54 protein-coding genes and 1 other annotated feature (2 of these 55 running past the window's edge) are annotated in these 56,409 nt (G+C 58.6%); of the genes, 26 read left to right on the top strand and 28 right to left on the bottom strand.

The window, feature by feature from the left end:
* From hisD to hisL, 3 genes are all read right to left on the bottom strand, one after another.
* On the bottom strand, positions 1-695 hold the 5' portion of the coding sequence (gene hisD / locus ACESQ2_RS19040) for a histidinol dehydrogenase (RefSeq protein ID WP_373171094.1). Its footprint begins 610 nt before the window's first position; the window shows 695 of its 1,305 coding nt (coding positions 1-695); it begins with the start codon at positions 693-695; its stop codon lies off the left edge, out of view.
* A 39-nt stretch (positions 696-734) separates the two neighbouring features.
* The gene (gene hisG, locus ACESQ2_RS19035; protein WP_032693852.1) at positions 735-1,634 is read right to left on the bottom strand and encodes an ATP phosphoribosyltransferase; all 900 of its coding nucleotides are present in this window, start codon (positions 1,632-1,634) and stop codon (positions 735-737) included.
* A 47-nt stretch (positions 1,635-1,681) separates the two neighbouring features.
* Positions 1,682-1,804 (bottom strand) — a sequence feature (His leader region).
* Positions 1,780-1,830: a his operon leader peptide gene (gene hisL, locus ACESQ2_RS19030; RefSeq protein ID WP_009654477.1), complete on the bottom strand. Its 51-nt coding sequence runs from the start codon at positions 1,828-1,830 to the stop codon at positions 1,780-1,782. Its footprint overlaps the feature before it by 25 nt.
* 175 nt (positions 1,831-2,005) lie before the next feature.
* Here hisL and ACESQ2_RS19025 point away from each other — a divergent pair, with 175 nt between their 5' ends.
* From ACESQ2_RS19025 to ACESQ2_RS19010, 4 genes are all read left to right on the top strand, one after another.
* On the top strand, positions 2,006-2,830 hold the full coding sequence (locus ACESQ2_RS19025; protein ID WP_004852412.1) for an SDR family oxidoreductase: 825 nt from the start codon (positions 2,006-2,008) through the stop codon (positions 2,828-2,830).
* A 38-nt stretch (positions 2,831-2,868) separates the two neighbouring features.
* A complete protein-coding gene (locus ACESQ2_RS19020; RefSeq protein ID WP_049070190.1) occupies positions 2,869-3,759 on the top strand; it encodes a LysR family transcriptional regulator in 891 nt (296 codons plus the stop codon).
* A gap of 235 nt (positions 3,760-3,994) precedes the next feature.
* The gene (gene yoeI, locus ACESQ2_RS19015; protein ID WP_096335043.1) at positions 3,995-4,057 is read left to right on the top strand and encodes a membrane protein YoeI; all 63 of its coding nucleotides are present in this window, start codon (positions 3,995-3,997) and stop codon (positions 4,055-4,057) included.
* Complete coding sequence (locus ACESQ2_RS19010; protein ID WP_004122426.1) at positions 4,047-5,405, top strand: APC family permease; 1,359 nt, start codon at positions 4,047-4,049, stop codon at positions 5,403-5,405. The genes yoeI and ACESQ2_RS19010 overlap by 11 nt, the downstream gene beginning before the upstream one ends.
* Before the next feature lie 73 nt (positions 5,406-5,478).
* Here the strand turns inward: ACESQ2_RS19010 and ACESQ2_RS19005 are convergent, their stop codons facing one another.
* The 4 genes from ACESQ2_RS19005 to nifL form a co-directional block, all read right to left on the bottom strand.
* A complete protein-coding gene (locus tag ACESQ2_RS19005) occupies positions 5,479-5,982 on the bottom strand; it encodes a nitrogen fixation protein NifQ (protein WP_004122425.1) in 504 nt (167 codons plus the stop codon).
* Positions 5,982-7,388: a nitrogenase cofactor biosynthesis protein NifB gene (gene nifB, locus ACESQ2_RS19000; RefSeq protein ID WP_004122424.1), complete on the bottom strand. Its 1,407-nt coding sequence runs from the start codon at positions 7,386-7,388 to the stop codon at positions 5,982-5,984. The genes ACESQ2_RS19005 and nifB overlap by 1 nt, the downstream gene beginning before the upstream one ends.
* Positions 7,389-7,552: 164 nt before the next feature.
* On the bottom strand, positions 7,553-9,127 hold the full coding sequence (gene nifA / locus ACESQ2_RS18995; RefSeq protein ID WP_004122422.1) for a nif-specific transcriptional activator NifA: 1,575 nt from the start codon (positions 9,125-9,127) through the stop codon (positions 7,553-7,555).
* Entirely contained in the window at positions 9,124-10,611 is a 1,488-nt protein-coding gene (gene nifL, locus ACESQ2_RS18990) for a nitrogen fixation negative regulator NifL (protein ID WP_112167175.1), read from the bottom strand. Before nifL ends, nifA begins: the two co-directional genes overlap by 4 nt.
* A gap of 321 nt (positions 10,612-10,932) precedes the next feature.
* Between nifL and ACESQ2_RS18985 the strand changes: the two genes are divergently transcribed.
* The gene (locus ACESQ2_RS18985) at positions 10,933-11,463 is read left to right on the top strand and encodes a flavodoxin (RefSeq protein ID WP_004138775.1); all 531 of its coding nucleotides are present in this window, start codon (positions 10,933-10,935) and stop codon (positions 11,461-11,463) included.
* A gap of 23 nt (positions 11,464-11,486) precedes the next feature.
* Here ACESQ2_RS18985 and nifM read toward each other — a convergent pair whose 3' ends face one another.
* From nifM to nifH, 14 genes are all read right to left on the bottom strand, one after another.
* Positions 11,487-12,287: a nitrogen fixation protein NifM gene (nifM, locus tag ACESQ2_RS18980; protein WP_004122413.1), complete on the bottom strand. Its 801-nt coding sequence runs from the start codon at positions 12,285-12,287 to the stop codon at positions 11,487-11,489.
* Positions 12,284-12,730 carry a nitrogen fixation protein NifZ gene (locus tag ACESQ2_RS18975; RefSeq protein ID WP_373171090.1) on the bottom strand — a complete coding sequence of 149 codons (447 nt, stop codon included), beginning with the start codon at positions 12,728-12,730 and terminating at the stop codon, positions 12,284-12,286. Before ACESQ2_RS18975 ends, nifM begins: the two co-directional genes overlap by 4 nt.
* Entirely contained in the window at positions 12,727-12,987 is a 261-nt protein-coding gene (locus ACESQ2_RS18970; protein ID WP_373171089.1) for a nitrogenase-stabilizing/protective protein NifW, read from the bottom strand. Before ACESQ2_RS18970 ends, ACESQ2_RS18975 begins: the two co-directional genes overlap by 4 nt.
* Positions 12,987-14,129, bottom strand: coding sequence for a homocitrate synthase (gene nifV, locus ACESQ2_RS18965; protein WP_123829123.1), 1,143 nt, complete (start codon positions 14,127-14,129; stop codon positions 12,987-12,989). Before nifV ends, ACESQ2_RS18970 begins: the two co-directional genes overlap by 1 nt.
* Positions 14,130-14,143: 14 nt before the next feature.
* Entirely contained in the window at positions 14,144-15,346 is a 1,203-nt protein-coding gene (nifS, locus tag ACESQ2_RS18960; RefSeq protein WP_004122403.1) for a cysteine desulfurase NifS, read from the bottom strand.
* A 30-nt stretch (positions 15,347-15,376) separates the two neighbouring features.
* The gene (gene nifU, locus ACESQ2_RS18955) at positions 15,377-16,201 is read right to left on the bottom strand and encodes a Fe-S cluster assembly protein NifU (RefSeq protein WP_004122401.1); all 825 of its coding nucleotides are present in this window, start codon (positions 16,199-16,201) and stop codon (positions 15,377-15,379) included.
* A 195-nt stretch (positions 16,202-16,396) separates the two neighbouring features.
* Positions 16,397-16,867 (bottom strand): NifB/NifX family molybdenum-iron cluster-binding protein, encoded by a 471-nt coding sequence (locus ACESQ2_RS18950; protein WP_373171087.1) that lies wholly within the window; start codon positions 16,865-16,867, stop codon positions 16,397-16,399.
* Complete coding sequence (gene nifN / locus ACESQ2_RS18945) at positions 16,854-18,239, bottom strand: nitrogenase iron-molybdenum cofactor biosynthesis protein NifN (protein ID WP_373171085.1); 1,386 nt, start codon at positions 18,237-18,239, stop codon at positions 16,854-16,856. Before nifN ends, ACESQ2_RS18950 begins: the two co-directional genes overlap by 14 nt.
* A gap of 10 nt (positions 18,240-18,249) precedes the next feature.
* Entirely contained in the window at positions 18,250-19,623 is a 1,374-nt protein-coding gene (nifE, locus tag ACESQ2_RS18940) for a nitrogenase iron-molybdenum cofactor biosynthesis protein NifE (RefSeq protein ID WP_049114606.1), read from the bottom strand.
* A 319-nt stretch (positions 19,624-19,942) separates the two neighbouring features.
* Positions 19,943-20,605: a NifB/NifX family molybdenum-iron cluster-binding protein gene (locus ACESQ2_RS18935; protein ID WP_024360007.1), complete on the bottom strand. Its 663-nt coding sequence runs from the start codon at positions 20,603-20,605 to the stop codon at positions 19,943-19,945.
* 10 nt (positions 20,606-20,615) lie between these two features.
* A complete protein-coding gene (gene nifT, locus ACESQ2_RS18930) occupies positions 20,616-20,834 on the bottom strand; it encodes a putative nitrogen fixation protein NifT (protein WP_224235602.1) in 219 nt (72 codons plus the stop codon).
* Between the two features lie 39 nt (positions 20,835-20,873).
* Positions 20,874-22,436: a nitrogenase molybdenum-iron protein subunit beta gene (gene nifK / locus ACESQ2_RS18925; RefSeq protein ID WP_224260525.1), complete on the bottom strand. Its 1,563-nt coding sequence runs from the start codon at positions 22,434-22,436 to the stop codon at positions 20,874-20,876.
* Between the two features lie 55 nt (positions 22,437-22,491).
* Positions 22,492-23,940 (bottom strand): nitrogenase molybdenum-iron protein alpha chain, encoded by a 1,449-nt coding sequence (nifD, locus tag ACESQ2_RS18920; protein ID WP_014230022.1) that lies wholly within the window; start codon positions 23,938-23,940, stop codon positions 22,492-22,494.
* A 16-nt stretch (positions 23,941-23,956) separates the two neighbouring features.
* Positions 23,957-24,838 (bottom strand): nitrogenase iron protein, encoded by an 882-nt coding sequence (gene nifH / locus ACESQ2_RS18915; RefSeq protein WP_004852391.1) that lies wholly within the window; start codon positions 24,836-24,838, stop codon positions 23,957-23,959.
* Between the two features lie 404 nt (positions 24,839-25,242).
* Between nifH and nifJ the strand changes: the two genes are divergently transcribed.
* On the top strand, positions 25,243-28,758 hold the full coding sequence (gene nifJ / locus ACESQ2_RS18910; RefSeq protein WP_373171083.1) for a pyruvate:ferredoxin (flavodoxin) oxidoreductase: 3,516 nt from the start codon (positions 25,243-25,245) through the stop codon (positions 28,756-28,758).
* Between the two features lie 18 nt (positions 28,759-28,776).
* On the opposite strand, the gene ACESQ2_RS18905 is transcribed toward nifJ, so the two are convergent.
* The gene (locus ACESQ2_RS18905) at positions 28,777-29,088 is read right to left on the bottom strand and encodes a helix-turn-helix transcriptional regulator (protein ID WP_014230020.1); all 312 of its coding nucleotides are present in this window, start codon (positions 29,086-29,088) and stop codon (positions 28,777-28,779) included.
* Between the two features lie 238 nt (positions 29,089-29,326).
* On the opposite strand from ACESQ2_RS18905, the gene fusA reads away from it, so the two are divergent.
* Positions 29,327-31,429, top strand: coding sequence for an elongation factor G (fusA, locus tag ACESQ2_RS18900; protein WP_373171081.1), 2,103 nt, complete (start codon positions 29,327-29,329; stop codon positions 31,427-31,429).
* A gap of 105 nt (positions 31,430-31,534) precedes the next feature.
* Here fusA and sbcB read toward each other — a convergent pair whose 3' ends face one another.
* Entirely contained in the window at positions 31,535-32,959 is a 1,425-nt protein-coding gene (sbcB, locus tag ACESQ2_RS18895) for an exodeoxyribonuclease I (protein WP_014230018.1), read from the bottom strand.
* Positions 32,960-33,139: 180 nt separating this feature from the next.
* On the opposite strand from sbcB, the gene dacD reads away from it, so the two are divergent.
* From dacD to cobS, 7 genes are all read left to right on the top strand, one after another.
* Positions 33,140-34,306, top strand: a complete 1,167-nt coding sequence (gene dacD / locus ACESQ2_RS18890; protein ID WP_064404619.1) for a serine-type D-Ala-D-Ala carboxypeptidase DacD — start codon at positions 33,140-33,142, stop codon at positions 34,304-34,306.
* 153 nt (positions 34,307-34,459) lie between these two features.
* Positions 34,460-35,896: a capsule assembly Wzi family protein gene (locus ACESQ2_RS18885; RefSeq protein WP_286115877.1), complete on the top strand. Its 1,437-nt coding sequence runs from the start codon at positions 34,460-34,462 to the stop codon at positions 35,894-35,896.
* Between the two features lie 126 nt (positions 35,897-36,022).
* A complete protein-coding gene (gene sbmC, locus ACESQ2_RS18880; RefSeq protein WP_048260881.1) occupies positions 36,023-36,496 on the top strand; it encodes a DNA gyrase inhibitor SbmC in 474 nt (157 codons plus the stop codon).
* 98 nt (positions 36,497-36,594) lie between these two features.
* A complete protein-coding gene (locus tag ACESQ2_RS18875; protein ID WP_048260883.1) occupies positions 36,595-37,653 on the top strand; it encodes an FUSC family protein in 1,059 nt (352 codons plus the stop codon).
* A gap of 168 nt (positions 37,654-37,821) precedes the next feature.
* Positions 37,822-38,157, top strand: a complete 336-nt coding sequence (locus ACESQ2_RS18870) for a DUF496 family protein (protein WP_004103624.1) — start codon at positions 37,822-37,824, stop codon at positions 38,155-38,157.
* A gap of 193 nt (positions 38,158-38,350) precedes the next feature.
* On the top strand, positions 38,351-38,563 hold the full coding sequence (locus ACESQ2_RS18865) for a bifunctional adenosylcobinamide kinase/adenosylcobinamide-phosphate guanylyltransferase (protein ID WP_004852374.1): 213 nt from the start codon (positions 38,351-38,353) through the stop codon (positions 38,561-38,563).
* A gap of 70 nt (positions 38,564-38,633) precedes the next feature.
* Entirely contained in the window at positions 38,634-39,374 is a 741-nt protein-coding gene (gene cobS / locus ACESQ2_RS18860) for an adenosylcobinamide-GDP ribazoletransferase (RefSeq protein ID WP_014838908.1), read from the top strand.
* 364 nt (positions 39,375-39,738) lie between these two features.
* On the opposite strand, the gene ACESQ2_RS18855 is transcribed toward cobS, so the two are convergent.
* A complete protein-coding gene (locus tag ACESQ2_RS18855; protein WP_345911387.1) occupies positions 39,739-40,848 on the bottom strand; it encodes an adenosylhomocysteinase in 1,110 nt (369 codons plus the stop codon).
* A gap of 185 nt (positions 40,849-41,033) precedes the next feature.
* Between ACESQ2_RS18855 and ACESQ2_RS18850 the strand changes: the two genes are divergently transcribed.
* From ACESQ2_RS18850 to ACESQ2_RS18825, 6 genes are all read left to right on the top strand, one after another.
* Positions 41,034-41,765: an HPP family protein gene (locus ACESQ2_RS18850; RefSeq protein ID WP_224384913.1), complete on the top strand. Its 732-nt coding sequence runs from the start codon at positions 41,034-41,036 to the stop codon at positions 41,763-41,765.
* Positions 41,766-42,145: 380 nt separating this feature from the next.
* A complete protein-coding gene (locus ACESQ2_RS18845; RefSeq protein WP_014230010.1) occupies positions 42,146-43,570 on the top strand; it encodes a sugar porter family MFS transporter in 1,425 nt (474 codons plus the stop codon).
* Between the two features lie 21 nt (positions 43,571-43,591).
* Positions 43,592-44,602, top strand: a complete 1,011-nt coding sequence (locus ACESQ2_RS18840) for a Gfo/Idh/MocA family protein (RefSeq protein WP_014230009.1) — start codon at positions 43,592-43,594, stop codon at positions 44,600-44,602.
* Positions 44,603-44,625: 23 nt separating this feature from the next.
* Positions 44,626-45,075, top strand: a complete 450-nt coding sequence (locus tag ACESQ2_RS18835) for a PTS sugar transporter subunit IIA (RefSeq protein WP_014230008.1) — start codon at positions 44,626-44,628, stop codon at positions 45,073-45,075.
* On the top strand, positions 45,072-46,013 hold the full coding sequence (locus tag ACESQ2_RS18830) for a sugar phosphate isomerase/epimerase (protein ID WP_032693837.1): 942 nt from the start codon (positions 45,072-45,074) through the stop codon (positions 46,011-46,013). Before ACESQ2_RS18835 ends, ACESQ2_RS18830 begins: the two co-directional genes overlap by 4 nt.
* 123 nt (positions 46,014-46,136) lie before the next feature.
* On the top strand, positions 46,137-47,141 hold the full coding sequence (locus tag ACESQ2_RS18825; RefSeq protein ID WP_373171079.1) for a LacI family DNA-binding transcriptional regulator: 1,005 nt from the start codon (positions 46,137-46,139) through the stop codon (positions 47,139-47,141).
* Here ACESQ2_RS18825 and ACESQ2_RS18820 read toward each other — a convergent pair.
* Complete coding sequence (locus ACESQ2_RS18820; protein ID WP_201993982.1) at positions 47,138-47,527, bottom strand: tautomerase family protein; 390 nt, start codon at positions 47,525-47,527, stop codon at positions 47,138-47,140. The two genes, ACESQ2_RS18825 and ACESQ2_RS18820, sit on opposite strands and share 4 nt — an antisense overlap.
* A gap of 112 nt (positions 47,528-47,639) precedes the next feature.
* Here ACESQ2_RS18820 and ACESQ2_RS18815 point away from each other — a divergent pair, with 112 nt between their 5' ends.
* Entirely contained in the window at positions 47,640-48,557 is a 918-nt protein-coding gene (locus tag ACESQ2_RS18815) for a LysR family transcriptional regulator (protein WP_004852363.1), read from the top strand.
* Here ACESQ2_RS18815 and ACESQ2_RS18810 read toward each other — a convergent pair.
* Both ACESQ2_RS18810 and shiA read right to left on the bottom strand, forming a co-directional pair.
* Entirely contained in the window at positions 48,550-49,281 is a 732-nt protein-coding gene (locus tag ACESQ2_RS18810) for a lipoate--protein ligase family protein (RefSeq protein WP_373171078.1), read from the bottom strand. The genes ACESQ2_RS18815 and ACESQ2_RS18810 overlap by 8 nt on opposite strands.
* A gap of 18 nt (positions 49,282-49,299) precedes the next feature.
* Positions 49,300-50,625, bottom strand: coding sequence for a shikimate transporter (gene shiA / locus ACESQ2_RS18805; protein ID WP_025106058.1), 1,326 nt, complete (start codon positions 50,623-50,625; stop codon positions 49,300-49,302).
* A gap of 303 nt (positions 50,626-50,928) precedes the next feature.
* On the opposite strand from shiA, the gene ACESQ2_RS18800 reads away from it, so the two are divergent.
* The 4 genes from ACESQ2_RS18800 to ACESQ2_RS18785 all read left to right on the top strand — a co-directional run bounded on the left by ACESQ2_RS18800 (position 50,929) and on the right by ACESQ2_RS18785 (position 54,247).
* Positions 50,929-51,426: a molybdopterin-dependent oxidoreductase gene (locus tag ACESQ2_RS18800; protein WP_032693833.1), complete on the top strand. Its 498-nt coding sequence runs from the start codon at positions 50,929-50,931 to the stop codon at positions 51,424-51,426.
* A 10-nt stretch (positions 51,427-51,436) separates the two neighbouring features.
* Positions 51,437-53,362, top strand: a complete 1,926-nt coding sequence (locus tag ACESQ2_RS18795; protein WP_057173926.1) for a bifunctional diguanylate cyclase/phosphodiesterase — start codon at positions 51,437-51,439, stop codon at positions 53,360-53,362.
* 205 nt (positions 53,363-53,567) lie between these two features.
* Positions 53,568-53,900 carry a DUF1971 domain-containing protein gene (locus ACESQ2_RS18790; protein WP_004852354.1) on the top strand — a complete coding sequence of 111 codons (333 nt, stop codon included), beginning with the start codon at positions 53,568-53,570 and terminating at the stop codon, positions 53,898-53,900.
* Positions 53,901-53,908: 8 nt separating this feature from the next.
* Positions 53,909-54,247 carry a DUF1869 domain-containing protein gene (locus ACESQ2_RS18785; RefSeq protein ID WP_014229999.1) on the top strand — a complete coding sequence of 113 codons (339 nt, stop codon included), beginning with the start codon at positions 53,909-53,911 and terminating at the stop codon, positions 54,245-54,247.
* Between the two features lie 92 nt (positions 54,248-54,339).
* Here ACESQ2_RS18785 and ACESQ2_RS18780 read toward each other — a convergent pair whose 3' ends face one another.
* Positions 54,340-55,038, bottom strand: coding sequence for a GntR family transcriptional regulator (locus ACESQ2_RS18780; RefSeq protein WP_047723388.1), 699 nt, complete (start codon positions 55,036-55,038; stop codon positions 54,340-54,342).
* Positions 55,039-55,297: 259 nt separating this feature from the next.
* On the opposite strand from ACESQ2_RS18780, the gene ACESQ2_RS18775 reads away from it, so the two are divergent.
* Positions 55,298-56,409 carry the 5' portion of a PTS transporter subunit EIIC gene (locus tag ACESQ2_RS18775; RefSeq protein WP_224378724.1) on the top strand. 421 nt of this gene lie beyond the right edge of the window, so the window shows 1,112 of its 1,533 coding nt (coding positions 1-1,112); its start codon is at positions 55,298-55,300; its stop codon lies off the right edge, out of view.

Genomic DNA, 56,409 nt, shown 5'->3' with positions numbered 1-56,409 from the left:
ATATCGATAGCCGCACCGTCAAGACGCTGGCTCACCTGGCGCTTGGCTTCGGTCACGAAGGCGTTGCCCGGGCCAAAGATTTTATCGACCTTCGCCACCGATTCGGTGCCGAACGCCAGGGCGGCAATCGCCTGCGCGCCGCCGACGTTAAAGATATTGCGCACGCCGCACAGCTGGGCGGCATAGAGGATTTCATCGGCAATCGGCGGCGGCGAACACAGCACCACCTGCTGGCAGCCCGCGATGCGCGCCGGCGTGGCGAGCATCAGCACCGTGGAGAACAGCGGCGCCGAGCCGCCGGGAATATATAAGCCGACGGAGGCGATAGGGCGGGTCACCTGCTGGCAGCGTACGCCCGGCAGGGTTTCCACATCGACGGCCTGCAGCCGCTGCGCGTTGTGGAAGGTTTCGATATTTTTGACCGCCACGGCCATCGCCTGCTTGAGCTCGTCGCTCAGGCGCGCGCCGGCGGCGGCAATCTCTTCATTGCTGACCTTCAGCGCCTTGACGTCGGTTTTATCGAACTTCGCGCCGTATTCGCGCAGGGCCGCATCGCCGTTGTCTTTAACGTTATTCAGGATCTCCGACACCGTCTTGCTGATGCTCTCGGAGGCGGAAATAGCCGGGCGCGTTAAGAGCTGTTGCTGTTGTTCTGCGCTACAGCCGTTCCAGTCGATAATTGTGTTGAAGCTCATGGTTGTTTCCCCTGTTTATCCCGTGACCGACCCGCCGGTTTACTCCATCATCTTCTCAATCGGCAGGACCAGAATGGAGCTGGCGCCCAGCGCTTTCAGTTTTTCCATGGTTTCCCAGAACAGGGTTTCGCTGCTCACCATGTGCATCGCCACGCGCTGCTTGTCACCCGCCAGCGGCAGAATGGTCGGGCGCTCGGCGCCGGGCAGCAGGGCGACCACTTCTTCCAGGCGCTCGGTCGGCGCGTGCATCATGATGTATTTTGATTCGCGGGCCTGAATCACCCCCTGAATACGGGTCAGCAGGCGGTCGATCAGCTGCTGTTTGCTATCGGCCATCTCGCCGTCGCGCTGGATCAGGCAGGCTTTGGAGCGGAACATCACTTCCACTTCGCGCAGGCCGTTCGCTTCGAGCGTCGCGCCGGTTGATACCAGGTCGCAAATCGCGTCGGCCAGACCGGCGCGCGGGGCCACTTCAACCGAGCCGTTCAGCAGGCAGGATTTGAACGAGATCCCTTTCTGGTCAAGGTAGCGCTTCAGCAGGTGCGGGTAGGAGGTGGCGATGCGTTTGCCGTTAAGCGCCGCCGGGCCGTCCCAGGGTTCATCCGCCGGGGTCGCCAGCGACAGGCGGCAGCCGCCGAAGTCGAGACGGCGCAGGGTGAAGTAGCGCGGGTCTTCGCCCTGAGCGCGGCGGCTCAGCAGCTCTTCCTCCAGCACGTTTTCGCCGATAATCCCCAAATCGACCACGCCGTCCATGATAAGGCCCGGAATATCGTCATCACGCACGCGCAGAATATCGATGGGCATATTTTCCGCCAGCGCGATCAGGCGCTGGGTGTGCAGATTCACTTTGATGCCGCAGCGGCTGAGTAATTCGCGTGAATCTTCGCTTAAACGCCCTGATTTCTGAATAGCTATGCGTAAACGGCTGTTGTCTAACATTCTTATTTTCCTCTGTAACCCTGTCTGAATCTGTCCGAATTCGGTCCAAAAAAAAGCCCCCGGAAGTGAATCTTCCGGGGGCTCTCTTTGCGTTCATGCACCACTGGAAGATCCAAACGTCTTCCAGCACACATCGCCTGAAAGACTAGTCAGGATGATGGTGATGATGGTGGTTTTTAAATTGAACGCTGTTCATAAAATTCTCTGTGAATGACTATGCATTTGATGCCTTTTAACCTAAACCACTTCACTCGCATAAAGCAAGGGCTTTTTTCTATCATTAATTGATTTCATATTGACCTAAGAAATTGTCAGCTGTCGCCGGCTGGCGTAGCCTTAAGTCAGCACAGCGAAAATTCAGGAGCAAGGGGATGAAAAAGGTCGCAATTGTAGGTTTAGGATGGCTGGGTATGCCGCTTGCGCTGTCGTTGATGTCGCGGGGATGGCAGGTGACCGGCAGTAAGACCACGCAGGATGGCGTCGAGGCGGCGCGGATGTGCGGCATCGACGGCTATCCGCTGCGTCTGGAGCCGCAGCTGGTCTGCGACACCGAAGATCTGGATGCCTTAATGAACGTTGACGCGCTGGTCATTACCTTACCGGCGCGGCGAACCGGACCGGGAGAGGACTTTTATCTTCAGGCGGTACAGGAGATCGTCGATACCGCGCTGGCGCATCACGTGCCGCGCATCATATTCACCAGCTCAACGTCGGTTTACGGCAACGCCAGCGGCACGCTGAAAGAGAACTCGCCCCGCAACCCGCAAACCGCCAGCGGGCGGGTGCTGAAAGAGCTGGAGGACTGGCTGCATAACCTTCCCGGCACCTCGGTGGACATTCTGCGCCTCGCCGGGCTGGTGGGGCCGTCCCGTCACCCGGGGCGCTTTTTTGCCGGAAAATCCGCGCCGGACGGCCAGCACGGCGTCAATCTGGTGCATCTTCAGGATGTGATTGCCGCGATCGAACTGTTACTGCAGGCTCCGAAAGGCGGGCGCATCTATAATATATGTGCGCCTAAGCATCCCGCGCGCGGCGTCTTTTATCCGCAGATGGCCCGCGAGCTTGGGCTTCCCGTCCCCGTATTCTCTGATAACCCGGAGAACGGTAGCGGTAAGATCGTAGATGGCAGCCGTATTTGCAACGAACTGGGGTTTGAGTACCAGTACCCCGACCCGCTGGTCATGCCGATGGAGTAATGCGCCAGCGGTGAATCGCGTACCGTAAGGGGGTAGCGATGAAACCACTGCTGGATGTGCTCGTCATTCTTGATGCCCTCGACAAAGAGGGCAGTTTTGCCGCCGCCTCGGCGAAGCTCTATAAAACGCCGTCGGCGCTGAGCTACACCATTCATAAGCTGGAAAGCGATCTCAATATTCAACTGCTTGACCGCAGCGGCCACCGGGCGCGCTTTACCCGTACCGGGCAGATGCTGCTGGAAAAGGGGCGCGACGTGCTGCACACCGCCCGCGAACTGGAAAAGCAGGCCGTCAGGCTGCATCAGGGCTGGGAAAATGCGCTGATACTCAACGTCGACGCCACCTTTCCGTTCCCGCTGCTGGCTCCCGCGATCTCGGCGTTTTATCACCAGCATCACGCCACCCGCCTTGAATTCCGCCGCGATACCCCGGGCGCAAACTGGCAGATGCTGATGGAAGGGCGGGCGGATCTTCTGCTCGGCGTGCTGGGCGACCCGCCGGCGCTCAGCGGCTGCGGCTCTGTTCTGCTGGGAGAGGTGGCGCAGGCGTTTGTTGTTGCGCCCCGGCATCCGCTTGCGCAGATTGCCGGCCCGCTGGGCTGGCGGACGTTGCGCCGTCATCGGGCGATTGTGGCCGACGGCGCGTGGCCGCAGATTGACGCTCAGGATAGCCTGGCGGTATTCGATCTTTCCGCCCGGCTGACGCTGCTGTGCGCCGGATTGGGATGGGGCTATTTGCCGCTATTTCAGGTACAGCCTTTCATCGCCCGCGGCGAGCTACAAATATTAAAAGCGACGGTGCCTGAACCGGTCAATCGCGCGTGGATAGGCTGGAATGAAGATATTTGCGGCCAGGCGGGCGAGTGGTGGCGAAAGGAGATATTAGCAAATAGTGCTATCCATCAGGTCTATAATACTAAAATCGTATGAATATTAATCTGTTAGAGAATCGCCGTAATTATTAAGCCTTGTAACATCTTGTCATCGTGCCAGTAGTTGTTGCAAAATACGCGTCCTGAAAATCAGAAACTGGCCGACGCTTTTTTAAAGTGTCGGTTATTTTTTTGGTTGAAAGACACATCATTCAATACCAAGAGGCCGGGCTTCGTACCGGATAGATATTTACTAAAAACCGACAGTGGTTGTCGCTGAGGAATACAAAGAAATGGGGCAATTTTTTGCTTACGCGCTGGCGTTCACCGTAAAAGGGGATAACTATGTCGCATAACGCTACTCCAAAAACCTCTCGCGTGGAATTACGTAAAACGCTTACGTTAATTCCGGTTGTCATGATGGGCCTGGCCTATATGCAGCCGATGACGCTGTTCGATACGTTTGGTATCGTCTCTGGATTGACTGATGGTCACGTTGCGACGGCTTACGCCTTCGCGCTGATCGCCATTCTTTTCACGGCGCTGAGCTACGGTAAACTGGTTCGCCGTTTCCCGTCGGCGGGTTCCGCTTATACCTACGCGCAGAAATCCATTAGCCCGGCCGTTGGCTTTATGGTGGGCTGGTCATCGCTGCTGGACTACCTGTTCATGCCGATGATCAACATTCTGCTGGCCAAAATTTACTTTGAAGCGCTGGTGCCTTCTATTCCATCGTGGATCTTCGTTGTCGCGCTGGTGGCCTTTATGACCATCTCCAACCTGCGCAGCATCAAGACCGTGGCGAACTTCAATACCCTGATCGTTATCCTGCAGATGGGCATCGTGGCGGTGATTGTTGGCCTGATTATCTACGGCGTTATGCACGGCGAAGGCGCGGGCACGCTGACCAGCACCCGTCCGTTCTGGTCTGAAGGCGCGCACGTGGTGCCGATGATTACCGGCGCGACCATCCTGTGCTTCTCGTTCCTCGGCTTCGACGGCATCTCTTCGCTGTCTGAAGAGACCAAAGACGCAGAGCGCGTGATCCCGAAGGCTATCTTCCTGACCGCGCTGATTGGCGGCCTGATCTTTATCGGCGCTTCCTACTTCCTGCAGCTGTACTTCCCGGATATCTCGCGCTTTAAGGATCCGGACGCATCGCAGCCTGAAATCATGCTGTACGTGGCGGGCAAAACCTTCCAGTGGGGCGTGCTGATTTTCTCCAGCGTCACCGTACTGGCGTCCGGCATGGCCGCGCACGCGGGCGTTTCCCGTCTGATGTACGTGATGGGCCGCGACGGCGTGTTCCCGACGCGTTTCTTCGGCTACGTGCATCCGAAATGGCGTACTCCGGCGTGGAACGTGCTGCTGGTTGGCGCGATTGCGCTGCTGGCGATTAAATTCGACCTCGTCACGGCGACAGCGTTGATTAACTTCGGCGCGCTGGTGGCGTTCACCTTCGTTAATCTGTCGGTGATCTCCCAGTTCTGGATCCGTGAAAAGCGCAACAAAACGCTGAAAGACCACTTCAACTATCTGATTCTGCCGGTGTGCGGCGCGCTGACCGTCGGCGCACTGTGGATTAACCTCGAAGAGAGCTCCATGGTTCTCGGCCTGATCTGGGGCGGTATTGGTCTGGTCTACCTGGCCTGCGTGACCAAAAGCTTCCGCAACCCGGTACCGCAGTACGAAGACGTCGCGTAATCACGTTTGATGATGTGAAAAGCCGGAGGGAAACCTCCGGCTTTTTTGTTTGCAGTCTCCCTTCGGGAAACGGCTACTCAAAACAGGCGCTGCGTTCCCAGCACTCGTCGCAGCTTGGCGAACGGCAGATAACTTCTCCCTGCTGCAGCAAACAGCGCTGACGATAAAAGAACTTTTTCCAGCGCATATTGTGTTCGTTCATCACCACCAGCTGCGGAAAGCAGTCGCTCATCAGCAGGCGTAATTCGGCGCGCGACGCCAGACCAAGATCCTGCCAGAGATGGTTAAACGCCAGCGAAACCTCGGCGATAATCTGCGCCATCGGCCCGGCATCCTGCTGCATCCAGCCCGCCAGCCACGCGCCCAACTGCTGGCGCTCCTCTTCGCGGGTGGCGTTGAGCTCCGCCATCAGGCGGCGGCGGGTGAGCGTCTCGCCGTCGAGCGGCGTTTCAGCCTCGCCCAACCGCCGGCGCAGCGCCTGCCAGTCGCGCGGGCTAAGACCCATGCGCAGAGGAAAGCTGCCTTGACCCGCGTGATACAGCAGCCATAAGCGCCGCAACCAGTCGAGCGGCGGCATCAGGCGACCCCCTTATGCGGTAACGCGGCAGGCCAGCTCCCCCGACGCTGTTGCCACCACGCGGGCAGCACTTCGGAGACCGGCCGCCACGCGCCGTCAATGCACGGTTCAATGCCTTCCTGTTCCAGCTGTTGCCACGGCGTATGGCCGATACGTACGCAGAATACGGCTTTAACGTCCGCCAGCAGTTCGAGGATCGCCGCAAACCGGGCTGCGTTATCCTGCGGCTCGCAGTCATCGCGCCCCTGACAATATTTGGGCGTAAAGCGCTCGTTGACCAGCACCATGCCGGCGGCCGAGAGGCTGTAAATGTAGAACCGGTCGGCGTGGCCAAAGTGACAATCAATGACGTCCCCGCGGCTTGACGCCACGGCGACCAGGCAGGCGTCATCGGCTTCAGATTCGCCGCGGGTCGCAATGCTGGCGTGCAGCTGCGCGCGCTGGTGGAGGATCGGCAGCCAGGCCGGGAGGCTCTCTGGCGCCGGCAGCTGGGTAAACTGCTGGCTGCGGTCTTCGCCGAGCATCCCGATGGCGTCGGCGCGACACTGGTGGCAGTGGGTCATCTGCGGCATCACTTCGCCGCACCGGCTGCGGGTGGCGGCGAGCGTCTCGGCGTCCGGCTCCGGCTGGCCGTTGAGGCCAAATACCGTGCCGTGCTCCGGCCTGGCGATCAGCGGCATAATATTATGGATAAACGCGCCGCTGGCCCGCAGCGCGCGGCTCACGTCGGCCATGCCGCTATCGTTGATGCCGGGGATCAGCACTGAATTTATTTTCACCAGCACGCCTTTGGCGGTCAGCCTGCGTACGCCCTCAAGCTGACGGGCAATCAGGATCTCTCCCGCTTCGCGCCCGCTGTACCGTTCGCCGTCCAGCCATAGCCAGGCGTAGATTTGCGCGGCAATCTCCGCGTCGAGGGTGTTAATGGTGACCGTGACGTGGTCAACGCCGACATCCAGCAGGCGGTCCACCGCGTCAGGCAGCATCAGTCCGTTGGTCGACAGGCATAATTTCAGGTCCGGCAGCTGTTCGCGGATCAGCTCCAGGGTACGAAAGGTGCGGGCGATATTGGCGAGCGGATCGCCGGGCCCGGCGATGCCCACCACCGAAAGCTGCGGGATCGCCTGCGCGACCTGACGCACTTTCACGACCGCCTGTTCAGGCGTCAGCAGCGTTGACGATACCCCGGGGCGGGACTCGTTGCTGCAATCGAATTTGCGGTTACAGTAGTTGCACTGCAAATTGCAGGCGGGCGCGACGGGCAGGTGCATCCGCGCGAAACGGTGATGCCCATTGCGAGAGTAGCAGGGGTGCGCGGCAGCTTTATCGGCCACAAGCGGCGTCAATGCGCTGTCATCTGCCGGGCGGCAGGCTTTGCCGCCAGAAAAAGAGGAGCAGGAAGTCATGGTCGTACCTTCGTGGTTGGGCGATATCTTCCTGCTGCAAATGCTGTACCAGAGGTCAATTTCGCAACCGCATGAAAAATAGACTTTTTAACCGGCAACCCGCGTCCCTGAATTGTCGCAATTCCGCCGCGCTGGCGACAATGTCCTGAATCTCACATAAGGCTTCACAGTCGCGGCATGGTGATATCCATAATCTGAATGCGATACGCCACCTGGCGCGGGGTCATGCCGAGCAGCCGCGCCGCTTTGGCCTGCACCCAGCCCGCTTTTTCCAGGGCGGCAATCAGCCGCTGGCGCTCGTCGAGGCTGTTATCAAGCCAGCCGTCCTCCGCCGGACCGCTGCTGGCGAGCGCTTTCGGCGGGTTATCGCGATGGTTGAACAGAATCACGTCCCGGTCAATCAGGCCGCTTTCCGACAGCACCGCCGAACGTTCGAGACAGTTTTCCAGTTCGCGCACGTTCCCCGGCCAGCTGTACTCCATCAGCAGGCGAATCGCCCCATCGCTGATGCGCAGCGTTCGCCCCTGGCTGTGGGCGATTTTTCGCACCAGAAAGTGCGCCAGCTCGGCGATATCCTCCTGGCGTTCGCGCAGCGGCGGCAGCGCGATAGGCATTACGTTCAGGCGGTAGTATAGATCCTCGCGAAAATGACCCAGCCGCACTTCCTCTTCCAGATGGCGGTTGGTCGCCGCAATAATGCGCACGTTGACGCGCAGGGTTTCGTCGCCGCCGACGCGCTCCATCTCCCCCTCTTGCAGAATACGCAGCAGCTTAGCCTGAAACGAGGCGCTGCTTTCGCCGATCTCATCGAGGAATAAGGTGCCGCCGTCCGCCAGCTCAAAGCGGCCTTTCCGCTGGCGCACCGCGCCGGTAAATGCGCCTTTCTCATGACCAAACAGCTCGCTCTCCAGCAGGTTGTCCGGCAGCGCCGCGCAGTTAAATTTGACGAACGCCGCGGCGGCGCGCGGAGAATTATGGTGGATGGCGTTGGCGATGAGCTCTTTCCCGGTGCCGCTCTCGCCGCGTACCAGCACCGTGGTATCCCAGCGGGAAACCTGACGAATAATATCCATAATTTGCCGCATCGCCGGGCTTTTACCGACCATATTCTCCAGGCCGAAACCGCGCGAAGAGGTACACGCCCGCGGGCGCTCTACTCTGGGGCTTTGCTGCGGCGGCTGCGCGGCGGAGGTAGGCAGGATCATCAGGCGAATCGTCTGGGCGATCAGATTGGCGACGGTTTCGAGAAAGCGCGTGCAGGCGGGCAGCCGCTCTTCCTGACGCGCCATCGGCTGCGCCGCCAGTACGCCGATGGGCCGGGAGTGGGGGCCCATCAGCGGAACGGCGATAAACGGCAGGTCGTAGTCGTACAGGCTCAGACGATCGAGAAACCGCTGGTCATCGGCGACGCGCGGCAGCACCAGCGACTGGCCCTGCGCCAGCACGGTACCGACCAGTCCTTCTCCCGGCCGGTAGCGAATTTGCGTACTGCCGGGCAGCGTCTGGTTTTCCGTTTGCTGCAGCGCTTCGATGCTCAGGATCTCCTGCTGGCTGTCGTACAGGCAAATCATCCCGTGCTGCATAAACGCATCGTTATGTAAAACGCTCAGCACCTCCTGCAGGGTTTTGCTCGCTTCGGTGGCGCGGCTCAGCACCACGCTTATCCGCTGCATGGCGGTAAACTGCTGGGAGAGATCGAAACGTCTGACGGTGGTGTCCGAATCGGATTTATGGATCATTGCTCACCTCCGGTCAGGGTATTAAACAGCGGGAAACGCAGAACCAGGCTGGTGCCTCCCTGGGGTCGCGAAGCCAGTTCAATCGCGCCGCTGTGGTAGGCGACCAGCGTTTGGATCAGCCGCAGCTCCATCCCTTTGCCGGGAGAGTTTAAGGCATCCGGGGAGTGGGCGTAGCGCACCTGCAGCAGCGGGACATTGTCGTTGAGATAAAAAGAGAGCCAACCCTCGTCCTCTTCGGCGTAAAGTTCGATCTCCAGCGGTACAGAGGGCAGCTCGGCGGCGAGGGCCAGCGTCCGGTCGAGCCATAAACTCAAGCAGGCCAGCAGTTGGGTACGCTGGCCGAAGCCGACCAGATGCGGCGATGCCATGTCCACCTGCAGCCGCGCGCGATCGTCAAAGCGGGTGCGGTAAAGGGCGTACAGGTCGTCAAAAAAGGGCTGAAGCGGCCAGACGGCATTGCTTTCCAGCTCAAGCGAAGGACGGCAGCGCTGCAGGCGCGCCATGGCCTCTTCACCTTCGCGCCACGCCGCATCCAGCGCCACGTTGCCGCTGTCTTCGCCGTTCAGCCGGCGGGCCGCCGCCAGCATGTTGATTGGGCAATTAAGCTGAATCAGCGCCGCGTCCAGCGACTCGCGAATCGCGGCCAACAGCTTACCGGCGGTCATCTGCTGTTTCAGACGGTCGAGCCGGCCCTGTTCCTGCTGCTGGCGCTGCTGGGTGCAGTCGGCGATCACCACCAGCGTGCGCGCCGGGGCGCTGTCGACGAAGTAGCGGCTGGCTTCTTCACTCACGCCGGGCAGCGCCCAGCAGGTCACCGACAGCCAGCGGACCGCGCCGCGAACCACCACCGGCAGGATTTGCTCCGCGCCGGGCCCCATTTTGCGCGGTGAAACCTGGAGCTCGACCAGCAGCTCTTTCCCACCGCAGTCCGCGCAGAACGTTTTGTAGGCGAGATTATCCATCACCACCCGATCCTGCTCATCCACCACGACCACGGCGGCGGGGATGTTATTGAGCACCGCTTCCATTAGCGTCATATGATTGCGCAGCCGCTGTTCCAGGGTATAGCTGACGCTAATATCCCGCTGCATCGCCAGATAATGCTCCAGCTCGCCCTGCGGATTCAGCACCGGCGTGATATCGATATCCACCAGATACAGGCCGCCGTCGCGGCGCTGATTAATCAGCTGACCGCGCCACGGCTGGCGCTGGAGCAGGGTTTGCCACATCTCCTGGTAAATCTCGCGCGGCGTCTGGCTGCTGGCCAGCAGGCGCGGGTTTTGATTGAGTAATTGCGCCAGCGAGTATCCAGTCTGGCGGCAAAACGCCGGGTTGGCGTAGATAATATTCGCCCGGGCATCGGTGAGGGAAATCGCTACCGATGCCTGTTCGACCATTGTAAAAAACAGCCCCGGATGTTGTTGAGTCAGCGCACCGGCAATCGCCTCGGGTACGGCGTTATCGAGCATCATATTCAGGGTCATCGCAAACTCCTGTGTCGCAGTTATGACAATTTGTCCGACACCGTGACAGGGACGCCGCGGTGTTTTCCGAACGGTGATAACCATGCAAAGCGTGCGCCCTTATCGGCGTGATGAGCAGAAACATTGATCCGGTAGGGGAAAAGCAGGTGCTTTTTGCATTTTAAGCGCCCCGCCAGCCCCGCCGCGCGCGCCGGGAGGGGGCTGAAGCGATCGTTTTGGGGCAGGGATGGGCCGCGGTAGTGCAAAGCAACCTGGCACAGCCTTCGCAATACCCCTGCGAGAACGCGTATTTTCAACCCCCTTTTCCGACAGGAGCGCAACATGGCGAACATTGGTATTTTCTTTGGCACCGATACCGGTAAAACCCGCAAAATCGCGAAAATGATCCACAAGCAGCTGGGCGAGCTGGCGGATGCCCCCGTCAACATTAACCGCACGACGCTGGACGACTTTATGGCCTATCCGGTGCTGTTGCTGGGCACGCCGACGCTCGGCGACGGCCAGTTGCCGGGGCTGGAGGCCGGATGCGAAAGCGAATCATGGAGCGAATTTATCAGCGGCCTCGACGACGCCAGCCTGAAAGGCAAAACCGTGGCGCTGTTCGGCCTCGGCGATCAGAGAGGCTATCCGGACAACTTCGTCAGCGGGATGCGCCCGCTGTTCGACGCCCTGAGCGCGCGCGGCGCGCAGATGATTGGCAGCTGGCCAAATGAGGGTTATGAATTCAGCGCGTCCTCGGCGCTGGAAGGCGACCGCTTTGTTGGGCTGGTGCTGGATCAGGATAACCAGTTCGACCAGACCGAAGCGCGTCTGGCGAGCTGGCTTGAGGAGATTAAACGCACCGTGCTGTAGGCGTTAATGGGTAGCCGCTGAGGCTACCCGCACAGTCCCGGCTGACGGGAGATCATCTGTTCCAGCCACTGGCGCTGATGGCGCTGCTGGCTCTGCTGCCAAAGATAATCGCGCGCGCTCTCCAGCGCCTGCTGCGGCTCCATGGGCGCGGCGGGGCGAATCGCTTCGCACCATAAAAGATGCCAGCCCAGTTCGCTGGCGATGGGAAGGCTTAGCGCGTTTTCCGCCAGTGAAAACAGCGCGGTCTCGAGCTGCGGATAGAGCAGGCCGCGGCTAATCCAACCTAAACGACCCTCTTCCAGGGCGCTTGGGCAGTGGGAATGGCGGTGGGCCAGCGGAGCGAAAGCGTCCCGCGAGGCGTTGATTTGCCGGTACAGACCGAGGATCCGCTGGTGCACGGCTTCGCGGTCGCCATCGACCGTCAGCAGCAGGTGGCGGGTCAGACGCTGTTCCGGGCGCATAAACTGCGTCTGGTGGCGCAGATACCACGCCTGTACCGTGGAGAGGTCCGGCTGCGGCGCCTGGCGGGCAATATCGGCGAAGGCGAGTTCCAGCCGGGCGTGATGGCGCACGATGGCAGCGCGTTCGGGCTGAGTAAAATCCCCCTCGTCGAGCCAGATAGTAAGGGAGGCGGCGATATTCTCCAGCAACGCCTCCGGAACATCGCCTTCAGGGACCCGCGCGACGATCGCTTGCTCCATATGGCACTGGCGTTGCCAGGCCTGTTCAAAAGCCGGCGTATCGGCCGGATCCAGGGCCGCCGGATCGCGATTCCAGCGGCTGCGCGCCAGCCGCTGCCGGGCAAAACGTTGCCATGGGTTCATTCTTCTCTCTCCTCTGCAAGGGCGATGGCCTGCGCCGGGACTCTGAACCAGCGGCCGCTAAAATCGACGGTGTAGCTATTGCCGAGCTCTCCCCGATCGGTAGCCTCAATGCGTCCCCGCTGGCCGGCGCTCACGACCACATCACCGTTGACCGCGAGCGCCATCTGGCAGGTCACGCTATCCCCGTATTGCAAGTTTCCTGCCAGCCACGGCTGGGTGATGGGGATCAGCTCCTGTTCGCGGCAGCCGATGATCCGATCGGTTTCCGGAAAGTGGATCTGGTAGATAATCTGATCCTGCAAAAAAACGCCCCAGTCGCGGACAAAGCCGGTGCTGCCGCGCCTGACCAGCAGCGCGCCGGGCGCGAAGCCCGCCACGGTGCCGTCGTTACGAATCGCGCGTACGACGCGGACCTCTTCGCTAAAGGTGAATTTTGGTCTCATGTTCCGCTCTCCTGAAACTGTTGCTGATAGCTCTCCGCGAGCAGTCTTCGCGCCAGTAGCCAGGGCGCGCGGTCGTTATCCTCGAGCCGGTTTTGCAGCGGCACCTCCGCGCGGAGTTTGTGATGAAAGGTTGCCAGCACCGGCAGGCAGCAGCGGCCAAGCAACTCGGGCTGATAGGGGACGGCGAAAAACTGAAAAAAAGATTCGGCGGAGCGAAGTTCGTCCACGCCGGGAATTTGATAAAACCACTCCATCATTACCCCCTCGCCCGCAGGGCGGATTCACCGCACAGCTCATCGTAGATAGCCACCAGCTCGTAATCTTTCGGGCTGCGCTTCCAGTTCTCGGCGAAGCGGCGGATGGCGGGCAGCAACTGGTTAATCTGCGCGGCGTTGAGGTGATAGCCCATCTGGTCAAAAACGCCGTTGACCGCCTGACGCCCTGAGTGTTTGCCCAGCACCAGCCGGTAGCTGCGGCCCATCAGGGAAGGGGCGATGGACTGGTAGCTCTCGCTGTCGCGCAGCAGCGCCGCCACGTGGACACCTGACTCATGGGTAAACACCAGCTCGCCGACCAGCGGCTGCTGCGGGTCGATGGCGCGCTGGGCGGCTTCCGCGACCCTCTGACAGAGCGCGGGCAGCGCCGAAAAATGCACGCCGGTCTCCACGCCCAGACAGCGTTCAAGGCCCAGCGCGACGGTTTCCAGCGCCGCGTTGCCCGCCCGCTCGCCGAGACCGAGTACCGTCGTATTCACGCTGGTGGCCCCGGCGCTTACCGCCGCCAGCGTATTGGCGGTCGCCATGCCCAGATCGTTATGGGCATGCATTTCGATCTCGCCGGACCAGACTTCGCGCAGGGCCGAGATTTGCGCCGCGGTGGTAAAAGGGTCGAGCAGGCCGACCGTATCGGCATAGCGCAGGCGGGCGGCGGCGCATTGCTGCGCGACCCCGGCGATAGCGCGCAGGGTCTGGCCGCTGGCCCGCGAGGCGTCCTCGCAGCCGATGCATACCTTCAGGCCGAGGCTATGCGCAAGATGGATAAACATCGCCAGCCGCTCCAGCAGCACCGCCAGCGGCTCGCGCAGTTTGTACTGCCGCAGCTTATCCGAAGCCGGAATCGAGATATCCACCCAGTCGATGCCCAGATCGGCGCTCTGGCGGATTTCCAGCGCGTTCATCCGACACCAGGTCATCAGAGTTGCGTCGGGCAACTGGCGACGCACCAGCTGGATCCGCGCGATCTCCTCGTCGCCCATCGCCGGGGTACCGACCTCCATCGCCGTTATTCCTGCGGCGTAAAGCGCCTCGGCAATGGCGACCTTTTCGCTGGTGCGAAAGGCGACGCCGGGGCTCTGCTCGCCGTCGCGCAGGGTGGTATCGTTAATCAGCACGCGTTCCATCAGCCACCTCCGCCTTAGCCGTAAACCGGCGCGAATACGGCGTCCGCCGGGCGCGGCTTACCGTTCTGCCAGTAGGGCGACAGCGCGCGCAGCCGGTCGATAATCGGCGGCAGCGTGGCGACGACGTAATCGATCTCTTTCTCCCGGGTGTAGCGCGAGAGAGAAAAGCGGATGGTGCCGTGGGCGGCGGTATAGGGAATATTCATCGCCCGCATCACGTGGGAGGGTTCCAGCGAGCCTGAGGTGCAGGCGCTGCCGCTGGAGGCGGCGATCCCGGCCTGGTTTAACAGCAGCAGAATGGCTTCACCTTCAATAAACTCAAAGGCCAGATTCACCGTGCCGGGCACCCGCGGCTGGCCACCGCCCATCACCATGACCGACGGTACGCTGGTCAGCAGGCGATGCTCCAGCCTGTCGCGCAATTGGCCGATATGCGTCATTCCCGGCAGATGGATATTCGCCAGCTCGCAGGCCGCGCCCATGCCGACGATTCCGCAGATATTTTCCGTTCCGGCTCGCCGGCCGTACTCCTGGTGACCGCCGCGCAGCAGTGGGCGAAAGCGCGTTCCCCGCCGCAGATAAAGACAGCCTACGCCTTTTGGTCCGTGGAACTTATGCGCCGAGCAGGAGAGCATATCGATGCGGGTCTGGCCCACGGCGATCGGTATTTTCCCGACCACCTGCACCGCATCGCAGTGAAACAGCGCCCCTTGTTCATGGGCCAGCTCCGCCATTTCGCCGATCGGGAAAAGCACCCCGGTTTCGTTATTCGCCCACATCACGCTGACGAGCGCCACGCGCGGGCTGAGCGCCGCGCGGAACTGCGCCATGTCCAGCGCCCCCTCGCTATCCACCGCGATGCGATGAATCCGGTAGCCCTGGCGCTCCAGGTGCTCGCAGGCCGCCAGCGTCGCCGGATGTTCGACCGCGCTGGTGATGATTTCGCGACGCTCAGGCAGCAGGGCGATCGCCGAGGCGATGGCGGTGGCGGTGGCTTCGGTGGCGCAGGAGGTAAAGATGATCTCGCTGGGATACTCCGCGCCCAGCAGCGCCGCAGCCTGCTGATGCGCGCGTTCCAGAGCCGCCTGGGCCGGAATGCCAAAATCGTGTATCGACGAGGGGTTGCCGTAAAAATCGGTCAAAAAGGGCATCATCGCTTCCAGGACCATCGGGTCCAGACGGGTGGTGGCGTTGTTATCGAGATAAACCTGTTTCATCTTGTCCCCCTTGGGTCAGTTAACCGCGGCTCAGGCCGCCACCACTTCCATATAACAGCCGGTACGTTCCATCAGTTTTTGCTGTAGCCAGGCCAGGGTCATATCGGTCATCATGCAGCCGCTACAGCTGCCGGAGAGGCTGACGGTCACCTGGTGGTTGGCGACGCTGAGTAGCGCCATGTCGCCGCCGTCGGCCTGAATATGCGGGCGCAGTTCGGCGATGGTATCGACGACGCTCTGCCAGTGCGGATCTTTGCCGCTGGCCACGGCTGGCGTCGTCTGCGGCTGCTGGGCGAGGATCTCCGCCAGCGCCAGCTCAATTTTTTCGTGGCAAGAGGTGCAGCCGCCGCCCGCTTTGGTGTAGTTGATCACCTCGGCAAGGGTGGTCAGCCCGTTGTTCTGTACTGCGCGGCGAATATGCCCTTCATCGACGCCGAAGCATTTGCAGATCAGCTTGCCTTCGTCGTGCTCCTCCTCAAGGCTTTCGCCGCGGAAGTTGGCGATGGCCGCGCGCAGGGCCTCCTGGCCCATCACCGAGCAGTGCATTTTCTCCGGCGGCAGTCCGTCGAGATAATCGGCAATCTGCTGATTGGTTATCTGCCCGGCTTCGGCGAGGGTATGGCCGATAATCAGCTCCGTCAGCGCGGAGGAGGAGGCGATGGCGCTGCCGCAGCCGAAGGTCTGGAAGCCCGCCTCCTCAATGATTTCGCTTTGCGGGTCGACGCGCAGCATCAGGCGCAGCGCGTCGCCGCAGCTTAACGAACCGACGTCGCCTACCGCGTTGGCGTTGTCCACCACGCGCGCGTTGCGGGGGTTAAAAAAATGGTCTTTCACTTTCTCGGAGTAATTCCACATGCTGTCAGCTCCAGGGATGAGGACGGAAAACGCCGGGGCGCGGTTCACCGCGAAAGCGCGGTGGCGATAACGAACTAGCAATTGCGATACCAGAGAATAAAATTAATATTTTTCAAATTGTTGTGTATTTTTCCTGACAAGGTTGGTCCGACAGTGTCGCGATGTTTTGTGGGCTTTGTCACAGAAACGACACGGCTAGCGGCGCGGGTCCGGTTCTTCATGCCACTCCTGTTCCTGCAGCAGACGGGTAAAGCGCTCCGGGTCGCGCTGGCGCGTATTTTTGCGCTGCCCTTTGTCGTACCAGTAGAGCTGGATCTCCTGCAGTAAGCCGACGATGGTGGTGTCGGCGGGAACGCGTTCGGCGCGCACGCCAACCTGCAACAGCTGGCGAAAAACCGCGTCGCCAATCGCCACGCAGAACAGCGTGACGCAATCCTCCAGAGCGTGGATCCGCCTGGCGATCTTCTCCGTCTGGTGGCCGTTCTCGACCGAGAAATCAACCACCCGGATTAGAGTGACCCGGTCCGCCTTGACGCCGTACACCACCAGCCGCGGGGTGGCGCCGAAGTGCTGATCGACGTGACGATAGTCAGAGCTGGCGAAGGCGACCTTCATAGACCACTCATCGGAGTGGACCATATCAAACTGACGGTTAATCGGCGGCATAAGCGCCTCCTGTGGAGAGTGACGATTCGGGGTTCTGGCGAAGCGGCGATCGGTAGTGGGCGAGGTGGTGGTGACGCTCGCGCATCAGGTTTGCCAGCTCAAACAGCGTATCGCGCATTCCGCTATATCCCTGGCGCACCCGGCGGAATTCGCCGAGTTTGTCAAAGAGCGGAAAACCCGCGCGCACCAGCGGCAGCGCAAACTGCTCCGCCAGGTCGCGGGCGTGCGAGTTCGCCACCAGCAGGTCGGCGGGATGCGCGCACAGCAGGGTTTGCAGATCCTCCAGATCCCCCGGCACCACCTGTTCTACCGGCAGCTGGCGCAGGCTGGGATGACCGGTAGGGGCCACCAGCGGGCCGGGCTGCATCCCCTGGCTGTTGGCGAAGTCACACCACGCCGACAGCAGATCGCCTTCCGCCGCTATCGCCATGCGCTGGCCCTGGAGCCACATATGGCAGTCGATCATCGCATCCTGTAGCTGTCCGCGCTGGCGTTCCAGCCACTCGGGAACGGCGCGTCCGGAAATTTTCGCCAGTTGATGAATAAAGGCGTCACAGCGTTCGAGGGTCATCAGGTGCGGCAGGGCGATAACCTCGCCGCGGCAGCGCGGGGCCAGCAGCGATGAGGCGCGATGAAGGGAGACGCCAATGGCGAAGCTACACAGGCTTTGCCCCATCTGCTCTATCTGGCGCAGCGGCGTCCCGCCCTGGGTTAACGGTGAGAAATCGCCCTGCGCCAGGTGGCCGTCCATCGACTGCGCCAGGTCCGGCAGGATTACCGGCTGCAGGCTGAACGCTTCGACGCATCGGCGCAGCCACTCGATATCGCCCGGCGAACAGAGGTGGCTGACCAGCAGATTGACCCGGCGATTGCGCTGAGCCGGTCGCGGCGCCGGCGGCACCCACTGCTCAATGACGCTCTCTAGCACCGCGCTGAAGCCGTTCTCCATGGAGCCATAAAAATCCGGCGTGTTAACCGTCAATATCGCCACGCCCTTATGCCGGGGATACTCTTCGCGAAACTGGCGAACCACGCGGGAAATATCGCTGCCCTGGGCCTCTGACAGCCCGGTGCTGAGCAGTACGATAGCCTGCGGATTGTTGCGCTGGCAGAGGGTATCCAGGGCGGTAAAAATATTGCCGTCCGCGCCCATAATCGTCGACGTGGGGTCCATCGCCGTCGACTGCAGGGGAACCGGGTCGTGGAAATGTTGAATAAAAAAGACTTTGGCGAAGGCACTGCACCCCTGCGCGCCGTGGACCAGCGGGATGCTGTGTTCGATCCCAAGGCTCGCGAGGATCGCGCCGAGCGGCTGGCCGGTTTTGATAGGGCTGACCGCCAGCGGTTTATCGGTGCGGAAAATGTCTGCCATGATGAGCTCCTTAGCGCCACGGGGCGCGAGAATGGGTTTGCGGCCAGATGGGGCTATTGATGGTCTGACACAGCTGGCGGGCGAGGGTGACGATCCCCTGATAGCCAGCGAAGGCGTGTTCGCGCTCCTGATTGATATCGAGAAACGGCAGCCTGGCTTTATAGGCGGTATACATATTGCGTCCGCCGGCAATCATCAGGTCGGCCTGATAGCGATAGACCACATCCAGCAGCGTGCGGGCGTTGCCCTCTTCCAGCATTACCGCTTCTTCGCCCATCAGCTCGCGGATCCGCTGTTTATCCTCTTCGGTGGATTTACGCGTGCCGGTTGCCACCACGGTCATGCCCAAATCCTGAAGCGCCGATACCACCGACCAGGATTTCACCCCGCCGGTATAGAGTAGCGCTTTGCGGCCGCGCAGCTGTTCGCGCCACGGCTGTAGCGCCAGTTCCGCCGCCTGTTCCTCCCGCGCAATCAGCGCTTCGGTGCGCTGACGAAGGTCGTCGTCGCCCAGCAGCGCCGCCAGCTGGCGCAGGGCGTCAGAAGTGGCGCGGATCCCGTAGAAGCTGCCTTCGAACCACGGCGTGCCGTAGCGCTGCTCCAGGGCTCGGGCGACGTTGATTAACGCCCGCGAGCAGACCAGCATATTGGCCTGCGCCCGGTGCATGGTCTGGATCTCGGCGAAGCGGCCATCACCGGAGAGGCTGCCGAGCACGCGGATCCCCAGTTCGTCGAGCAGCGGCTGAATATGCCAGAACTCGCCGGCAATATTGAATTCGCCAATCAGGCCAATATCGTGACGCTGCTCCGGGGCAAAGGGTGTGCTCTCCGGCCAGGGGGCGGGCTCGCGCTGGCCGATGACCCGTTTGACCATGACGTCGCCCGCCAGCCGGTTACCGAGATTTTTACTGCCGTAGAAACCGGCGGCGTCAATGGCGATAACCGGTACGCCGGTGGCGGTCTGCGCGGCCTGGCATACCGCTTCGAGGTCATCGCCCTCCATGGCGGGTACGCAGGTGTTGTAGATAAAGACCGCCGCCGGGTGATAGCGAGTGACGATATGGCGCACGGCGTGAAACAGGCGGCGTTCGCCGCGGCCCATAATCACGTCCTGTTCGTTGAGATCGGTGGTGAACCCGAGCCGATTAAGGGTGGGGCCGGAGCTGGCGCTGCCGCGGTTATCCCATGAGCTTCCGGCGCAGCCGATGGGGCCGTGGACCAGATGCGCCACGTCGGCGATGGGCAGCAGGGTTATCTGCGCGCCGTCGAACGCGCAGCCGCCGGCGGTGGCGCCGGGTTTGGGCGCGCTGCAGCCGGATTTTTGTTTATGGTTGTGTTCACAGGCCGGTTCATCCAGCAGCGCCAGAATTTCATTTCCCTTCATAGTGACCTCGTTGACGGTGGGGGATGAGGGGGAAGATGCAATTCGCGCTCCATAAGCGGCGCCTTGATTTTTAAAGAAAAAGGGTTGTTGGCTTTGCGACAAAGCCAACAATCAGACAAGGGATTGACGGCATGTGATGCTTTACGACCTATCGCGCTGGCATGGCTATTTGTTGATGGAAGGCTGGCAGCGAGGGAGGGCGCATCAAGAAGGCAGGAACAACCGTGAACGGAATATTCCCCTGACCGTAACGTGGGGAACGCGTCCATACGCGAAAAAAAGCCCGCGGGGTCAGCGGGCAACAAGCACAAAACAGGGATTAAAAAACGCGTTCTTCCAGAGGGTTATCCCTGTTAAGCCGCTTCGCCAGCCACGGCGGCAAACGGCCGGCCAGCAGCGTATTGATCGCCTCGCACTGCGCCTGAATCGTCGTCCCGGGCTGCGCTTTCATCGGGTGGATGCGATGGCGGATCAGCCGCGCGGCGGCGGGCCCGCCGATCTCCTGGCAAAACAGCAGCTGACAGTCCTCTATAAGCCGGGCGCGCACTTCGTTGGCCTCCTGCTGGTGGGGGGCGGAGGGATAGCGGCGCAGATCGTACAGCCAGCCGCCTTGCTCATCGAACGCGTAGATAAAAAACAGTCGTCCCTGGCCGAAATGGCCGTTAATCACCAGCCCATCCTGGGAGCAAAATGCCGCCAGCAGCTGCGGCGTGCGCTGGGCAGGGCGAACGATGCGTAAATGGGCGGGCAGCGCGCCCTGCAGGCTCGCCATCACCCGGGACCAGCGAGCGGGGGACATCACCGCCGTCGCGGAGGGAAAGCTGGCGGCCAGCTGCGGCTGGGTCAGGGTCGCCAGACGCTCTGGCGTCAGCGTCTCGCCGCTCTCCTGCGCCAGCCAGTCGACGATTTGCGCCGGCTGTAGGTCCGGCAGAGACTGAAACAGCGCCAGCATACGCCAGAATAGGGTATCGTTGTCGGACATCTCCAGCTCCTTATATCAAGGTATTGCGCGTCGCGCGCAGGCTTATCGGAAAGGCGGGACGCCCCGGCTGCGGATGCACGTAGTAGCGGCGTCCCCCTTCCAGCGAAATTGCGCCGCCCCAGCGTTCAGCGTCGTTATGCTCAATCTGGATCACTCGCGCTTCCAGATCCTGTTTCGCGATATAGGCGTACAGGTCCGCGCCGCGCTCACGGAAAATCACGATGGGCATACTCCCTCCTGGCCCCGCATGACGCGGGGCACCTGATGGTTAACGGACGAGATCGAAGCTGTAATCGGTTTTGCCCAGCTGGCTGGTATCGCTATCCAGTTTCTCCAGCACGGCGTTCACCAGCGTCGTCACAATGTTCATCGCCCCTTCATAACCCCAGGTTGTCTGGCGGTGCAGATGGTGGCGGTCGAACAGCGGAAAGCCGAGGCGGATAAGCGGCACTTCAAAGGCTTTGCCCTTCGCCAGAGTATCGCGCTGGATAAACTTGCCGTAGGAGTTGCCGATCATAAAGTCCGGCTGACGGGTGAACATCAGCGAACGGAAGTGCCACAAATCGCAGTTGATAAACACTTCGCTGTCGCGCCCGTACGGCGAGGCATCAAGCATTTTCTTCATCGCTTTTTGCCAGCGTTTGTTGGCGTTATGGCTCAGGATCACCGTCGGCTCGCAGCCCAGCTCCAGCAGGAAGCGGGTGAGGCCTATCACGAAGTCCGGGTCGCCGTACAGGCCAAATTTCTTGCCGTGCAGCCAGGTGTGGGAATCGAGCATCATGTCAACCAGCCGGCCGCGCTCAAGGGTGAGGGCGTCGGCGATCGGCTTGCCGCTAAGCTGGCTGACGGTCATCAGCAGTTCATCGGTAGCGGCCAGCCCCAGCGGAATCGCGACCTCGGTGGCGGGCTGGTTCCACATCTCCTGCACCACTTTTTTGCTCTTCAGCAGCTGCCACGGCTGCAGAAGCAGCGTATCGATGGCGTCAGGGGCCTCTTTCATCTCCTGCTGCGTGGTGCCGCCGGAATACATCCGATAATGGCCGTCGGCGGGCGTGTCGAGAACTTCTGACGGATCGGAGAGCAGGCTGCACGGCACCGCCATCTGTTCCATCATCCGCTTTAATACGCGGAAGTTGCCGAGATAGGTTTCAAAGCCGGTCACCAGATTGAGCTTCTGCAGTTTGCCCGGCTGCCCCTGGTAGTCCGCGGTGAAGGTTTTGGCGAAGCCTTCAAACATGTTGTCCCAGCCGGTGACGTGGCTGCCGATAAAGCTTGGCGTATGGGCATGGGGCACGGCGATGCTGCTATCGACGAAGCCATCTTTTTTGGCGTTGGCGATAAACGCCTGCAGGTCATCGCCGATGACTTCCGCCATGCAGGTGGTGGAAACCGCGATGATCTCCGGCTTGTACAGCGCGCTGGCGTTCTGCAGACCCAGATTCATGTTGTTGTTGCCGCCGAAGACCGCCGCGTCTTCGGTCATCGAGTCGGAGACGCAGGCGATCGGCTCTTTGAAATGGCGGTTAAAATAGGTGCGAAAGTAGGCCACGCACCCCTGGGAGCCGTGGACGTACGGCAGGGTATTGGCAAATCCCAGCGAGCAAAGCACCGCGCCAAGCGGCTGGCAGGCTTTCGCCGGGTCAACGGTCAGCGCCTCGCGCTGGAAGTTCAGCGCTTCATACTCGGCGGTGGTGGTCCAGGTAAAGACCTCCTGCACGCGCTGGGCATCGTGCGCTTCCTCCAGTTGCCGCTTATTGCGGAACAGCTCCTGGTATTCATCCTGTTCGAATAGCGGATAGCAGCTATTAATTTTATCAATCGTTTGGCTCATGGTGTTCTCCTCCCGCGCCACAAATCGGTGAACAGACGGGACAGTGAGTGGGCAATCACGCAGACTTCAGCCACGGCGCGGTGAGTTCGTTCCACGCCGGGTTGTTCAGGGTCATATCCATATCGCGGGCGAAAATGGCGAAACCATCGTAGCCGTGGTACGGGCCGGAATAGTCCCACGAGTGCATCTGGCGGAACGGCACGCCCATTTTCTGGAAGATATATTTTTCCTTGATGCCGGAGCCGATAAGGTCGGGCTTCAGCGCCTTAACGAACGCTTCCAGCTCATAGCTGCTGGCGTCATCGAACAGCAGCGTGCCCTCTTTGAGATCCGGCAGGGTGCGGTCGTAGTCATCGTTATGGGCAAACTCGTACCCGGCGGCGATGATCTCCATGCCGAGATCCTCGTAGGCGCCGATAACGTGGCGTGGCCGCAGGCCGCCCATATAGAGCAGCACCTTACGCCCCTCCAGGCGCGGGCGATATTTGGCGATAATCGCCGCCATCTGCCCCTCATACCGGGCGATCACCGCTTCGGCGTTCGCGCGAATGGTATCGTCAAACTGGTCGGCGATTTTGCGCAGCGATTCGGCGATTTTGGTCGGCCCGAAGAAGTTGTACTCCATCCACGGAATCTGATGTTTCTCCTCCATATGGCGGGCGATATAGTTCATCGAACGGTAGCAGTGAACCAGGTTCAGCTTGACGAATGGGGTGTTCTCCATCTCCACCAGCGTGCCGTCGCCGGACCACTGCGCGACCACCCGTAGCCCCATCTCTTCAAGCAGGATGCGCGAGGCCCAGGCGTCGCCGCCGATGTTGTAGTCGCCGATGATCGCCACATCGTAAGGGGTGGTTTCAAACGGCTGTCCTTCGCGATTGTTGAGGATCCAGTCGCGCACCACGTCGTTGGCGATATGGTGCCCCAGCGACTGCGACACGCCGCGAAAGCCTTCGCAGCGTACCGGGATCACCGGTTTATCCAGCGCTTTGCTGCTGGCGTTGGCCACCGCGCTGATATCATCGCCGATCAGCCCCACCGGGCATTCCGACTGTATGGTGATCCCTTTGGTGAGCGGGAACAGCAGCTCCATCTCTTCAATCAGCTTGCTGAGCTTTTTATCGCCGCCGAAGACGATGTCGCGCTCCTGAAAATCAGAGGTGAAGTTCAGCGTGCCGAAGCTATCGACGCCGCTGACCCCGGTGTAGTAGTTGCGTCGTCCGGCGCGGGAATACTGGCCGCAGCCGACCGGCCCGTGCGAGATGTGGGCCATATCCTTGATTGGCCCGAATACCACCCCTTTCGAGCCGGCGTAGGCGCAGCCGCGCACGGTCATCACGCCGGGTTGTGATTTGCGGTTAGAGATAATGCACTTGCCGACGCTCTCCATTTGCGGATCGCTGACCATCATGTGCTTTCTGCGCTCTTTTCGCGCGGTTTCCGGGAACACCTCCAGGACTTCCTGGATCAGCGCCAGATTACGTTCGCCCGTTGCGTTGGTCATCATTATTGTCCTGTGCTCAGGCCGCGCTTTCTTCGGCGGCGGTTTTACCAATGATGCTGGTGTCTTCCTCTTCCATGATGCCGAACTCCATCAGCAGCGACTCCAGCTCATCCATGGTGCAGGGTGTCGGCACCACTTTCATGGTGTTGTTGACGATCTTCTGCGCCAGGGTGCGGTATTCGTTGGCCTGCTGGCAGGCGGGGTCGTACTCGATAACCGTCATTCGGCGGATCTCCGCGCGCTGCACGATGTTGTCGCGGGGGACAAAGTGGATCATCTGGGTCCCGAGCTTTTCCGCCAGGGCCATGATCAGTTCGTCTTCACGGTCGGTCTGGCGTGAGTTACAGATCAGGCCGCCGAGGCGCACCTTGCCGGATTTAGCGTATTTAACGATCCCTTTGGAGATGTTGTTGGCGGCGTACATCGCCATCATTTCGCCGGAGCAGACGATGTAGATCTCCTGGGCTTTGTTTTCGCGAATAGGCATGGCGAAGCCGCCGCAGACCACGTCGCCGAGCACGTCATAGAAGACAAAATCGAGATCGTCCTCGTAGGCGCCTTCTTCCTCAAGAAAGTTGATCGCCGTGATCACGCCGCGCCCCGCGCAGCCGACGCCTGGCTCCGGGCCGCCGGATTCCGCGCAGCGCACGTCGCCGTAGCCAATTTGCAGCACGTCTTCGAGCTCGAGATCCTCGACCGAGCCGACTTCCGCGGCCATCTCCATAATGGTGTTCTGTGCTTTAGCGTGCAGGATCAGGCGGGTGGAGTCCGCCTTCGGATCGCAGCCGACGATCATCACTTTCTTACCCATCTCCGCCAGCGCGGCGACGAGGTTCTGCGTAGTGGTGGATTTGCCGATACCGCCTTTACCGTAAATAGCGCATTGACGCATGGTCATGGTGACTTCTCCTGTGGTTGAGTGTTTGCCAGCAGAGAAGTGCAGGGAACATACCAGCCGTGCCTGTTTATTTATTTATCTGATTTTTATGAATTTATTAATTCATTGCCGCGCAGGGCGTAAAACAAAACGGCACAATAAGGCGACCAAATGTGGGAAACAGAACAATTCCGCCTGCCGGGGCCATTGTGGCGGTTTGTCGTCTGTTCAACAGCTTGTCGTCCCCTGTGTCTTGTTCCACGCAATCTCTCGGCGCGCTGCGTTGCCTTTATCTTCATAACGCGTTGAATTCGCGCTAACTCTTATGTCATTCGCGAGCTGGCACAGGCTGTGCTTGAGGCAACAACTGGGTTTGCCGCTTATTTGAGGCGGCGAAGATGCCTCTCACCTTCGAGGATTGAACAATGTCCGGAAAAATGAAAACAATGGATGGCAACGCCGCGGCGGCCTGGATCTCTTATGCCTTTACCGAGGTCGCGGCGATTTACCCCATTACCCCTTCCACGCCGATGGCGGAAAACGTCGACGAGTGGGCGGCGCAGGGGAAAAAGAACCTTTTTGGCCAGCCGGTGCGCTTAATGGAGATGCAGTCGGAAGCCGGCGCGGCAGGCGCGGTACACGGCGCGCTGCAGGCCGGGGCGCTCACCACCACCTATACGGCCTCTCAGGGGCTGCTGCTGATGATCCCCAACATGTACAAAATCGCCGGTGAACTGCTGCCGGGCGTCTTTCACGTCAGCGCCCGGGCGCTGGCGACCAATTCGCTGAATATTTTTGGCGATCACCAGGACGTGATGGCGGTTCGCCAGACCGGCTGCGCGATGCTGGCGGAGAACAACGTGCAGCAGGTGATGGATTTGTCGGCGGTGGCGCATCTGGCGGCGATTAAGGGACGCATCCCGTTTGTTAACTTCTTCGATGGTTTCCGCACCTCGCACGAAATTCAAAAAATCGAGGTGCTGGAATATGACCAGCTGGCGACGCTGCTGGACCGGCCCGCGCTCGACAGCTTCCGCCGTAACGCGCTGCATCCGGATCATCCGGTCATCCGCGGAACGGCGCAAAACCCGGATATCTACTTCCAGGAAAGAGAGGCGGGTAACCGTTTTTATCAGGCGCTGCCCGACATTGTCGAAAGCTATATGGCGCAAATCAGCGCGCTCACCGGCCGGGAGTACCATCTGTTTAACTACACCGGCGCGGCGGATGCCGAACGGGTGATTATCGCCATGGGGTCGGTCTGCGACACCGTTCAGGAAGTGGTGGATACGCTGAACGCGGCGGGAGAGAAGGTCGGGCTGCTCAGCGTGCATCTGTTTCGCCCTTTTTCGCTGGCCCACTTTTTCGCTCAGCTGCCGAAAACCGTACAGCGCATTGCCGTGCTTGACCGCACCAAAGAGCCCGGCGCTCAGGCCGAACCGCTGTGCCTGGATGTGAAAAACGCCTTCTACCACCACGACGATGCGCCGCTGATTGTCGGCGGCCGCTACGCGCTTGGCGGTAAGGACGTTCTGCCTAACGATATCGCGGCGGTCTTTGACAACCTCAATAAACCGCTGCCGATGGACGGCTTTACCCTCGGCATTGTCGATGATGTCACCTTTACCTCGTTGCCCCTGCGCCAGCAGACGCTGGCGGTCTCGCATGATGGCATCACCGCCTGTAAATTTTGGGGCATGGGCTCGGACGGCACCGTTGGGGCCAATAAAAGCGCGATTAAAATCATCGGCGACAAAACGCCGCTCTACGCGCAGGCCTACTTTTCCTATGACTCGAAAAAATCCGGCGGCATTACCGTTTCGCATTTGCGCTTCGGCGACCGGCCGATCAATTCGCCCTACCTGATTCATCGGGCCGATTTTATCTCCTGTTCGCAGCAGTCCTACGTGGAGCGCTATGACCTGCTGGATGGGTTAAAGCCGGGCGGGACCTTTTTACTCAACTGCAGCTGGTCCGATGCGGAGCTGGAGCAGCATCTGCCGGTTGGCTTTAAACGCTATCTGGCGCGGGAAAATATCCATTTTTATACCCTGAACGCCGTGGATATCGCCCGTGAGCTCGGGCTGGGCGGGCGCTTTAATATGCTGATGCAGGCGGCGTTCTTTAAGCTGGCGGCAATTATCGACCCGCAGACCGCGGCGGATTACCTCAAGCAGGCGGTTGAAAAAAGCTACGGCAGTAAAGGGGCGGCGGTGATCGAGATGAACCAGCGGGCGATCGAGCTGGGCATGGCCTCGCTGCATCAGGTGACCATTCCGGCGCACTGGGCGACGCTGGATGAGCCCGTGGCGCAGGCTTCAGCCATGATGCCGGATTTCATCCGCGATATTCTGCAGCCGATGAACCGCCAGTGCGGCGACCAGCTGCCGGTAAGCGCGTTTGTCGGCATGGAAGACGGCACCTTCCCCTCGGGCACCGCCGCCTGGGAGAAACGCGGGATCGCGCTGGAAGTGCCGGTCTGGCAGCCGGAGGGCTGCACGCAGTGTAACCAGTGCGCCTTTATCTGCCCCCACGCGGCGATCCGCCCGGCGCTGCTCAACGGCGAAGAGCAGGACGCCGCGCCGGCCGGGCTGCTGAGCAAACCCGCTCAGGGAGCGAAGGCGTACCACTACCATCTGGCTATTTCGCCGCTGGATTGCTCCGGCTGCGGCAACTGCGTGGATATCTGTCCTTCGCGCGGCAAGGCGTTAAAAATGCAGTCTCTTGATAGCCAGCGCCAGATGGCGCCGGTCTGGGACTATGTGCTGGCGCTGGCGCCGAAGAGCAATCCGTTCCGGAAGACGACGGTCAAAGGCAGCCAGTTTGAAACCCCGCTGCTGGAGTTTTCCGGCGCCTGCGCGGGATGCGGCGAAACGCCTTATGCCCGCCTGATAACCCAGCTGTTTGGCGACCGGATGCTGATCGCTAACGCCACCGGCTGCTCTTCTATCTGGGGGGCCAGCGCGCCGTCGATTCCCTATACCACCAACCACCGCGGCCACGGCCCGGCATGGGCGAACTCGCTGTTTGAGGATAACGCGGAGTTTGGCCTCGGCATGATGCTCGGCGGCCAGGCGGTGCGTCAACAAATCGCCGATGATATGACCGCCGCGCTGGCGCTACCGGTCAGCGACGAACTTAGCGACGCGATGCGCCAGTGGCTGGCGAAGCAGGATGAAGGCGATGGTACCCGCGAGCGCGCGGACCGGCTCAGCGAACGGCTGGCGGCGGAAAAAGAGGGCGTGCCGCTGCTGGAGCAGCTATGGCAGAACCGCGACTATTTTGTGCGCCGGTCGCAGTGGATTTTCGGCGGCGACGGCTGGGCCTACGATATCGGCTTCGGCGGTCTCGATCACGTGCTGGCGAGCGGGGAAGACGTGAATATTCTGGTGTTTGATACCGAGGTTTACTCCAATACCGGCGGGCAGTCGTCTAAATCGACCCCGGTGGCGGCCATCGCGAAGTTTGCCGCGCAGGGCAAACGCACGCGGAAAAAAGATCTTGGCATGATGGCGATGAGCTACGGCAATGTGTACGTGGCCCAGGTCGCCATGGGCGCCGATAAAGATCAGACGCTGCGCGCGATCGCCGAGGCTGAAGCCTGGCCGGGACCGTCGCTGGTGATTGCCTACGCCGCCTGCATTAACCACGGGCTGAAAGCCGGTATGCGCTGCAGCCAGCGCGAGGCGAAACGGGCGGTTGAGGCGGGATACTGGCACCTGTGGCGCTATCATCCGCAGCGGGAAGCGGAAGGCAAGACGCCGTTTATGCTCGATTCCGAAGAGCCGGAGGAGAGTTTCCGCGACTTTTTGCTTGGCGAAGTGCGCTACGCCTCGCTGCACAAAACGACGCCGCATCTCGCGGATGCGCTTTTTAGCAGAACCGAGGAGGATGCGCGCGCCCGCTTTGCCCAGTATCGGCGGCTGGCCGGTGAGGAGTAGAGGCCGGCGCGCAGGCCTTTAGCTATCGTGCTGCATGACCTTAAGCAGCGTATCCAGCAGGCCGGGAAAGCGCGCGTCTAAATCTTCCCGGCGCAGCGAAATCAAATTCTCCCGCCCCTGAGGCCGCTGCCAGATCACACCGCTGTCGCGCAGGACGCGCCAGTGGTGGGTCATGGTCGACTTCGCCACATCTTCATGACGCAGGGCGTTACAGCTCTGCTCGCTGCCGTCGGCAAGGATACGGATAATCTCAAGCCGCAGCGGGTTGCCGAGAGCGAAAAGGACATTTTCGAGGCGAATTTGTTCACGTTCGGGGTGATTGGCGATCATAATATTCCTGTGTCGGCGGCGGCGCAGCTCCGTGAGCAGCAGCCCGTATCGGCGGCTGGCCGGTAATATACCGAAACTGCTTTTCTAAAGCCACGCGGGTCGTCGCAGCTTCACCAATAGTAACGATAGCAAAAATAGTTCGAATATACTCGTACAGTTGTACTATGATAGATGCCGTTATATGAACGGCGGCCAATTCCGGCCGCCTGTTAACAGTCACAATGACTAAGGACGCATCATGCCCCGACCCATCCCCCTCGAACGTTATCGCAACATCGGTATCTCCGCGCATATCGATGCCGGCAAAACCACCACCACCGAGCGCATCCTGTTTTATACCGGGATGAGCCACAAGCTGGGGGAAGTACACGATGGCGCGGCAACCACCGACTGGATGGCGCAGGAGCAGGAGCGCGGGATCACCATTACCTCCGCGGCGGTGAGCTGCTTCTGGCCCGGCATGGACCGCAGCTTCGAGCCGCACCGGATTAACATCATCGATACCCCCGGGCACGTGGATTTCACCATCGAAGTGGAACGCTCCATGCGCGTCCTGGACGGCGCGGTGATGGTTTACGACTCCGTCGGCGGCGTGCAGCCGCAGTCGGAAACCGTCTGGCGGCAGGCGAATAAATACCACGTTCCGCGGCTGGCCTTCGTCAATAAGATGGACCGCCCCGGCGCGGACTTTTTCCGCGTGGTGCAGATGATGATCGATCGCCTGAAGGCCAATCCGGTGCCGATTGCGATCCCGGTTGGCGCCGAAGAGCACTTCACCGGGGTGGTGGATCTCATCAAAATGCGCGCCATTTTATGGGACGACGCCACCCAGGGGATGACCTTCAGCTATGCGCCGGTGCCTGACGACATCGTGGAAACCGCCCGGCTGTGGCGGGAGAAAATGGTCTCGGCGGCGGCGGAAGCCAGCGACGAACTGATGGATAAATATCTCGAAACCGGTGAGCTGGACGAGGCGGAGATCGTCGCCGGTCTGCGCCAGCGCACGGTGAAGGGGGAAATCCAGGCGGTGCTGTGCGGCAGCGCGTTTAAAAACAAAGGCGTGCAGCGGATGCTCGATGCGGTGGTTGAGCTGATGCCGTCGCCGCTGGATATCCCGGCGATTCAGGGCGTGGATGAGAAAGGGCGGCCCGTTGAACGTCATCCGGGCGACGACGAACCGTTCTCGGCGCTGGCCTTCAAGCTGATGACCGACCCCTACGTCGGACAGCTGACCTTTATCCGCGTCTATTCCGGGACGCTGAAAAAAGGCGATGCGGTATGGAATCCGGTGAAAGGTAAGAAAGAGCGCATCGGACGCATCGTGCTGATGCAGGCCAACGATCGCCATGAGGTGGACGAACTGCACGCCGGGGATATTGCCGCCTGCGTCGGCCTGAAGGATGTCACTACCGGCGACACGCTGTGCGACCCGGATGCGGTGATTACCCTCGAACGGATGGAGTTTCCGGAGCCGGTGATTTCGCTGGCGATTGAACCGAAAACCAAAGCCGATCAGGAGAAAATGGGTATCGCCCTGCAGCGGCTGGCGGCGGAAGATCCGTCGTTTCGTCTGCATACTGACGAGGAGTCCGGCCAGACGATCGTTTCCGGGATGGGCGAACTGCATCTGGAGATTATCGTCGACCGCATGAAGCGTGAGTTTGGCGTCGAGGCGAATATTGGGCGTCCGCAGGTGACCTATCGCGAGACGATCCGCAAAACGGTCAAAGAGGTGGAAGGCAAATTTGTCCGCCAGTCCGGCGGTAAAGGGCAGTACGGTCACGTGGTGCTGACCCTTGAACCGCTGGAGCCGGGAAGCGGTTTCGTGTTTGAGGACGCGACCAAAGGCGGCGTGGTGCCGCGCGAGTACATCCCTTCAGTGGAAAAAGGGCTGCGCGAAGCGATGGGCACCGGCGTGCTGGCGGGCTATCCGGTGGTGGATATCAAGGCGACCCTGACGTTTGGTTCGTATCACGACGTCGACTCGTCGGAGATGGCTTTCCGGATGGCGGCGATATTTGGCTTCAAGGAAGGGGCGCGCAGGGCCGACCCGGTTATTCTTGAACCGGTGATGCACGTGGAAGTGGAGACCCCGGAAGAGTACGCCGGGAATATTATGGGCGATCTCTCTTCCCGTCGCGGAATGGTGCAGGGGATGGAGGAGCGGTTCGGCAGCCAGATTATTCGCGCCGACGTGCCGCTGGCCGAGATGTTTGGCTATTCCACCACGCTGCGTTCGATGTCCCAGGGCCGGGCGACCTACAGCATGGAGTTCCACCACTACGCAGAAGCCCCGCGCAACGTGGCTGAGGCGATTATCGCCAGCCGCGCCAAAGGCTAAGCAACGTTCCCGGGTGCGACGCGAGGCGTCTTACCCGGGCTACGAGTCCTGCCATCGTTTGTAGCCCGGGTAAGGCGTTAGCCGCAACCCGGGAATTTCTGCCAATCAAACAATATCCTGCGCGTACTGCCACAGCGCCTTCAGCTGCGCCAGCTTCTCTTTATCGTCCGCATACTGCTGGTACAGCATCTGCAGCTCATCGGCGTAGGCCTGCAAAAACTCAGGCGTAAAGACCTGGCGACGGTGCTCTAACCAGCGCTGCTGCTCGGCTTCATCCAGCGTGCCGGGATAATTGCGCGCGCGATAGTTGAACAGCAGGCGCTCGATACGCTTATCGGCGAAGGTAATATCCAGCGCCGGCAGGTTGCGCGGCTCGGTTTCGAGTACGATTTTCATCGCCGCACGGTCGGCATCACTGAAAAAGCCGTTATACAGCTGCGTATCGACGTTATCGGACGGCACAAACGGCTCCGCTTCGGCAAAAATCGCCACCGCTTTCTCGCGTACCTGCGGATTGGCCCGCAGCAGCTGGGCGTTCTCCAGACAGCGCTGGATATTGATGCCCAGCCGGTCGGCATCCTGCGGACGCAGGGTGTTTTGCTGCGCCAGCACCGGGCATTTATTCAGGTGGACCAGCTTAATCGGCACCGCGGGCAGGTCGCCCAGCTCGCTTTTCGGCGTATACAGCCGCTCGCGCAGGGTGTCGGCATCGAGCTCCAGCAGGGGGGCGATGTCTCCGGCCAGGTCGACCATAATCACCGCGTTACGGTTGTCCGGGTGCCACGCCAGCGGGGCGACCAGGCTGGTATTGCCGCGCGCCGCGCCGAACATGCCGGAAACATGCACCAGCGGTTTGATTTGCGGCACGTCAATCAGCGTCGCCAGCTTACGCTTGTTGCGGTGGGCGTAAAGATAATCGAACAGGCGCGGCTGCTGGGTTTTCACCAGCTTCGCCATGGCGATAGTGGCGTAAACGTCGGCCATCGCGTCGTGGGCGTTGCTGTGTTCGATGCCATTAGCGACGGTCAGATGCTCCAGCCGGAAGCTCGGTAAGCCCTCTTCATTTTCCGGCCAGTTGATCCCTTCGGGGCGCAGCGCGTAGCAGGCGCGCATCACGTCCAGCAGATCCCAGCGGGAGTTGTCGTGCTGCCAGCTCCAGGCGTAGGGATCGTAAAAATTGCGATAGAGAATGTTGCGCGTCACTTCGTCATCGAAGCGCACGTTGTTATAGCCGACGATGCAGGTTTTCGGCACCGTGAACAGATCGTGAACGCGGCGGGCGAAAGCGGCTTCGTTGTCCCCCTTGGCGTTCGCCTCCTGCGGCGTTATCCCGGTGACCATGACCGCCTGCGGCTGCGGCAGATAGTCATCGGCGAGCCTGCAGTAGAAGACTTCGGGTTCGCCGACGATATTCAGGTCTTCATCGGTGCGAATGGCGGCAAACTGCGACGGTCGGTCGAGCGAGGGACTGGTGCCGAAGGTCTCGTAATCGTGAAATAAAAATCCGGGCTGGCTGGCGCTATCTTGCATAATCTGTTCATTATTCCTGGTGGCGAGCAGCCTTCATGGTAAACGATTTGCCGGGCCATCAGAAGGGTATCCCCTTTGTCACGCGTCGGCGATGTCATATTTTCTTGCAATTAAACCCTGATTTGAAACGAGAAGTTCCGTAAAAAGGACGGCGAATCTGTCAATTTAGAGGATATGCCGTTGAAAGGCCGTTTTTTTATTGCTGTATCTTTGCTCGCTGCGAGCGTTTCCTGCGCATTTGCCGCCAATGATTTTCCCGTCAACGTGACGCCTCCTTCTATTCAGGCCGGTTCCTGGGTGCTGATGGATTACACCACCGGCCAGATCCTGACCGCCGGTAACGAGCATCAGCAGCGCAATCCCGCCAGCCTGACCAAACTCATGACCGGCTACGTGGTCGATCGCGCTATCGACAGCCAGCGCATCACCTTTGACGACATCGTCACCGTCGGGAAAGACGCCTGGGCGCAGGGTAACCCGGTCTTTAATGGTTCTTCGCTGATGTTCCTTAAGCCCGGCGATCGGGTCAGCGTACGCGATTTAAGCCGCGGGCTGATCGTTGACTCCGGCAACGATGCCTGCGTGGCGCTGGCGGACTACGTCGCCGGCGGCCAGCCGCAGTTCGTCGCGCTGATGAACAGCTACGTGGAAAAACTGCATTTGCAGGATACCCATTTTGAAACCGTCCACGGTCTGGACGCGCCGGGTCAGCACAGTTCGGCCTACGATCTGGCGGTGCTCTCGCGGGCGATTATTCACGGCGAGCCGGACGTCTACCATATGTACAGCCAGAAGAGCCTGACCTGGAACGGCATTACCCAGCAGAACCGCAACGGGCTGCTGTGGGATAAGACCATGAACGTCGATGGTCTGAAGACCGGCCACACCTCGGGCGCCGGCTTCAACCTGATTGCCTCCGCGGTGGACGGCCAGCGCCGGCTGATTGCGGTGGTGATGGGGGCCGACAGCCCGAAAGGGCGTGAACAGCAGGCGGCGAAGCTGCTGCACTGGGGGCAGCAAAACTTCGATACCGTCCAGGTTCTGCAGGACGGCAAGCAGGTCGGCGTTGAGCGTATCTGGTATGGCGATAAAGAGCAGATTAAGCTGGGGACCGATCAGGACTTCTGGTTAGCGCTGCCGAAGTCGGAAGTCTCGCGCATTAAGGCCAAATACGTGCTGGATAACAAAGTGCTGGAAGCGCCGATCGCCGCCCACCAGCGGGTTGGAGAAATCTCCCTTTACGATGGTGATAAAGTGGTGGCCCACTGGCCTCTGGTGACGCTGGAAAGCGTTGGCAAGGGCGGCGTGCTGTCGCGCTTTAGCGATTATCTGCATCAAAAACTGTAACTTCTCCGCCGCTCCGCCCGGAGCGGCATCTCGTAGCTGTTTGATTATTATGCCGCTTCGGTTGGCGCTTCGTTTACTTTCACTCCATTACCTTACCCGGTCACCCTTCAGGAAAAAGCCTGGCGCTTGTGCGCCATAAATGGAGCTGGGAAAATGAAATACTTTGCGCGTAGTGCGCTTTCTCTGGGACTGTTCGCCGTTTTTAGCACTTCTGGTTTTGCCTCCGGCCTCGTTCTGGCCGATAACGAATTCCGCAATGATTTAGCCTGGTTATCCGACCGTGGAACCCTCTCGTTGAGCCTGTCTACCTGGCCTCTGAGCGAAGAGGAGATTAAGCGCGCGCTGGCCAATGCCCATCCGACAACGTCCGCAGAGCGGGTGGTACTGGGTCGGGTAAATCAGCGATTAAGCGCGCTGAAAGCTGACGTGCGCGTTACCGGCTACAGCTCCACTGATAAGCCGGGCACTCCGCAGGGGTTCGCCCAATCTTACCCCGCCGACCAGTCGCTTTCTCTCGCCCTGAACAACAGCGGCGAATGGTGGGATCTGCACCTGCAGGGCAATGTTGAAGGCGACAAGCGCATCAGTAACGGTTCGAGCGTGAACGCCAACGGCGCGTACGGCGCGGTTAAGCTGTGGAACCAGTGGCTGGCGTTCGGGCAAATCCCCCAGTGGTGGGGGCCGGGCTATGAAGGTAGCCTGATCCGCTCCGATGCCGCGCGTCCCATGACCGGTTTTCTGCTGCAGCGCGCCGAACAGCGGGCGCCGGAAACCTCATGGCTAAGCTGGATTGGCCCCTGGCAGTACCAGCTTTCCGCCAGCCAGATGAACCAGTACGCCGCCGTACCGCATACCAAAATCTTCGGCGGCCGCCTGACTTTTTCACCGCTCACCTCGCTGGAGCTGGGAGCCTCGCGCGTTATGCAGTGGGGCGGCGAAGGGCGGCCTTCCTCATTCAGCAGCTTCTGGGACGGCCTGACCGGCAATGATAACACCGGCGACTCGGCCGACGATCCCGGCAACCAGCTGGCCGGTTTTGATTTCAAGCTGAAGCTGGCGCCCACCCTCGGCTGGCCGGTGAGCATTTACGGCCAGATGATCGGCGAGGACGAAGCCGGATATTTACCCTCGGCGCACCTCTATCTTGGCGGCGTGGAAGGGCATCACCAGTGGAACAGCAATGCGGTTAACTGGTATCTGGAAGCCCACGATACCCGCTCGAACATGGGCCGTACTAACTACATCTATAACCACTTTATCTATAAAGACGGCTACTACCAGCAGGGCTATCCGCTGGGCGATGCGATGGGCGGCGACGGGCGTTTATATGCCGGTAAGGTGGAGCTGGTAACCGAAGAGAATCAGCGCTGGAGCGCGCGGCTGGTCTACGCTGAGGTCAATCCAAAAAACCAGCGAATCAATAAAGCCTTCCCGCGCGCCGATACGCTGAAGGGCGTACAGCTGTGCTGGAGCGGCGATGTTATGCCGACGGTACGCCTGAATACCTCCCTGTGGTACACCGACGCTAACCACAGCGCCAGCGACGATGTTGGGGCCAGCATCGGCGTTGAGCTACCGTTCAGTTTATAACCGTATGGCGGCGATTTTTTCATCTTCTTGCCGCGCGGATTTGTGAATTGCCGCACATACTGTGGGTGATAGTACTGCTAATTTATGTGTATATACATACAGTATTTTATCAACAGTGGAGGCAGCATGGACTATAACGTTAAATCCGTAGGCAAGAAGAAAATTGCTGGTTTTCATCTGGTCGGTCCCTGGGAGCAGACGGTAAAACAGGGGTTTGAACAGCTGATGATGTGGGTCGATAACAGCCAGGTGCCGGCGCAGGAGTGGGTGGCCGTTTACTACGACAACCCGGACGAAGTCCCGGCGGAAAAGCTGCGCTGCGATACCGCCGTCACGGTGGCGGACGACTACCAGATTCCTGAGGGTAGCGAAGGCGTGATGATGACCGAAATCGCCGGCGGCGATTATGCAGTTGCCCGGGCCAGAGTCGAGAATTTTGACTTTGCGACGCCGTGGTACCAGTTCTTCGAGAGCTTGATGCAAAGCACAACCCATCAGATGGCGATGAAGCCCTGTTTTGAAGTCTATCTTAACGATGGTAACCAGGATGGCTACTGGGATATTGATATGTATATCGCGGTCGAGCCGGCGGTGAAGTAGAACATTGTCCCTTCGTTTGACAAGGTTTATTACATTCGCGTGATGCTTGCGGCGAAAAAGCAGTTACAATTGGCCTTTTCGTTGTGTCGGAGTAGGTTGTGCGCGCGGATAAATCACTTAAGCCATTTGAAATTCGGCTGTATCGCCATTACCGCATCGTCCATGGCGTGCGAATAGCATTGGCCTTTGTGCTCACCTTTGTGCTGGTGCGCCTGCTTAACGTTCCTGAAGGCACCTGGCCCCTCATCACCCTGGTGGTGGTGATGGGGCCTATCTCCTTCTGGGGAAATGTCGTACCGCGCGCGTTTGAACGTATCGGCGGCACGATCCTCGGCTCGGCGCTCGGGCTGGTAGCGCTCAAGCTGGAGCTTATCTCTCTGCCCATTATGCTGCTGTGGTGCGCGGTTGCGATGTTCCTCTGCGGCTGGCTGGCGCTGGGCAAAAAGCCCTATCAGGCGCTGCTGATCGGCATCACCCTGGCGGTAGTGGTCGGCGCGCCGCCGGGCGACCTGACCACCGCGCTGTGGCGAAGCGGCGACGTGATCTTCGGCTCCCTGCTGGCGATGCTGTTTACCGGTATCTGGCCGCAGCGGGCCTTTCTGCACTGGCGTATCCAGATGGCCAGCTACGTCACCGCCTTCAACCGTCTGTATCAGGCGGGCTTCTCGCCGAACCTCGTTGAGCGTCCGCGTCTGGAAAAGCATATGCAGAAGGTGCTTAACGACGTGGTGAAAATGCGCGGATTAATTACCCCTGCCAGCAAAGAGACACATATCCAGAAGGCCATCTTTGAGGCGATCCAGACCGTCAGCCGTAACCTGGTGTGTATGCTGGAGCTGCAAATCAACGCCTACTGGGCGTCGCGTCCCGGCCACTTCGTGATGCTTAACGCCCATACGCTGCGCGAAACCCAGCAAATGACCCAGCAAACATTGCTGACTATCGCCCACGCATTGTATGAGGGCAATCCGCAGCCGATTCTTGCCAACAATGAAAAGCTCAACGAAATTGTGGCCGAACTGCGCCAGCTCATCAAAGAGCAGCAGGACGACAATTTCTCCGAAACGCCCATTCACGGTTATGTCTGGTTAACTATCGAGCTGGCGCGCCAGCTCGAACTGCTGTCGCATTTAATCTGCCGTGCGTTGCGTAAATAAAGACCAGACTCACGTGGTTTTTCCATCGCTTGCTTCGATTCAGCAGCGTTTAGGGTTATGATAACGGCAAAGGAAAAAACATTGTCATCAGCGGCTGCTAACAGTTATGTTAGCCCTATGTAGCAGTCGCTTTAGCGAATCCGAATCTCAAATATTAGGGGTATAAAAATGGAAACAACTAAGCCTTCTTTCCAGGACGTACTGGAGTTTGTTCGCCTGTACCGTCGTAAGAACAAACTGCAGCGTGAAATTCAGGACGTTGAGAAAAAGATCCGTGATAACCAGAAGCGCGTACTGCTGCTGGACAACCTGAGCGACTACATCAAGCCGGGCATGAGCGTTGAAGCTATTCAGGGCATCATCGCCAGCATGAAGAGCGATTACGAAGATCGCGTTGACGATTACATCATCAAAAACGCCGAGATCTCCAAAGAACGTCGCGATATCTCTAAAAAGCTGAAAGCGATGGGCGAAGCGAAAGTCGAAGATAAATCTGCCGAGTAAGCCCCGTTAATGCGCTCCGGCGGCGCTCGCTGCCGGAGTTTCTCTTCTTCCTCTTGCGTGACCTCACAGTTCCTTAGCAAAACCGCCCGCGCGACGCTGAACCTTTACCCAGGAATTTGGTATACTTCCGCCGTAAACATATTGATATCGGAAGGGTTTATCTCATGCTGTCCCTGCAACAGGTGCCGCCGCGATGATACTGATGACCGGCGACGCGCTTAGCGGCCAACGCCGTGACGCCGAATCTTTACTCAACTCTTTCGTTTCGGCGATCTTCATCGCTACCTCCCGGCTCTCCGACAACCAAATGGCCGCGCGCATTCAACACCACCGTGATACCCGGCTGGCCCACTGGCGGCTGGAAGAACGCGGGCAGGCTTTCTCCGCGCGGCAGCCGCGCGGATAAGTCTGGTCACGGTCGGTGGCGGGCGTGAATAACCGCTGCCGCGGGGTTTATCGACAGGAGTCATCACTCAATGATTAAGTCTTTTTTTGCCGCATTATCATTTATCAGCCGCCTGCCGGTCCCGGCGCGTTTATCCCAGGGGCTGGAAATTGAACAATATCAACGCAGTATCATCACATTCCCCCTGGTGGGGCTGCTGCTGGGGGCGATTGCTGGCGCCGTTGTGATGCTGCTGCAGCCGTGGTGCGGCGGCCCGCTCGCCGCGCTGCTCGGCGTGCTGGCGCTGGCGCTGTTGACCGGCGGGTTCCATCTTGATGGGCTGGCGGATACCTGCGATGGCATCTTTTCCGCCCGCCGCCGCGAGCGGATGCTGGAAATCATGCGCGACAGTCGGCTGGGCACTCACGGCGGGCTGGCGCTGATTTTTGTGCTGGTTGCAAAAGTGCTGGTGGTCAGCGAAGTGGCGCTGCGCGGCACGTCGGCGCTTGCCGCGCTGGCGGCCGCCTGCGCCGTCGGCCGCGGTATGGCGGTGCTGCTGATGTATCGTCAGCGCTACGCCCGGGAAGAGGGGCTGGGCAACTTGTTTATCGGCAAAATCACGCTGCGGCAGATGCTGATTACCATGGGGATCGCGCTGGCGCTGGCGACGCTGCTGCTCGGGGTCAACGGTCTGCGGGCGGCGCTTATCACTCTGGTGCTGGTTTGGGCGCTGGGTCAGGCGCTGAAGCGTACTCTGGGCGGGCAAACCGGTGACACATTAGGCGCGGCGATTGAGCTGGGCGAAGTCATATTTCTGCTGGCCCTGCTGTAGGCATTGTTTTATTCCCGGTGGCGCTGCGCTGACCGGGCTACCAGTCCACCGCTGTCTGCGGGCCGGTGCCCGGGCAAGGCGCAGCGCGCCGCCTGCCGGGAATGTGTCGGAGTGACGGATTGGCGTGGTTTCTCCCGGCTCGCGCTGCGCTTAGCCGGGCTACAAGTCCATCGCTGTCTGCGGGCCGGTAGTCCGAACAGGCGCATCGCGCCGCCTGCGGGGAATGTGCCGGAGTGACGGATTGGCGTGGTTTCTCCCGGCTCGCGCTGCGCTTAGCCGGGCTACAAATTCACAGCTGTCTGCGGGCCGGTAGCCCGGACAGGCGCAGCGCGCCGCCTCCGGGAAAATTATTCAGCGCACGTGCTTACAGCGCTTTTTGCCATACGCTCTGCGGCAAGAGGTAAACATCTGCCGGCGCCGTCATGCCGTCGGTCACGATATGCTGAATGCCGCTGGCCATTACCGCCAGGGTCACGTCAAAGGCGTTCAGGCTATCGCCAAAGCCCGCGGTCAGGTTGAGCATTGAACCGTTCGCCATCAGATAAACGGTTTTATCGCCCATCCGGTAAGCGTTGATATAGGGCATGACCTCTTCATGACGGAACTGGCGCAGGTACTCACAGTCAATCTCTTCCGCCACGTGACCCACGTTGAGAATAAACACCCCGTCTTTGGACTTATCCAGCGCCTGGCGGTTAACGACTTTTTTACCGCCGGTCGCCGTGGCCACCACGTCCGCGGAGGCAATCGCCTCCTGTAATTCAACGACGTGCCAGCCATCGTAGGCCGCCTGTAGTCTCCGCGCCGGGTCGATTTCCGCTACCATTACCTGGCCGCCGAAGGCCTTCGCCGCCGCCGCTACGCCCTGGCCAACCAGACCATAGCCGATGACCAGCACTTTTTTCTCATGCAGGGTCAGGTGGGTCGTCTGGAAAAAGGTGTGCCAGGCGGTCAGGCCGACCATATGACGGTTGTGCAGTCCCTCTTTTACCGGCAAATCATCCCAGTTAAAAATCGGGTAGCCGAGGCGAATATCGCCCAGGCGGCTAACGCCAGAGCCGGTCGCCTCAAGGCCCGCGACGATATTGCCAAACTCCCCGCGCTGATGCAGTAGGGTGGTAATATCCGCGCCCATTTCGCACAGATGCGTCGGCTGCCAGGCAATCGCTTTTTCCCAGGATTGCTGCCAGTCGGCGTCGCTCATATCCCGCCAGGCACAGGCTTCCGCGCCGCGCTCCACCAGCCAGGCGACCACGTCATCCTGCACCGTCGTTGGGTTACAGGTGGTAAGAAAAACCTTCGCCCCTTTCTCCAGTATTCCCTGCACCAGGGGGATCATTTTCATATCGAGGTGCATACAGCAGGCGAGACGCACCTGGCTGAGATCCGGCAGGGCGGCGACCTGACGCAGGGTGCGCGGCATATTCTGACTGGCCCATGCGATCTCTTTCTCTAATTTTATCTTGTTATTCAACGTGTTTGACCTTCAATCCATAGAATGCTGATACCCAGAGGTGAGGGGATTTTAACGTAGCGCGCGCCGTTTTTACATTCACAAAATGAATGACGAAAAGCCACGACAAAGACATGGTTGTTAAAATAAGGTTAAAAAAAGAAAATGAAACATAAGTTCTGATTATGACGTAAGCGAGCTACACGATGTTAAGCGTTTTACCCGGATCGCTCTTTTCGCGGATCCGCATTTTCCTCGGTCGCCTCAAGCCGCACGCCCTGCCGGTTGCCAGAAAACATATTGTTCTGGCCTCTCTCGGCGCCGGGACGGGACTGGCGGTGACCAGCATGTTCAGCCACTGGCTGTTAGGCGAGGTCAATATCTGGTTTATCGCGCCAATGGGCGCATCGGCAGTGCTGCTGTTTGGCGTCCCGAGCAGTCCGCTGGCCCAGCCGTGGTCGATTGTCGGCGGCAACGCGCTCTCGGCGCTGATTGGCGTGACCGTGGGAATGGCGATCCCGAACCTGGCGCTGGCCTGCGGCGTGGCGGCGGGGCTGGCGATCGCCGGTATGTATTTCCTGCGCTGCCTGCATCCGCCGGGTGGGGCGGTGGCGTTAACGGCGATCCTCGGTGGGGCGGGGGTGCAGAGTGAAGGCTACCACTTTGTTCTGACGCCGGTATTGCTCAATTCCCTGATGCTGGCGCTGCTGGCCATCGTCTTCAACAACATGGTGGGACGACGCTACCCGCACCCGCTGGCCGCAGAAGAGGTAAAGGCCAAAGCCGTACCGCTGGGCCTGTCGGTGACCCGCGATGATATTCACGCGGCTCTGCTGGACGGCCAGTTTCTCGATATCGATGAAGACGACGTGCAGGAGCTGCTGGAAAATATTGAACATAAAGCCAGACAGCGTATCGCCAGCGCCCGGCGATCCTGATGAGCTTTTCGGCTCTCTGGGGAACGCGGATTAACCCACGTGTTCCCCTTTTTATTGCCTTCCTCCCCGGCCATTAGCCTGAACCAGGCATTTTTCTCCCCCCGAAAGCAACAAGCTCTGCGGATCGTGACTGCGATCGACAAAATTGTCCATTCAATGAGCAAAAAGTTGACGCCCTTAACGAAATGAATATTTCAAAATAACTTGTTATGGATTTTTTAATCCGGTGGAGTATAACGAGTTGTTAAATAATGCACCCGGGTGCAAAGAGGTGCAAATGTATTCCTGATGCCAGAACCTGCCGTATCTGGTTCGGCAATGTGATCTTTTTATTCATAAAAACAAAACGATAGAACGCTCATCCCTGACAGGACAACAAAATGACCGATCATGTGATAACTGAAAGTCGTAAAACAGATAATGATAAGAAAATCAGATTAATAACCCTCGTCTCAACCATCGGTGGACTGTGCTTTGGTTACGACACCGGGGTTATTTCCGGCGCGCTGATTTTCATGAAAAACGATCTTGGCCTCACTCCTCTGCAGGAAGGGCTGGTGACATCGTTTTTATTATTCGGCGCGGCAATCGGCTCTGTCGGCGGCGGCTGGCTGTCCGACCGACAGGGACGGCGGAAAAATATTCTGTGGGTGGCGGTGATTTTTATCTTTGGCGCCCTCGGTACCGCCGTCGCCTGGGATATGTCGTCGATGATAATCGCCCGCTTTATTCTTGGCCTGGCGGTTGGCTGTGCGTCAGTGACGGTACCGATTTATATTTCAGAACTGGCGCGACCCGCGCAGCGTGAACGGCTGGTGACGGTCAACGAACTGATGATCGTCACCGGGCAGTTTCTCGCTTACTCCGTCAACGCTTCCATTGTCAATTTCTATCCCGACATGTCGCACAACTGGCGGCTGATGCTGGCCATTCCGGCGCTACCCGGCGCGCTGCTGTGGATTGGTATGCTGGTAATGCCGGAGTCTCCGCGCTTCTTCGTGCGTAAGGGGCAAATAGACAAAGCGGTTGCGGTGCTGAAAACGATTCGTCGGCCCGAAGAGGTGGAGCAGGAGATCCGCGATATCCAGCAGGTGAGCCAGATTGGCATCAACCATGGCCGATTTGTTGACGAGCTGAAGAGAAAATGGGTACTGCAGCTGATTTTGATCGGCCTGATGATTGTGCTGGCAACGCGCGTAACCGGCGTGAATACCATTATGTACTACGCGCCGACGGTGCTGAAAGCCACCGGACTTGGCGATGCGGCGGCGGTGACCGGCGCCGTGGCTAATGGCGTCGTCTCTATTCTGGCCACGCTACTGGGGATGCTGTTAATTGGCAGGCATTCCCGACGGAAAATGTTCTTTACCGGACAGATCGGCGTCACCCTTAGCCTGGTGTTGATTGGCCTCTCGTTCAAGCTCTTCTTCCATATGGAAACCGTCGATGGCGTCAGCGGCTTGCACGCCAACTTTACCGGTGCCAGCTACATCATTCTCGCCCTGATGCTGGTGTTCCTGACCTTTATGCAGGGTTGGATCGCACCGGTATTCTGGCTGATGCTCGCGGAAATCTACCCGCTGCGGATGCGCGGTCTGGGAATGGGTTTTGCGGTATTCGGTTTATGGATATTTGACTTCATCATTCAGTCTATTTTCCCGATTTTACTCAACAGCTACGGCGGTGGAATGACCTTCGGCTTCTTCGCGGCTACCAACGTCATAATGCTGATTCTGCTGGTGAAGTTCCTGCCGGAAACCCGCGGGTTAACCCTCGAACAAATTGAACAAAAATTCAGATTCTGATTTAGCAACGTGGAGGAATATATGACAGTTAATATCGGTTTAATTGGTTTGGGTATGATTGGGCGCGACCATCTCCAGCGTTTCCAGACGGTTATCCAGAACGCCAGGGTCAGCGCCGTCTGCGATATCAATCGTAATGTGACCGACGCTATTGCCCGCGAATATGGCGCTCAGCCCTATTACGATGCAGTCGAGATGATTCAATCAGACGACGTGGATGCGATCTTTATTTGCTCTATTGGCCCGGTACATAAAGAACAAATTCTGGCGGCCATTAAAGCAGGTAAACCGGTGTTTTGCGAAAAGCCGCTCACCCCGACCGCCAATGAAGCCAAAGCGATTATTGATGCTGAAGTAGCCTACGGCAAACGTATGCTGCAGCTGGGCTTTATGCGCCGTTTCGACCCGGGGTACAACCAGCTAAAAGCCACTCTGGATAGCGGTGAACTGGGGGAAATATTGCTCATCCACTGCGCCCATCGCAACGCCTCCGTGCCGGAGAGCTACACCCTGGAGATGGCGATTAACGATTCGGCGACCCATGAAATCGATATTATCCGCTATCTGCTTAACGAAAATATCGTTTCGGTGCGCGTCGATAAACCGCAGAAGAAAACGCGCAGAGCCTGCGCGCATCTGCAGGATCCGTTGATTGTGATTTTTGAAACTGAATCCGGCGTACGTATTGATGATGAGCTGTTTGTTAACTGCGATTACGGCTACGACATTCGCTGTGAAGTGATTGGCGAAAATGCCATCAGCGCGTTGACCGAACAGGCACTTACCACCGTCCGTTCGGCGCAGGGTTATAGCCGCGCTATCCCCAAAACCTGTATGGAACGTTTCGCCACCGCCTACGATCGCGAGGTGCAGAATTTCGTTGACCGGGTAAACCTGGGGGCGGAGATGAGCGGGCCATCATCGTGGGACGGATTTGTCGTGGCGATGGTATGCGATGCCGGCCTGGCGTCGCTGAAGGATGGCGAAAAGCACGCCGTCTCTCTGCCGGAGTGTCCGGCGCTCTACCGCTGACCCATTAACGAAGGGAGAGGCGCATGTTAACTCTGAAACCAGAAGATATTTTTATTGGCTGTCGGGCGAATTCAAAGAAAAAGGCGCTGCGTATTGCCGCGGATTCCCTGCAGGCCAGCGGCTACGTCAGCGAGGGTTTTTTTGAATCAATGGTGGAGCGCGAAAAGGCGCTCTCTACCTGGCTCGGGGCGGGGGTCGCCATGCCCCACTGCAGCAAGGAGGGCATTGATCTGGTGCGGCAAACCGGTTTCCAGCTGCTTCAGTTTCCGGATGGCGTGGGCTGGGGGGAGGGTAAAGTGGCCTTCCTTGTGGTCGCCGTGGCGGCAAAAAACAATGAACACATTGATGTTATAGCGGATCTGGCAGACCTGCTTGATGACGAAGTGAAAACCACGCTGCTGGCCAGCGCCGACAGCAAAGACGCGTTTATGCAGATCCTCGAAGGACACTCATTTAAGAAGGATAGAATATGAAACTGGCACTCTGTACCGATGTTCTCGCCGGCCTGGCGTTCCCGGAAATGCTCGATCGCGTCAAGCAGTACGGCATTGAGGGCGTGGAGATGACCGCAGGCGGCTGGTCGCCTTGTCCGCATGTTAAAACTGAAGAACTGCTGGCTTCTCCGGCAGCGCTGGCGGCGTTTCGCGGCGAGCTGGAAAAGCGCGGAATGGAGATCGTCGCGCTGAACTGTTCGGGTAACCCGCTGGCCCCCGGCGCCCTTGGCGAGAAGCACACCGCCAGCAGCTACCGTACCGTCGAGCTGGCGGCGAAGCTGGGAGTGAAAAAGATAGTCATGATGAGCGGCCTGCCGGGCGGCGGGCCGGACGATAAAATCCCTAACTGGATCACCTCGACGGTTTCCTGGCCGGACTATATGCCAGGCGTGATCGATTACCAGTGGAACGAGGTTGCTATTCCCTGGTGGCAGGCTTTTACCCGCCATGCGGCTGAACACGGCATCGAACAGATTGCCCTCGAGGAATTCCCCAGCCAGCTGGTTTACAACCCGAGCACGCTGCTGCGCCTGCGTGAGGCGGTTGGCGACATCATCGGCATGAATCTCGATCCGTCGCATCTGATCGCCATGGGGGCAGACCCGATTGCCGCAGCCCGTAAGCTTGAAGGGGTGATTTATCACGTCCACGGCAAAGACGCGCGTATTGAACGCGGGCTGGCGGATGTCGACGGCTTACTGGAATACCAGCCGGTTACGCAGACCAAAACCCGCACCTGGAACTACGTGGCGGTTGGCTGTGGACAGGATTTGAAGTGGTGGAAAGAGTTCTTCTCGGTGCTGCGCATGACCGGATATAACGGTTATGTGTCGCTGGAGATGGAGGACCTGACGATGAGCGTTGAAGCAGGGCTACGGACGTCTATTGATGCCCTCAACGCCACATTAAGTCAGTGACAACGGGCCGCGTTTTCCCTCCGGGGGGCGGGAGAACGCGGCGCGTTTTTTGTTGAGCGGATTTTATCTTTCTGTATTTTACGTTCTATTGGATGTTTTTTATCAGGAACGTTAAAACCGAGTATGAGCGCCCCTAAACGACAAAAAGCGACCGCCAGCGACGTTGCGTTACTGGCTGGCGTCTCCAAATGGACGGTTTCCCGGGCATTTACCCCCGGGGCTTCTATCCAGCCCAAAACCCGGGAAGAGGTGATGAAAGCCGCTAATATTCTGGGATATCGACCAAATTTACTGGCGCGTAGCCTGACGCAAAAGAAAACGCATATTATCGGCGTGGCGGTAGACGAGCTGCGCAATCCCAATATGGTGCTACTGCTTAACGAAGTGACCCGCCAGCTGCAGAATCGCGGCTACATGGCGCTGGTGATTAACGTTACCGACGAAGAAAACACCCGCACGGCGATGGCGCTGGCTTACCAGCTCCAGGTTGATGGTATCTTGTTTATGGCCACGGTCCTGACGCCGGAACTCATCGCGATTGCCACTGAAATTCATCGCGTTCCGCTGGTGCAGATTGGCCGTAATACCGATCATCCGGAAATCCAGGTGGTCAATATTGACGGCTGGATTGCCGGAAAACAGCTTGCCGAACTGCTGCTGGCGCAGGGGCATCGCACTTTTGGCTATATGAAAGGGCCGGATACCGCCTCGCACCATTTAATGAGGATGGAAGGATACGAAGCGGCGCTGGAGCAGGCAGGTTGCCGGCTTGATACTCTGCTGGTTGCCGGACAGTATTTACGTACCCGGGGATATGCGGCGATGAGCGACTATCTGGACGCGACGTCCGCAGGCGAAAGAGTGGATGCCCTGTTCTGTGAAAACGATATTCTGGCGATAGGCGCGCTTCAGGTGCTGCGCGAGCGCGATTTAACGATGGGTATTGTCGGTTTCGATAATATCGATGAGGCGGCGGCGCCGGAATGGCAGCTTACTACCTACGATCAGCGGCGCGAGCGGCTGGTGGAAGAGGCGTTGAATCGGCTCATCGATGTAACTGAAGGGCCGTCGGCGACCTGGCGCACCGGGGAACCCATCGTGCGCCAGTCCCATCGCCGCCAGGGCTAAAGTTCGCCGGTGATGTACTGCGCCACGCCGCAGCCAAAACTCCAGTCCCCTTTGTGGTTGCTGATTACCGAGACCATCAGATCATCGCCGCTCAGCCCGCAGTGCTCCTGGAGCTCAGCCAGCAGGGTGGCATAAAAAAGCTGCTTCTGTTCTTCGCTGCGCGGGCTGGTATATACCCTCACCACCACCACCTCCCGGCTTCGCGTCAGCCCCAGCCCGGTATCTTCAATAATCATATGATGAGCTTTGTTTTCGTGAACAATCTGGTAGCGATCGCGCTCTGGCACCTTGAACGCCTGCACCACGGCGCGATGTGCCGCATCCAGCAGGGTTTTGATCTCGCTTTCGCTGCGTCCTTCAATGATATCAAACGTCAGTAATGGCATAGCAGATGGTCCTTATTGTCGGATTACCTCAGTGATAGAGATGCTAACCCGTGCTGAAGCCGGCAAAAACCGCTATATTTGAACTCATTGTTTTTATCTGTGAACAATTACTATGCGCGAGATCCGCCCGGAAATTTACTGGACCCACCTGTACTGGCTTACGGTGCTGGAGGAGCAAAAAAGCTATACCCGCGCCGCGGAAAAGCTGGCGGTCAGCAAATCCGCCATCAGCCAGAAAATCAGCGAGCTGGAGCGGGTTACCGGTAAAACGCTGGTGCACCGAACCACCCGCAGCGTGACCTTAAGCGAAGATGGTCTGCGGCTGGTGGCGGAGCTGAACGAGCCGTTTGGGCAGATTCGCGAGATCTTTACCGGCACCTGCGACGAGGAAGGCGGCCCCCTGCGCGGTACGCTGCGCCTGACCGCGCCGGTCGCATTTTCACGTCAGCAGCTGGTCCCGGCCATCACCCCTTTTCTGCACCAGCATCCGCAGCTTCATCTCCAGCTGGAGGTGACCGACCGACTGGTGTCGCTCGCCAGCGAGGGGTTCGACCTTGCTATTCGCCACTGTCGCCGCGAGCTGCTGCCGGAGACCCACGTGGCCTGGCCGCTGTGCCGTACGGCCACCCTGGTGGTCGCCTCGGCGGACTATATTCGCCGCTTTGGTCGCCCCGATTCGCCTGACGCGTTGCGTCAGCATCAATGCCTCACCTACCCGCGCGGGCCGCAAAGCCCGCACTGGACCTTTGAGCGCGACGACGAGCGGGTGAGCGTGAAGGTGCAGGGGCCGTTTGCCACCAATAACAGCGAATCCCTGCGCGACGCGGTGTTGGCGGGGCTGGGCGTTGCCTTACTGCCGGATTTTAGCGCCAGGGAGGCGATTGGCCGCGGGCTGGTTCAGGAGCTGCTGCCGGGATGGCGGCCGGTGGATGCGTTTGCGGAAAGTCTGTACGTCATTCGCCCCTACACGCCGCGCGTATCGCGGGCGGTAGAGACGTTTAGCCGCTATCTGAAGGCGACCTTCAGCTGATATTTTCCAGCTGCTGCGCCAGCGCCTCGCGAAAGCGGGGCAGCAAATCGGCGCCTTCTGAAACCAGCTCCGCCAGGGTCACGGTTTTATCGGCGCGGTATTCCCGCCCGCTGCCAAGCCGGGCTTCGAAATCATTGGCCGCCCGGTGAGCCGCCGCCAGGTCGGCATCCAGCAATACCACCGCGTGCGCGAGAACCACATGGCCTCGACCTTCCGCCATCGGTCGCCAGTACTGGGCCGTGCTGGCTATTTTTCGCACCTGCTCGCCCTCGCCGCAGGCCAGATTATAGCGACCATCGCAAAATGAACCGCTAACCGCCCGGCAGTGGCTGGCCACGCCAAAGGTCGCCAGCGTGCGCTGCAACAGGCCGCAGAGGAAAAGATAAATCGGCTCTGCGGCTTCGCCCAGCGAGTGATAGACCGGCCAGGCCAGGCTGAGATTGACAATTCCCGGCCCCTGCGGCACCAGCCCGCCGCCGGAGCGGCGCTGCCAGACCGGCCATCCCTGGCCGGCGAACTGCTCGCTCACCGCCGGGAGTTCGGCAAATTTCCGGTAGCTTCCCGGCACCACAAACCCCTGCGGGGCCTGCCAGAGCTGAGCCACCGCCTCACCGTCGAGCGCCCGGGCAAACAGCGGCTGCTCGGCAAGGGTGGGATCGGCAAAGTAACCAACCGGTAGCTGCTGGTGGCTAAAGCGCAGCGGCCAGCAGGGTTCCTGAATCATGATTTCTCCTTATCGGCGCTATTCGCCATGGCGGCTGGGTTTCATCAGCATCGCCGTAAGGGCGGAGAGCAGGCAGCCTGCGGTCAAGTAGATAGCGACGCTATGCCAGGCGCCGCCGGATAAGGTGACCAGGGCGGCGGCGATAAACGGCGTGAAACCGCCGCCGACAACGCTGGCAACCTGATACCCCACGCCGGCCCCGCTGTAGCGATAGCTGGCGCCAAACATTTCGGTAAACATTGGCTGCTGAACGCAAACCACCATATCGTGCGCAATATTTGCCAGCATAAGCGCGAAAAACAGGATCCAGAAGTATGACTGGCTTTCGAGCGCCATAAAGAACGGGAAGCCGCTGAGGGTGCCGATCAGCGCCCCGGTGATATAGACGCGGCGACGGCCAAAGCGGTCCGCCAGCCAGGCGAAGCAGGGGATCGTCAGGCAGCTGATGGCGCCGACAAGCAGGCCAATATTCAGAAACAGCTCGCGCGGCAGGCCGAGATTCTGCGTGGAATAGTTAAGCGCGAAGGCGGTGACGATATACATCGTCAGCAGCTCGCACAGGCGCAGGCCGATAATCATTAAGAACGCGCCCGGATGGCGGAACAGCGCTTCCACGACCGGCAGCCGCTTTTTCTTCGGCTGCAGCTGCTGTTCGCGCTGCTGCTGTTCAAATTCGGCGGATTCCGCCATGCCGTTGCGGATCCAGAGCGCCGCCAGCACCAGCACGACGCTAAACAGGAACGGCAGACGCCAGCCCCAGCTGAGGAACTGTTCATCGGTGGTGCAGGAGCTTATCAGCGACACCAGCCCTGTAGAGAGCAGCAATCCGACACCGTAGCCCACCTGCACGCCGCTGCTGTAGAACGCCTTCTTATTTTTCGGCGCGCTCTCTACCGCCAGCAGAGCCGCGCCGCCCCATTCGCCGCCCACCGCAAAGCCCTGGACGGCGCGCAGCAGGACCAGCAGAACCGGCGCCCACCAGCCAATCTGGCTGAAGGAGGGCAGCAGACCGATACAGGCGGTGGCGATCCCCATCATCCATACCGTCAGCATCAGCATGCGTTTGCGCCCGAGGCGATCGCCGAAATGGCCGAAGATAATGCCGCCCAGCGGGCGGAAGAGGAAGCCGACGCCGAAGGTGGCAAAGGCGGCGAGGGTGCCCATTGCCGGGCTGATTTGCGGGAAAAATTCCCGGTTAAATACCAGCGCGGCGGTGATGCCATAGAGAAGAAAGTCGTACCAGTCGACCACGGCCCCGGCGAAGCTGCCCCAGGCCGCTCTGCGGGCGCGGTTGAGTGAACATGCCTCCTTGCCGGGGCGCTGAGAAATTAACGTTGAGTCCATACCTGTCCTGTCTGTTGCTGAGTTTTTAATTATTGGAATGAGACGCTTTCCGAATTCGCGCCTGTCCTGAGACTACCGCGCAGAAGGGCATGTGAAAAGATTTTTACCTGCTCTGGGCGTTTAAAGGCATAAAGCGTTTGCTTCGCCGGGGGATGAACGCCCTTGTAGCCCGTTCAGAATGCGAGCTTAGGACTTCGCTTATTGTTTTTAATTTTAATTTTTGAACCCAACGGGGACACCTTTTAAGAAATGACTTAAATGGTTTACAATTAACAAGTCTCCAATTTCGGAAGGGTGAGTTAAATGCGTTTAATTTTTGCAGCTTTATTTTGTGTCATGGTTTCGCCTTCCGCTTTTGCAGAAAAACTGCCAGCGCCTGTCGGCAAACCCGTTTTAACTATTTCCGGCCTGATTGCTAATACGAATGAGGGCGATACCGCCGTTTTTGATGTCGCCGCATTAGAAAAGCTGGGGATGGAAACGCTGGTGACGACCACGCCATGGTATTCGGGCAAGGTCCGCTTTGACGGCATTTCCCTCAGTAAACTCATGGATTTAGTCGGCGCCAAAGGCAAGTCAGCCCGGGTGCTGGCGCTCAACGATTACACCACGATTGTCCCCCTGGACGACTTTCATAAATTTCCGGTAATTTTGGCTTTAAAAATGAACGGCGAATATATGCGCATTCGTGATAAAGGGCCCTTATTTATTGTTTATCCTTACGACAGTAGCCCGGAATTGCAGAATCAGATTTATTATTCCCGTTCGGCATGGCAGGTTTCGAAGATTATAATTGAGTAAGGGTTTGATCTTGAATCGAATACTCACTGCCATTATTTTGTCGCTCTTCATTGTGACCGGTTACATTACTTATCTGGTGCATGAGCGGCAAAGTGAGCTGCAAAAATTAACCCGTTATACTGATTCGTGGTCCGTTTCCCAGATAGTCTCCGAGTACATGCGCCTCGAGGCGCGACTCAGCGCGATGGGGCTGGGGGTGAAGGGAAGCGACCACGATGAGGTGCGCCTGCGTCTGGAAATTATGATGAGCCAGATTGCGCTGCTGCAGCAGGGTGATTTGGGAAAGTTTATCGGCAAAGATCCTCACCGTAAGGCGATAGTTAACAGCCTGATTGATCTTCTGGACCGGCTGGATAAGCAGCTGGACACCATGACGACAGCGCAGCTGAAGCTGATGCTGCAGGAGATGAGTACCCTGGACGGGCCGTTGACCTCGCTCGCGTCCACCTCGCTCGCCCAGGATTTTAATCTGGTTAATCTGACCCACGATAAAATACAAAATCTCTATTACATCTATTCGGCGATTTCCATTCTGCTGATTGTTCTCTGTATCACGCTCGGGCTGTTGATGCTGAAGCAGAATAACACCCTGCGTCGCGCCCACGTGCGGATGAAATTACTGGCGACCGACCTGCAGGCCTCAAAAGAAAAGCTTCAGGTGCAGAACCGCCGTCTGCAGTACGATGCCTACCATGATTCGCTCACCGGGATGCCCAACCGTCTCTCTTTCTGGCAACGTCTGCAGGAGGTCGTCAATCAGGTGCGGCCCTATAACGGCTCGGCGGTCGTGATGCTGTTTGACCTGGATAATTTCAAGGACGTCAACGATACCCAGGGTCATGATGCCGGGGATAAGCTGCTGCAGGATTTGGCCAGCCGTCTCTCCTTTTTTCGCAAAACGTCAGAAACGCTCTACCGGCTGGGAGGGGACGAGTTTGCCCTGGTTTCCCATGATTTAACCGAAGAGATGGCGCTGGAACGGGCTAAGGTGATCCGGGAAAAGATCAGCCAGCCGTATCAGATTTACGACTCGCTGATCCAGATTGGCGCCTGTATCGGGATTGTCATCTCTGACGGGGAAAGCCGTACCGACTATTTATACAAATGCGCCGACCTGGCGCTGTATGAAGCGAAAAAAGAGGGTTCCGGCAACGTTCAGGTATTCCGTCCCGGACTGCTTCAGCGCCAGCAGGAGAATAAATCCTTTGAAGATGACCTGATGCAGGCGCTGAACAAAGGTGAGTTCAGGGTTTACTACCAGCCGATAGCCGACACCATGAACGGTGAAATCTACGGCTACGAAGCGCTGGTGCGTTGGTTTCATCCGCTGCGCGGCAGCGTCCCGCCGACCGAATTTATTCCGGTAGCGGAAAAGATTGGCCTGATTAATCAGCTGGGCGAGTGGGTGCTGCGAACCGCCTGCGAAGCGGCCGCCAGCTGGTCGTCGCCGCTCAAAGTGTCGGTTAACGTGTCGCCGGTTCAGTTAATGAACAGTTCACTGACCGATACCGTGGTAACCATCTTAAGAACAACCGGGCTGGATCCGTATCGGCTGGATTTGGAAATTACCGAGTCTGACGTCTTTAACGAAAATACCCGTTCTCTCGAGATCCTGAGCCAGCTGCGCGAGCTCGGGGTGCAGATCTCCATTGATGATTTTGGCACCGGCTATTCTTCGCTATCGCGGCTAAGCTATTTCCCGTTCGATAAGATAAAAATCGACCGCTCTTTTGTGATTAACATTCCCGATCAGAAAGATGACCTCGATATCGTGCGGCTGATTATCAGCATGGGTAAAAGTCTGCATATGCGCATCGTGGCCGAAGGTGTCGAAACAGAAGAGCAGCTGCAGTCCTTACGCAAATTAGGCTGTGACCTGGTCCAGGGGTATTTAATCGGTAAACCGGGACCGCTAAGTTCACCTGAAAATAAGTAATTTGCCTTTTAATATGGGCGGTTTTAGTTTATCTAAAATCGCCCATATTTATTTTTGAATAGATCTAATCCCTAATGAGTACAATAAGGGGTAGGAAAACGTATCGGTAAAAAATAATACCCGCAATGATTAAAAGGGGTATATCATATGCAACATATTTTCCCATTTTCGACCGTATATGTGGTGCGTTAAGAGAGGCGAAATCATGCAGCGAATCATTATTCCTACCCACTATGTGCATACCCGGAGCACGCCGCTGTGGACGAAGCGGACGGCGCCGGCCTCAATCTGGAAGCGGCATCTGGATGCCGGTACCCGGCAGGGCGTCTATCCGCGCCTGTCGGTGATGCGAGGGGCGATACGCTATCTCGGATATGCCGATGAAACCAGCGCGGAACCGGTTGAAACCCTGACCATTGCCGAAGGTGAATTTGGCGTTTTTCCGCCCGAAAAGTGGCACCGCATCGAGGCGTTAACCGAGGATACCGTTTTTAACGTCGATTTTTACGTTGACCCTGACATTCTGATTGAGGGATAGGTAATATGATGAACAGTGAAAATAAAGGCTATTCGTTAGCGGCGATCAACGGGAATAATAAAGATAAAAAAGAAAAAGTGTATCTTAAGCCGATGGCCCTGTATGTCCCTGATATCGCCACCCAGGCCGTGGCTGAGCTTATTTCCACGCTGTCGGTGGAAAACGCCGGAGGAAAGGGGTTTATATTGACGGTGACCAACAATAATAACGGCGTCTCGGTCGATAGCGAGTTTGCTTCTCTGGCTGAGCTGCAGGATCCGCAGACGGCGGCCGATGCGGTAAAAGATCTGATTAATATTGTCCGCGGCTACGAGTCCGACGAAGAGACTAACGTCTGCGGCTGGTAGTCATTTGCCAACGCAGAATCGTCAGCTGTCGTCTATCGTCAGCTGACGCTGGACGGCTCTCGGTGGCCTGCGTCAGCCGTATCCCGCGGTATTTAGCGGCGCGTAATATGTTTAACATTGTATTTGTTGGTATTCTGGTAAATATCGGATAAATCAACAATGGTATTGTTATGGGCATAGCTGATCGACTGCACCCGTAGCAGCAGGCTGTTTTGTGGAACCTGTAAGAGCTCTGCTTGCTCCCGGGTGGCCAGAACCGGGGTATAGCTGCGGTGGCTCTCCAGGATGGTGATATTGCACTCTTTCTTGAAATAGTTAAATTTCGATCTTTCCAGATTTCCAACGCTTAGCCAGGGAAAAATCGCCACCGGTATATAGCTGTTCTCAATCAGAATAGGCGCGTCGTCAATCATCCGAATGCGTCTGACGTAATAGACCTTCTCTCCCGGCTCAATTTTTAACTGTTGTGCGATAGCCAAAGGCGCATCGATCATCGTGAACTCAATGACCTTATTGCGATAGTTGGTGACGCCGCCGATGTGCATCTGGTAGTTGAAGCCGTCAAGTTCCCCGCCGCGATAATTGCTCTTACGCGCCACGTATGAACCGCTGCCGTGGCGTTTGACAATCAGCTTCTCACTTTCCAGCAGCGTGAGCGCCTTACGCAGGGTCATGACGGAGACCTGCAGCTCCCCGGCCAGCGCTTTTTCACTCGGTAGCGCATCTCCCACCTCGAATTCATCGCTATTGATGCGATTTTTTAGCCTGTCTGCGATTGTTTTATATATCACTTATAGATTTCTCGTGGTGTGTTCTGTCAGCGGATTATAATTTTATCTTTTTAATAATTAACGTATTTTTATCATTGCGGGGCGTTGTTTTGTCTCTGTCATCTATTTATCTGCTTTTACTTATATATCTGTTGCCGCAAGAGAGATATGACTTTCATCACAGATGACGATTTCACCGCTCTGAATTATGTCTGCCGGCGCATAGGCTGAAACGCATGTATCGGGCGCTGACGGCCGATGTGCGGGACAGGGGGTGAGGATGATCGGGGTAAAAAAATTACAGGATTTTTCGAAGGCCATGATTGGGCCGGTTTTGTATCTGCCGGTTATTGGTCTGCTGATTGCGTTGTTTAGTATGACAACCAATAAAATCTGGGTCGCAGAAGAGAGCTCGCTTTATCTGCTGGGGAAATACGTTTCCAGCATGCTCTGGGCCATCATGAACAATCTTGGCTTCTTCTTTTGCCTCGGGCTGGCCAGCGGGCTGGCAAAAACCCGAAAAGCGGAAGCGGCTTTTGTTGCCGCAATGACCTGGTTTATGTACCTGGCGGCCAACAATAGCTGGCTTACTCTGACCGGGCGGCTTGTTGAGGGGAGCAGCAACGCGCAGCTTTACGGCAGCGGGCAAACCTTTATTTTTGGCTTCCAGGTCATTGATATGGGCGTGTTTCTTGGCATCATTCTGGGCTGCGCGGTGGCTTTCATTCATAACCGCTTTGTCGACATCGAGTTTCGCGGCGCATTCTCAATTTATGGCAACAGCAAGCTGGTTCTGATCGTAATGATCCCGCTGGTCGGCGTGTTTGCCATCGCCACGGTGTACGTCTGGCCGATTGTTGAACACGGCATATCGGCGCTGACCGGGGTGATGAAAACCTTCGGCGCCGCCGGCGTTTTTCTGTACGGTTTTCTCAATCGTTTTCTTATCCCGACCGGGCTACACCACCTGATTTGGTCGCCCTTTGTCTTTACCTCCATTGGCGGACAGCTGTTGATTGATGGCCAGACGGTGGTGGGGGCAAAACCGATTTTCCTCGCTGAAATTGCCCATAGCGCCGGGCCGTTAAGCGACTCGGCGCGATTTCTCACCTACGGTATGGTGAAAATTTTCGGTACCGCCGGAATGGCCCTGGCCTTTTATACAACCGCCAGGCCGGAAAATAAGCAAAAGTTGAAAATCACGCTGATTCCTTTGATTGTGACTTCATTCCTGGTGGGGATCACCGAACCTTTTGAGTTCTTATTTATCTTTACCGCACCGTTGCTATGGCTGGTTTATTCATTACTGGACGGTTTTTTCCAGATGCTGGCGTGGCTGCTGGATGTGCGGGTCTGCGCCACCAACGGCATTATCGATTTTATTGTTTACAA

This window comes from Klebsiella sp. Q11, assembly GCF_964241505.1.
GTDB lineage: Bacteria > Pseudomonadota > Gammaproteobacteria > Enterobacterales > Enterobacteriaceae > Klebsiella > Klebsiella michiganensis.
The sequence above is the reverse complement of the archived record's forward strand: the minus strand, read 5'-3'. Positions and strand labels throughout refer to the sequence as shown.

What these genes read in the sequence shown, in the direction of transcription:
- hisG (WP_032693852.1), bottom strand. Translation starts at nt 1,634, where the DNA reads ATGTTAGACAACAGCCGTTTACGCATAGCTATTCAGAAATCAGGGCGT.
- ACESQ2_RS19025 (WP_004852412.1), top strand. Translation starts at nt 2,006, where the DNA reads ATGAAAAAGGTCGCAATTGTAGGTTTAGGATGGCTGGGTATGCCGCTT.
- ACESQ2_RS19020 (WP_049070190.1), top strand. Translation starts at nt 2,869, where the DNA reads ATGAAACCACTGCTGGATGTGCTCGTCATTCTTGATGCCCTCGACAAA.
- ACESQ2_RS19010 (WP_004122426.1), top strand. Translation starts at nt 4,047, where the DNA reads ATGTCGCATAACGCTACTCCAAAAACCTCTCGCGTGGAATTACGTAAA.
- ACESQ2_RS19005 (WP_004122425.1), bottom strand. Translation starts at nt 5,982, where the DNA reads ATGCCGCCGCTCGACTGGTTGCGGCGCTTATGGCTGCTGTATCACGCG.
- nifB (WP_004122424.1), bottom strand. Translation starts at nt 7,388, where the DNA reads ATGACTTCCTGCTCCTCTTTTTCTGGCGGCAAAGCCTGCCGCCCGGCA.
- nifA (WP_004122422.1), bottom strand. Translation starts at nt 9,127, where the DNA reads ATGATCCATAAATCCGATTCGGACACCACCGTCAGACGTTTCGATCTC.
- nifL (WP_112167175.1), bottom strand. Translation starts at nt 10,611, where the DNA reads ATGACCCTGAATATGATGCTCGATAACGCCGTACCCGAGGCGATTGCC.
- ACESQ2_RS18985 (WP_004138775.1), top strand. Translation starts at nt 10,933, where the DNA reads ATGGCGAACATTGGTATTTTCTTTGGCACCGATACCGGTAAAACCCGC.
- nifM (WP_004122413.1), bottom strand. Translation starts at nt 12,287, where the DNA reads ATGAACCCATGGCAACGTTTTGCCCGGCAGCGGCTGGCGCGCAGCCGC.
- ACESQ2_RS18975 (WP_373171090.1), bottom strand. Translation starts at nt 12,730, where the DNA reads ATGAGACCAAAATTCACCTTTAGCGAAGAGGTCCGCGTCGTACGCGCG.
- ACESQ2_RS18970 (WP_373171089.1), bottom strand. Translation starts at nt 12,987, where the DNA reads ATGATGGAGTGGTTTTATCAAATTCCCGGCGTGGACGAACTTCGCTCC.
- nifV (WP_123829123.1), bottom strand. Translation starts at nt 14,129, where the DNA reads ATGGAACGCGTGCTGATTAACGATACCACCCTGCGCGACGGCGAGCAG.
- nifS (WP_004122403.1), bottom strand. Translation starts at nt 15,346, where the DNA reads ATGAAACAGGTTTATCTCGATAACAACGCCACCACCCGTCTGGACCCG.
- nifU (WP_004122401.1), bottom strand. Translation starts at nt 16,201, where the DNA reads ATGTGGAATTACTCCGAGAAAGTGAAAGACCATTTTTTTAACCCCCGC.
- ACESQ2_RS18950 (WP_373171087.1), bottom strand. Translation starts at nt 16,867, where the DNA reads ATGCCGCCGATTAACCGTCAGTTTGATATGGTCCACTCCGATGAGTGG.
- nifN (WP_373171085.1), bottom strand. Translation starts at nt 18,239, where the DNA reads ATGGCAGACATTTTCCGCACCGATAAACCGCTGGCGGTCAGCCCTATC.
- nifE (WP_049114606.1), bottom strand. Translation starts at nt 19,623, where the DNA reads ATGAAGGGAAATGAAATTCTGGCGCTGCTGGATGAACCGGCCTGTGAA.
- ACESQ2_RS18935 (WP_024360007.1), bottom strand. Translation starts at nt 20,605, where the DNA reads ATGTCCGACAACGATACCCTATTCTGGCGTATGCTGGCGCTGTTTCAG.
- nifT (WP_224235602.1), bottom strand. Translation starts at nt 20,834, where the DNA reads ATGCCCATCGTGATTTTCCGTGAGCGCGGCGCGGACCTGTACGCCTAT.
- nifK (WP_224260525.1), bottom strand. Translation starts at nt 22,436, where the DNA reads ATGAGCCAAACGATTGATAAAATTAATAGCTGCTATCCGCTATTCGAA.
- nifD (WP_014230022.1), bottom strand. Translation starts at nt 23,940, where the DNA reads ATGACCAACGCAACGGGCGAACGTAATCTGGCGCTGATCCAGGAAGTC.
- nifH (WP_004852391.1), bottom strand. Translation starts at nt 24,838, where the DNA reads ATGACCATGCGTCAATGCGCTATTTACGGTAAAGGCGGTATCGGCAAA.
- nifJ (WP_373171083.1), top strand. Translation starts at nt 25,243, where the DNA reads ATGTCCGGAAAAATGAAAACAATGGATGGCAACGCCGCGGCGGCCTGG.
- ACESQ2_RS18905 (WP_014230020.1), bottom strand. Translation starts at nt 29,088, where the DNA reads ATGATCGCCAATCACCCCGAACGTGAACAAATTCGCCTCGAAAATGTC.
- fusA (WP_373171081.1), top strand. Translation starts at nt 29,327, where the DNA reads ATGCCCCGACCCATCCCCCTCGAACGTTATCGCAACATCGGTATCTCC.
- sbcB (WP_014230018.1), bottom strand. Translation starts at nt 32,959, where the DNA reads ATGCAAGATAGCGCCAGCCAGCCCGGATTTTTATTTCACGATTACGAG.
- ACESQ2_RS18885 (WP_286115877.1), top strand. Translation starts at nt 34,460, where the DNA reads ATGAAATACTTTGCGCGTAGTGCGCTTTCTCTGGGACTGTTCGCCGTT.
- sbmC (WP_048260881.1), top strand. Translation starts at nt 36,023, where the DNA reads ATGGACTATAACGTTAAATCCGTAGGCAAGAAGAAAATTGCTGGTTTT.
- ACESQ2_RS18870 (WP_004103624.1), top strand. Translation starts at nt 37,822, where the DNA reads ATGGAAACAACTAAGCCTTCTTTCCAGGACGTACTGGAGTTTGTTCGC.
- ACESQ2_RS18865 (WP_004852374.1), top strand. Translation starts at nt 38,351, where the DNA reads ATGATACTGATGACCGGCGACGCGCTTAGCGGCCAACGCCGTGACGCC.
- cobS (WP_014838908.1), top strand. Translation starts at nt 38,634, where the DNA reads ATGATTAAGTCTTTTTTTGCCGCATTATCATTTATCAGCCGCCTGCCG.
- ACESQ2_RS18850 (WP_224384913.1), top strand. Translation starts at nt 41,034, where the DNA reads ATGTTAAGCGTTTTACCCGGATCGCTCTTTTCGCGGATCCGCATTTTC.
- ACESQ2_RS18845 (WP_014230010.1), top strand. Translation starts at nt 42,146, where the DNA reads ATGACCGATCATGTGATAACTGAAAGTCGTAAAACAGATAATGATAAG.
- ACESQ2_RS18840 (WP_014230009.1), top strand. Translation starts at nt 43,592, where the DNA reads ATGACAGTTAATATCGGTTTAATTGGTTTGGGTATGATTGGGCGCGAC.
- ACESQ2_RS18835 (WP_014230008.1), top strand. Translation starts at nt 44,626, where the DNA reads ATGTTAACTCTGAAACCAGAAGATATTTTTATTGGCTGTCGGGCGAAT.
- ACESQ2_RS18830 (WP_032693837.1), top strand. Translation starts at nt 45,072, where the DNA reads ATGAAACTGGCACTCTGTACCGATGTTCTCGCCGGCCTGGCGTTCCCG.
- ACESQ2_RS18825 (WP_373171079.1), top strand. Translation starts at nt 46,137, where the DNA reads ATGAGCGCCCCTAAACGACAAAAAGCGACCGCCAGCGACGTTGCGTTA.
- ACESQ2_RS18820 (WP_201993982.1), bottom strand. Translation starts at nt 47,527, where the DNA reads ATGCCATTACTGACGTTTGATATCATTGAAGGACGCAGCGAAAGCGAG.
- ACESQ2_RS18815 (WP_004852363.1), top strand. Translation starts at nt 47,640, where the DNA reads ATGCGCGAGATCCGCCCGGAAATTTACTGGACCCACCTGTACTGGCTT.
- ACESQ2_RS18810 (WP_373171078.1), bottom strand. Translation starts at nt 49,281, where the DNA reads ATGATTCAGGAACCCTGCTGGCCGCTGCGCTTTAGCCACCAGCAGCTA.
- shiA (WP_025106058.1), bottom strand. Translation starts at nt 50,625, where the DNA reads ATGGACTCAACGTTAATTTCTCAGCGCCCCGGCAAGGAGGCATGTTCA.
- ACESQ2_RS18800 (WP_032693833.1), top strand. Translation starts at nt 50,929, where the DNA reads ATGCGTTTAATTTTTGCAGCTTTATTTTGTGTCATGGTTTCGCCTTCC.
- ACESQ2_RS18790 (WP_004852354.1), top strand. Translation starts at nt 53,568, where the DNA reads ATGCAGCGAATCATTATTCCTACCCACTATGTGCATACCCGGAGCACG.
- ACESQ2_RS18785 (WP_014229999.1), top strand. Translation starts at nt 53,909, where the DNA reads ATGAACAGTGAAAATAAAGGCTATTCGTTAGCGGCGATCAACGGGAAT.